Annotated in this window: 37 protein-coding genes and 1 pseudogene; 16 read left to right on the forward strand and 22 right to left on the reverse strand. The window is 57.1% G+C overall.

Annotated elements, in window-relative coordinates; all coding sequences use genetic code 11:
- The first annotated feature begins 363 nt into the window (after nt 1–363).
- The 5 genes from QW379_07205 (at nt 364) to QW379_07225 (ending at nt 8,175) form a co-directional block, all read left to right on the forward strand.
- The gene (locus QW379_07205) at nt 364–1,719 is read left to right on the forward strand and encodes an Lrp/AsnC ligand binding domain-containing protein (protein MEM2870189.1); all 1,356 of its coding nucleotides are present in this window, start codon (nt 364–366) and stop codon (nt 1,717–1,719) included.
- A gap of 76 nt (nt 1,720–1,795) precedes the next feature.
- Nucleotides 1,796–3,730: an aconitate hydratase gene (locus QW379_07210; GenBank protein MEM2870190.1), complete on the forward strand. Its 1,935-nt coding sequence runs from the start codon at nt 1,796–1,798 to the stop codon at nt 3,728–3,730.
- A 13-nt stretch (nt 3,731–3,743) separates the two neighbouring features.
- Nucleotides 3,744–4,967, forward strand: a complete 1,224-nt coding sequence (locus QW379_07215) for an NADP-dependent isocitrate dehydrogenase (protein ID MEM2870191.1) — start codon at nt 3,744–3,746, stop codon at nt 4,965–4,967.
- A gap of 55 nt (nt 4,968–5,022) precedes the next feature.
- On the forward strand, nt 5,023–6,300 hold the full coding sequence (locus QW379_07220) for an ATP citrate lyase citrate-binding domain-containing protein (protein MEM2870192.1): 1,278 nt from the start codon (nt 5,023–5,025) through the stop codon (nt 6,298–6,300).
- The gene (locus tag QW379_07225; GenBank protein MEM2870193.1) at nt 6,301–8,175 is read left to right on the forward strand and encodes a citrate/2-methylcitrate synthase; all 1,875 of its coding nucleotides are present in this window, start codon (nt 6,301–6,303) and stop codon (nt 8,173–8,175) included. It begins immediately after the preceding gene.
- Nucleotides 8,176–8,230: 55 nt separating this feature from the next.
- Here QW379_07225 and QW379_07230 read toward each other — a convergent pair whose 3' ends face one another.
- The 11 genes from QW379_07230 to QW379_07280 all read right to left on the reverse strand — a co-directional run bounded on the left by QW379_07230 (nt 8,231) and on the right by QW379_07280 (nt 21,303).
- Nucleotides 8,231–11,848, reverse strand: coding sequence for a hydrogenase iron-sulfur subunit (locus QW379_07230; protein MEM2870194.1), 3,618 nt, complete (start codon nt 11,846–11,848; stop codon nt 8,231–8,233).
- Complete coding sequence (locus QW379_07235; protein MEM2870195.1) at nt 11,832–12,371, reverse strand: 2-oxoacid:acceptor oxidoreductase family protein; 540 nt, start codon at nt 12,369–12,371, stop codon at nt 11,832–11,834. Before QW379_07235 ends, QW379_07230 begins: the two co-directional genes overlap by 17 nt.
- Nucleotides 12,371–13,255, reverse strand: a complete 885-nt coding sequence (locus QW379_07240; GenBank protein MEM2870196.1) for a thiamine pyrophosphate-dependent enzyme — start codon at nt 13,253–13,255, stop codon at nt 12,371–12,373. The genes QW379_07235 and QW379_07240 overlap by 1 nt, the downstream gene beginning before the upstream one ends.
- A 2-nt stretch (nt 13,256–13,257) precedes the next feature.
- The gene (locus QW379_07245; GenBank protein ID MEM2870197.1) at nt 13,258–14,436 is read right to left on the reverse strand and encodes a 2-oxoacid:acceptor oxidoreductase subunit alpha; all 1,179 of its coding nucleotides are present in this window, start codon (nt 14,434–14,436) and stop codon (nt 13,258–13,260) included.
- Complete coding sequence (locus QW379_07250; protein MEM2870198.1) at nt 14,426–14,686, reverse strand: 4Fe-4S binding protein; 261 nt, start codon at nt 14,684–14,686, stop codon at nt 14,426–14,428. The genes QW379_07245 and QW379_07250 overlap by 11 nt, the downstream gene beginning before the upstream one ends.
- A gap of 9 nt (nt 14,687–14,695) precedes the next feature.
- Nucleotides 14,696–16,342 carry an FAD-binding protein gene (locus QW379_07255; GenBank protein MEM2870199.1) on the reverse strand — a complete coding sequence of 549 codons (1,647 nt, stop codon included), beginning with the start codon at nt 16,340–16,342 and terminating at the stop codon, nt 14,696–14,698.
- Between the two features lie 13 nt (nt 16,343–16,355).
- Nucleotides 16,356–17,105, reverse strand: a complete 750-nt coding sequence (locus QW379_07260) for a 4Fe-4S dicluster domain-containing protein (GenBank protein ID MEM2870200.1) — start codon at nt 17,103–17,105, stop codon at nt 16,356–16,358.
- 13 nt (nt 17,106–17,118) lie between these two features.
- Entirely contained in the window at nt 17,119–18,000 is an 882-nt protein-coding gene (locus tag QW379_07265; protein MEM2870201.1) for a CoB--CoM heterodisulfide reductase iron-sulfur subunit B family protein, read from the reverse strand.
- Nucleotides 18,001–18,007: 7 nt separating this feature from the next.
- Nucleotides 18,008–18,445: a 4Fe-4S dicluster domain-containing protein gene (locus tag QW379_07270; protein ID MEM2870202.1), complete on the reverse strand. Its 438-nt coding sequence runs from the start codon at nt 18,443–18,445 to the stop codon at nt 18,008–18,010.
- Between the two features lie 214 nt (nt 18,446–18,659).
- Nucleotides 18,660–20,936: a PQQ-binding-like beta-propeller repeat protein gene (locus QW379_07275; protein ID MEM2870203.1), complete on the reverse strand. Its 2,277-nt coding sequence runs from the start codon at nt 20,934–20,936 to the stop codon at nt 18,660–18,662.
- 127 nt (nt 20,937–21,063) lie between these two features.
- A complete protein-coding gene (locus tag QW379_07280; protein MEM2870204.1) occupies nt 21,064–21,303 on the reverse strand; it encodes a hypothetical protein in 240 nt (79 codons plus the stop codon).
- A 137-nt stretch (nt 21,304–21,440) separates the two neighbouring features.
- Here QW379_07280 and QW379_07285 point away from each other — a divergent pair, with 137 nt between their 5' ends.
- Genes QW379_07285 through QW379_07295 form a run of 3 tightly spaced genes read left to right on the forward strand, consistent with a single transcriptional unit; the run spans nt 21,441 to nt 24,939 of the window.
- Nucleotides 21,441–22,661: a DUF4350 domain-containing protein gene (locus QW379_07285; GenBank protein ID MEM2870205.1), complete on the forward strand. Its 1,221-nt coding sequence runs from the start codon at nt 21,441–21,443 to the stop codon at nt 22,659–22,661.
- Nucleotides 22,646–23,914 (forward strand): DUF58 domain-containing protein, encoded by a 1,269-nt coding sequence (locus tag QW379_07290; protein ID MEM2870206.1) that lies wholly within the window; start codon nt 22,646–22,648, stop codon nt 23,912–23,914. Before QW379_07285 ends, QW379_07290 begins: the two co-directional genes overlap by 16 nt.
- A gap of 23 nt (nt 23,915–23,937) precedes the next feature.
- Entirely contained in the window at nt 23,938–24,939 is a 1,002-nt protein-coding gene (locus QW379_07295) for a hypothetical protein (GenBank protein ID MEM2870207.1), read from the forward strand.
- A 116-nt stretch (nt 24,940–25,055) separates the two neighbouring features.
- Here QW379_07295 and QW379_07300 read toward each other — a convergent pair whose 3' ends face one another.
- From QW379_07300 to QW379_07340, 9 genes are all read right to left on the reverse strand, one after another.
- A complete protein-coding gene (locus tag QW379_07300) occupies nt 25,056–25,427 on the reverse strand; it encodes a CoA-binding protein (protein MEM2870208.1) in 372 nt (123 codons plus the stop codon).
- 214 nt (nt 25,428–25,641) lie between these two features.
- Complete coding sequence (locus tag QW379_07305) at nt 25,642–25,923, reverse strand: peptidylprolyl isomerase (protein ID MEM2870209.1); 282 nt, start codon at nt 25,921–25,923, stop codon at nt 25,642–25,644.
- Nucleotides 25,924–26,002: 79 nt separating this feature from the next.
- On the reverse strand, nt 26,003–27,145 hold the full coding sequence (dnaJ, locus tag QW379_07310; GenBank protein ID MEM2870210.1) for a molecular chaperone DnaJ: 1,143 nt from the start codon (nt 27,143–27,145) through the stop codon (nt 26,003–26,005).
- A 203-nt stretch (nt 27,146–27,348) separates the two neighbouring features.
- The gene (thsB, locus tag QW379_07315; GenBank protein ID MEM2870211.1) at nt 27,349–29,004 is read right to left on the reverse strand and encodes a thermosome subunit beta; all 1,656 of its coding nucleotides are present in this window, start codon (nt 29,002–29,004) and stop codon (nt 27,349–27,351) included.
- A 63-nt stretch (nt 29,005–29,067) separates the two neighbouring features.
- Entirely contained in the window at nt 29,068–31,188 is a 2,121-nt protein-coding gene (locus QW379_07320; protein MEM2870212.1) for an RING finger protein, read from the reverse strand.
- 27 nt (nt 31,189–31,215) lie between these two features.
- On the reverse strand, nt 31,216–33,747 hold the full coding sequence (locus tag QW379_07325; GenBank protein MEM2870213.1) for a PHD finger domain-containing protein: 2,532 nt from the start codon (nt 33,745–33,747) through the stop codon (nt 31,216–31,218).
- Nucleotides 33,748–33,785: 38 nt separating this feature from the next.
- Nucleotides 33,786–34,718, reverse strand: a complete 933-nt coding sequence (locus QW379_07330; protein ID MEM2870214.1) for a hypothetical protein — start codon at nt 34,716–34,718, stop codon at nt 33,786–33,788.
- A 26-nt stretch (nt 34,719–34,744) separates the two neighbouring features.
- On the reverse strand, nt 34,745–36,514 hold the full coding sequence (locus tag QW379_07335; protein MEM2870215.1) for a hypothetical protein: 1,770 nt from the start codon (nt 36,512–36,514) through the stop codon (nt 34,745–34,747).
- A 75-nt stretch (nt 36,515–36,589) separates the two neighbouring features.
- Complete coding sequence (locus tag QW379_07340; protein MEM2870216.1) at nt 36,590–38,962, reverse strand: DNA polymerase domain-containing protein; 2,373 nt, start codon at nt 38,960–38,962, stop codon at nt 36,590–36,592.
- Nucleotides 38,963–39,086: 124 nt separating this feature from the next.
- On the opposite strand from QW379_07340, the gene QW379_07345 reads away from it, so the two are divergent.
- From QW379_07345 to map, 6 genes are read left to right on the forward strand one after another with little or no spacing between them, the layout of a single operon-like run.
- Nucleotides 39,087–39,305, forward strand: coding sequence for an LSM domain-containing protein (locus QW379_07345; GenBank protein MEM2870217.1), 219 nt, complete (start codon nt 39,087–39,089; stop codon nt 39,303–39,305).
- 40 nt (nt 39,306–39,345) lie between these two features.
- The gene (locus tag QW379_07350) at nt 39,346–39,510 is read left to right on the forward strand and encodes a 50S ribosomal protein L37e (protein MEM2870218.1); all 165 of its coding nucleotides are present in this window, start codon (nt 39,346–39,348) and stop codon (nt 39,508–39,510) included.
- Nucleotides 39,511–39,519: 9 nt separating this feature from the next.
- Nucleotides 39,520–41,022 (forward strand): amidophosphoribosyltransferase, encoded by a 1,503-nt coding sequence (gene purF / locus QW379_07355; protein MEM2870219.1) that lies wholly within the window; start codon nt 39,520–39,522, stop codon nt 41,020–41,022.
- Nucleotides 40,979–41,650: an orotidine-5'-phosphate decarboxylase gene (pyrF, locus tag QW379_07360; GenBank protein MEM2870220.1), complete on the forward strand. Its 672-nt coding sequence runs from the start codon at nt 40,979–40,981 to the stop codon at nt 41,648–41,650. The genes purF and pyrF overlap by 44 nt, the downstream gene beginning before the upstream one ends.
- Before the next feature lie 48 nt (nt 41,651–41,698).
- The gene (locus QW379_07365; protein MEM2870221.1) at nt 41,699–42,331 is read left to right on the forward strand and encodes an L-threonylcarbamoyladenylate synthase; all 633 of its coding nucleotides are present in this window, start codon (nt 41,699–41,701) and stop codon (nt 42,329–42,331) included.
- Between the two features lie 2 nt (nt 42,332–42,333).
- Entirely contained in the window at nt 42,334–43,230 is an 897-nt protein-coding gene (gene map, locus QW379_07370) for a type II methionyl aminopeptidase (protein MEM2870222.1), read from the forward strand.
- Between the two features lie 77 nt (nt 43,231–43,307).
- On the opposite strand, the gene QW379_07375 is transcribed toward map, so the two are convergent.
- Nucleotides 43,308–45,761: an NEW3 domain-containing protein gene (locus tag QW379_07375; GenBank protein ID MEM2870223.1), complete on the reverse strand. Its 2,454-nt coding sequence runs from the start codon at nt 45,759–45,761 to the stop codon at nt 43,308–43,310.
- A gap of 385 nt (nt 45,762–46,146) precedes the next feature.
- Here QW379_07375 and QW379_07380 point away from each other — a divergent pair, with 385 nt between their 5' ends.
- Together QW379_07380 and QW379_07385 are read left to right on the forward strand one after the other, a co-directional pair.
- Nucleotides 46,147–49,065: an Ig-like domain-containing protein gene (locus QW379_07380; protein ID MEM2870224.1), complete on the forward strand. Its 2,919-nt coding sequence runs from the start codon at nt 46,147–46,149 to the stop codon at nt 49,063–49,065.
- 259 nt (nt 49,066–49,324) lie between these two features.
- Nucleotides 49,325–52,189 (forward strand): Ig-like domain-containing protein, encoded by a 2,865-nt coding sequence (locus tag QW379_07385; protein MEM2870225.1) that lies wholly within the window; start codon nt 49,325–49,327, stop codon nt 52,187–52,189.
- Between the two features lie 210 nt (nt 52,190–52,399).
- Here QW379_07385 and QW379_07390 read toward each other — a convergent pair.
- A pseudogene (locus QW379_07390) lies at nt 52,400–52,499 on the reverse strand (IS481 family transposase).

Genomic DNA, 52,499 nt, shown 5'->3' on the forward strand with positions numbered 1-52,499 from the left:
TATGTACTACCCTGACCCTTGGGTAATTGCAGGGCTTTGCGTTCATGTTATATCAAGATCCGTAAGGCCCTGCCACGCGATTAACCTTTCTCTCGGTCGTCAGGGGTTGGCCGACTAAATGGCAGTATTATCTATCAAGAGCCTGCGTTGGAACTCTGTCCACAGGTAACCACCTGTGCGAGAGCGGCTGGGTTTTCCGTGCAAGCATGTCAGGACAAGTCATGGCTCCTACTTGCTAGAGGAAGAAGTATTTACCAAAAAATTAGTAGCAGAAGCCTGATAATAATAATTTATTTATAGGGAAAATGGATTAATGCAGCCACGATCCCGGTCAAGGGAGAGAGTCACGGGAGAGATGGTGAAATGTTACTCTGCCTCAGATTGTATCCCAAGGGCGGGCTTGGAGAGCTATGGAAGCTGATCGAGGCTCAGAAGCGCAACCTTTTCTCGGAGGGAGTCATGCCTCTCTTCGCCCAGCAGATGGAGGGGCGGGAGTACATCGGTATCAACATGGACGTCCAGAGGCTGGAGCTCATCCAGAGCGTTTTTCTGAAGAACATCGGCACGATGATCTCCGTCGACCGGACCAAAACCATTCCGCTTATTCATCCCGTGTTCTTTCCGATGCCGAGAGGCCACCCCAGGAATCTCGAAAGGTATCAAGTGTTTCTTAAAGTTTCACCCGATAAGTACGACGAGGTCAAAGAGCTTCTCATGAGCCTGGACTATCCGAAGGACATCGTCCTGACATACCTCTCCTTCTCCTTCGGAGATGACGACATTATTCTGTCTTTCCTCGCTCGTGACCGCGAGAGCATAACGAAGTTCGTGAATGATAGAATCAGGACAATAGATGGGGTCGAGGCGTTCGAAATCGCTCGAGTTGTGAAACTCCTCAATCTCTGCCCCGAGGACCAGCTCTCTGCCTACAACTCCCGTTTCCTCTTCTCGGTCCCGGCCGGGAAGAAGGGGAGGATGCGCAACCCGAAGGCATACGCTAAATATATCGCCGAACGCTCAACAAGCACGGTGATTGTCCGTCTCTTTCCCAAGAAGAGCCTGGAGGAGCTCTGGAAAGAAATCGAGAGAGAGATGCCCAGACTGGAGACAAAAGAGGTGGTACCTCTTTACGCTTCACAGCAGGAGGCAAAGGGCTGGGTGGCGGTAATCTTTGAAACACAGAACCTAGAGGCCCTTGGAAAGTGCATCATCTCCAAGCTGCCCCGCGTCCTGAGCATAAACAAGACAAGAACGATTCCCATGGTCGAGCCCACGTATTTCCTTCTTCCCAAGAAGCATCCGAAGAACCTGAAGAGATATCTCGTGTCTATCAGAACCGACCCAAGACATTACCAGTCAATATATTCACAGTTGATCAGCTACCCCTACCCCCCCTCGACTTATCTGACCTATATCACCTATACCCTGGGGGACGACGATATCCTCCTTTCCATCCTAACGGATCGATATGAGACAGCAGAGGAACTCACTAAAAAAGTCGCGGTGCAGATAGAGGGGATAAAGTCGTATGACCTGTCCTCCCAGGTAAAGACCAAGCGCCTGACCTCCAGACGGCGATGGGAGGAACATCTGAGCCTCTTCCTGTCGAGCTATGATAAAATCCATCAGAGGGAGCTGGACAGGAATTACCAATGGCCCGAGGACTTTTACGAGCATGCAGCTCTCACGGGAGCTTTCAAGCACGACCTTGAGGACTGAACTACAGGATAGTGAAGGGAGCCTTTGTGGATCACTATCATGATGGGAATCAAGCAAAAATGAACGGGGTGAGCGAATGGGCAAGAGCCTGACGCAGAAAATCATAGAGGAGCATTTAAAAGTTGGGAAGTGGGCGCCGGGAGAGGAAATCGGAATCAGGATTGACCAGACTCTCACGCAGGACGCCACGGGCACTATGACGTATCTGCAGTTCGAGGCAATGGGTCTGGAAAGAGTCAAAACAGACCTCTCGGTGAGTTATGTGGACCACAACACAATACAGGTTGGCTTTGAAAACGCTGATGACCATCGCTATCTCCAAACGGTGGCCGCGAAGTATGGAATCTATTACTCCCGCGCCGGGAACGGCATATGCCACCAGGTCCACCTCGAGCGCTTCGGGAAGCCGGGGACCACCCTCCTCGGTGCCGATAGCCACACGCCGACCGGGGGCGGCTTGGGCCAACTCGCAATAGGAGCCGGCGGTCTGGATGTTGCACTAGCAATGGCGGGCGAGCCGTTCTACTTGACATGCCCCAATGTGGTGAGAATAAATCTGAAAGGGAAGCTGAAGCCCTGGGTGAGCGCAAAGGATGTGATACTGAAGGTGCTCGAAATATTCACAACAAAAGGCAACGTGGGAACGGTCTTTGAGTACTGCGGACCGGGTGTCGAAACCCTGACGGTCCCGGAGAGAGCTACTATTACAAACATGGGGGCGGAGTGCGGCGTTACAACCTCGATCTTTCCTAGTGATGAGAGAACGAGGGAGTTCCTAAGAGCTCAAGGTAGGGTGAAGGACTGGAAGCCACTTGCCCCAGACACGGACGCGGAGTACTCCAGGACAGTTGACATAGACCTCTCGGAGCTTGTGCCCCTTGCGGCCACTCCCCATAGCCCTGGGAACATAACGACCGTGAAATCGTTAGAGGGGCTTGAGGTCAACCAGGTGTGCCTCGGCTCCTGCACCAACTCATCATACAGGGATCTGATGACGGTTGCGAGAATTCTGAAAGGGAAGAAGGTCCACCCCAACGTGAGCTTTGTCATCGCCCCGGGCTCGAGGCAGGTCCTACAGATGATAACCAAGGACAGCGGCCTCCAGACCCTACTCGCAGCTGGAGCGCGACTCGCCGAGAACGCCTGCGGGTTCTGCATAGGCAATAGTCAGTCCCCGCAGTCCGCTGGCGTCTCCCTGAGAACGAGCAACCGCAACTTCGAGGGGAGGTCCGGGACAAAGGACGCAAAGGTCTACCTAGTGAGCCCCGAGACCGCGGCGGCCGCAGTGATCACTGGTAAGGTCACAGACCCAAGAGAGCTAGGAATTCGCTACCCAGTGGTTAAAATGCCCCAGAGGTTCATTATCGACGACTCAATGATTCTCCCGCCCTCAGCGGAGCCTGAGAAGGTAAAGATATTCAGGGGCCCGAACATAGGAGAGCCGCCAAAGAGCGAGAGGCTCCCAGAGGACATAAGGGCGGCGGTGACCATCAAGGTCGGGGACAAGATAACCACCGACCACATCATCCCCGCCGGCGCGAGGATGAAGTACAGGTCAAATGTGCCTGAATATTCGAAGTACCTCTTCGAGGTGGTGGACCCGAAGTTCTACGAAAGGGCGAAGGCGAACAGGGAGAGGGGGCTCTACAACATCATCGTTGGCGGGGTGAGCTACGGCCAAGGCTCATCTAGGGAGCATGCCGCGATGTGCCCGATGTTCATGGGGGTCAAGGCAGTCATCGCCAAGTCCTTCGAGCGAATTCACAGTGCCAATCTCGTCAATTTCGGCATTCTGCCCCTCACATTTGTCAATGAATCAGATTACGATAAAGTGGCACAGGGCGACGAGCTCGAGCTACTTGGTGTCCGGGAGAAGCTAAAGGCAGGGAAGCCCCTGCTCGTGAGTGACAAGACAAAGGGCTTCGATTTCGAGGTCAGCTACGAGCTGAGCGAGAGGCAGAAGGCGATTGTTCTGGCGGGAGGGACCCTTTCGTTCATCAAGAGCAAGTAGGCAGGTGGGACCAATGGTGAATAAAATCGAGGTAAAAAACCCAATAGTCGAGATAGACGGTGACGAGATGACCAGAGTCATGTGGAAGATGGTGAAGGAAAGGCTCCTCTTGCCCTACCTCTCCATGAAGCTGGAGTACTACGACCTCGGGCTGAAGAAGAGGGACGAGACTGACGACAGAATAACTCTTGAAGCCGCGGAGGCTATAAAAAAGCACACTGTGGGCGTCAAGTGCGCCACAATCACCCCGGACAAGAACAGGGTCAAGGAGTACAACCTGAAGCGGGAGTACAAAAGCCCCAATGCCACCATTAGGGCAGCCCTCGACGGGACGATATTCAGGGGACCAATACTTGTCAAGAATATACTGCCGGCGGTCAGGAAGTGGAAGAAGCCGATAATAATCGGCAGGCACGCGTACGGCGATGTGTACAAAAATGCAGAGATAAGGGTCCCTGGGCCTGGGAAGGGGGAGCTGGTCTTCACTCCCAAGAAGGGAGGGGAGCCGATAAGGATGACCATTCATGACTTCGATGGCCCTGGAATACTCCAGGGCATCCACAACACCGACGCCTCAATTCAGAGCTTTGCCAGGGCGAGCTTCCTCTACGCTCTCGACCAGAAGGTTGACCTCTGGTTCTCGGTCAAGGACACAATCTCAAAGACCTACGATGCGCGCTTCAGGCAAATATTCCAGGAGGAATATGAGAAGAATTGGAAGCAGAAGTTCGAGGCTGCGGGTATAACCTACTTCTTCACACTCATAGACGACGCCGTAGCTAGGATAATGAGGTCCGAAGGGGGACTGCTCTGGAGCGTGAAGAACTACGATGGCGATGTGATGTCGGACATGCTGGGCTCGGCCTACGGAAGCCTAGCCATGATGACCTCCGTGCTCGTCTCGCCGCACGGGTATTTCGAGTACGAGGCAGCGCATGGAACGGTTCAGAAGCACTACTACAAGTATCTGAAGGGCGAGAAGACCTCCTCCAACCCGATGGCGCTGATATTCGCCTGGACCGGGTGCCTGAAGAAGAGGGGCGAGCTCGACGGTACCCCAGAGGTTGTGGAGTTTGCGAAGAAGCTTGAGGAAGCATCCATCGAAACAGTGGAGAGTGGCATTATGACAGGGGATCTGATAAAGGTGGCCGAGCCAAGCCCCCACAACAAGCAGGTCTACACGGAGGAATTCATAGAGGCGATAGGCCAGAGGCTGGACCGGAAGCTGGGGGTGTGATGGTGGGAATCAGGGTCTGAGACTTGAGCGTTGATAAAAAGGAGAGGGTGGTTGTATGGCTCAGAAGGCGATAAGGGAAGCGGACGGAAAAAAGATGATGGCCAGGCTACTGAAGGACTACACCGGCGGCAAGTATGCCCTCGAGGACAAATACATCAAAATCGGACCCGAGACCGACCTTGAAAATGTGCCGGTGGAGAACCCTTGGGTCAAGACCGAGAAGCTGGTGGTCAAGCCCGACCAGCTCATCAAGAGGAGGGGAAAGAGCAAGCTCCTTCTCCTAAACGCGACTTGGGAGGAAGCTAAAAATTGGATAAAGGAGAGGATGGGGAAGGAGATAACCGTGAGCAATGTAACTGGGGTTCTGGACCACTTCATCGTCGAACCCTTCATTCCCCACAAAGAGGAGGACGAGTACTACGTTGCCATCGTCTCCGTGAGGGATGGCGACACCATCATGTTTTACCACCAGGGTGGAATCAACGTAGGCGATGTGGACGCCAAGGCCGAGAAATGGATGGCGCCGATAGACACCTTCCCGACCGCAGAGGAGATAGAAAAGAGACTTCTGGGCAAAGTCCCGAAGGAGAGAAGGGCCCTCCTAGCCGGCTTTATCGAGGGTCTCTTCAAGTTCTACGCAGACCTGAACTTCGCCTATCTCGAAATCAACCCGATAGTGGTCGTGGGGGACAAAATCTATCCCCTTGACCTAGCCGCGAAGCTGGACGACACTGCGGAGTTCGAGAGCGGGGAGAAATGGGGCCCAATCGAGTTCCCCTCGCCCTTCGGCAGAACTCTTTCGAAGGAGGAGGCCTACATTGAGGAGCTGGACTCTAAAACAGGAGCCTCGCTGAAGTTGACGGTTCTCAATCCCAAGGGCAGAATCTGGACGATGGTTGCGGGCGGAGGAGCGTCGGTAATTTACTCGGACACGATTACAGATCTGGGCTATATGCATGAGATGGCAAACTACGGGGAGTACTCCGGAGACCCGAACGAAGAGTTCACGTACCTCTACGCGAGAACAATCCTCGACCTGATGACCCGCGAGCCCAACCCGAAGGGCAAGTATCTCTTGATAGGGGGCGGCATCGCCAACTTTACTGACGTGGCAAACACATTTAAGGGAATCATTCGGGCCCTGAAGGAGTACAAACAGAAGCTGATCGAGAATAAGGTAAAGATATACGTCAGGCGCGGCGGGCCAAATTATCAGGAGGGGCTGAGGATGATGAGGGAGCTTGGCAACGAGCTCGGGGTTCCTATCGAGGTATATGGACCTGAGACCCACATGACTAAGATAGTTTCAATGGCTCTGAAGGAGGGAAGCTGAATGGTCGAGGCAGAGGCGCAGCAGGTGAGCGGGGTGAAGGCCAAGACAAGGCCAGATTATGTCCTCTTCGACAGGGACACCCAGGCCTTTATCTATAACATGCAGGTGAACGCGGCCCAGAGGATGCTGGACTTTGACTATGTGGCCCGCAGGCCCACGCCCTCCGTGGCGGCGCTCATAGACCCCACAGGCTCCGATGGCTACCAAAGATTCTTCTTCGGAACACAGCAGATAATGATTCCGATCTACAAGTCGCTGAAAAGGGCGGCAGAGAAGCATCCGAACGTGGATGTGGTGATAAACTTTGCGTCCTTCAGGTCCGCCGCTCCTTCGACGGAGGAGGCCCTGAACATCCCGCAGATAAGAACGGTGGTAATAATTGCGGAGGGCGTCCCTGAAAGGAAGATGAAGCACCTAATAGCACTTGCAAAGAGACTCAACAAGGTGATTATCGGACCTGCAACGGTCGGTGGCGTGGTGGCCGGTGCTTTCAAGATAGGCAACACTGGTGGAATGCTGGACAATATCATCGAATCAAAGCTCCACCGGCCGGGCTCCGTGGGGTTCGTTTCGAAGTCAGGTGGACTGAGCAACGAGTGCTACAACATCATCGCCCGCAACACCGACGGCCTCTACGAAGGAATGGCGATAGGTGGGGACCGCTACCCCGGGACCACACTTCTCGACCACCTACTCAGGTACGAGAAGAACCCCGAGATCAAGATGCTAGCGGCGCTCGGAGAGGTCGGCGGAGTGGACGAATATGACATCGTCGAGGCTCTGAAGGACGGAAGGATAACCAAGCCGCTCGTCATATGGTGCATCGGCACCTGCGCCAAGGCCTTCAAGACCGAGGTCCAGTTCGGGCACGCGGGGGCCAAGGCGGACTCGCTCCGGGATACCGCGGACGCCAAGAACGCAGCGCTAAAGGCGGCTGGGGCGATCGTGCCCAACTCGTTCGACGACTACGGCGATAAAATCAGGGAGGTCTACGAGAATCTCGTGAAAAAAGGAGTCATAGTCCCAAGGCCCGAGCCGCCCGTCCCGAAGATACCCGTGGACTATGCCGTGGCCCTGAAGACTGGAATGATTCGCAGACCGGCCAACTTCATCTGTACGATATCGGACGACCGTGGAGAAGAACTTCTCTACGGCAACATGAAGATATCTGAGGTCATAGAGAAGGACATCGGCATCGGTGGGGTGCTGAGCATCCTTTGGTTCAAGCGCCTCTTCCCTAAATATGCCACGAAGTTCATAGAGATGGTCTTGATGATAACAGCGGACCACGGGCCTGCGGTCTCTGGCGCCCATAACACTATAGTGGCGGCCAGGGCGGGCAAAGACCTCATATCTTCTCTAGTCTCGGGGATGCTGACCATCGGCCCCAGGTTCGGAGGGGCAGTGGACGGCGCGGCCCAGATGTTCTCTAGCGCCTTCGACAGAGGCCTCACGCCAAAGCAGTTCGTGGATGAAATGAAGGCCAAAGGCGTGAATATACAGGGTATAGGCCACCTTGTGAAATCCATACACAACCCAGATGTGAGGGTCACGCTCATCAAGGGCTACGCAAAGAAGCACTTCAAGGCCACGCCGATTCTGGACTACGCCCTCGAGGTGGAGAAGATAACCACGGCCAAAAGGGACAACCTTATCCTGAACGTGGACGGCTGCATAGGCGTGTGCTTCGCAGACCTGCTTAGGAACGAGATGGGCAAGGAGGAGGCGGATGAATACATCAATATGGGCGCGCTGAACGGCCTTTTCGTGCTCGGGCGCAGCATCGGCCTCATGGCGCACTACCTCGACCAGAAGAGGCTCAAGCAGGGCCTGTATAGGCATCCGTGGGAAGACATCCTCTATCTTAAGGAGTAAGGTGACCCTAGGGGGGAGGGAGCAGGGAATTCGCCAATCCCCATTCAATATAGCGCTACTTCCGGTAGGGGTTAGGTCCTAGCTCCTTTACCTCCTGCACCATCTCCCGCATGACCTCGGCAAACCGCTGGCCCTCCGAGGCAGATATCCATTCCAGCCTGAAGCGCCCTTCCTCGAGGCCCAGGTCCTGAAGCATCAGTTTGATTGCCTCGGCTCTCTGGGCCGCCTTTTTATTCCCGTCCAGATAGTGGCAGTCGCCCGGGTGACAACCGCAGATGATGACCCCGTCCGCACCGGAGGTCAGGGTCTCGATGACGAAGTTGGGGTGAATCATTCCGGAACACATAACCCTGATGATGCGAACATTTGGGGGGTACTGGAGCCTGGACACACCGGCCAAGTCGGCGCCGGCGTACGAGCACCAATTGCAACAGAACGCCACTATGCGGGGCTCGAAGACCTCCGGGGGCGGCTCCACGCACCTCTCTATAGCAGCTTTGGCCTGAGCCATTATCTGATTATAGGCGAATCCTTTCACATACACCCCCTGCTTGGGACAGGTCGCCATACACACCCCACAGCCTTTGCATATCGCCTCATTGACTTCCACTATCTTCTTGGTCTGGCCGTCCCTCGTTATCTCCTTCAGCGTTATTCCTTTGAATGGGCAGGGGTCCACACAGTAGGCGCAGCCGTCGCACTTGGTGGCATCAACATATGAAACATTTCCAGAGAGCCTTATCTCCCCTTGCATTATGGGAATGGCGGCTCTGGAGGCTGCGCCTTCGGCCTGGGCAATCGTGTCCGCGAGGTTCTTGGGGTAGTGGGCGCTGCCGCATATGTAGACCCCATCCGAGGAGAAGTCCAGGGGCCTGATTTTGGCATGGGCCTCGGTGAAGAAGTTGCCCAGCCCCGCGGGGACCTTGAAGAACTGCTTGATCTGCTCCGTGGCGACGTTGCCCTCGGTCTCGGCCGTCAGAACCACAAGGTCCGCCGGTAGGATATATTCGTCGCCGTAGACCGCGTCAACCACTTTCACCTTCACATTTCCTCTTGCGTCAACCTCGACTTCCGGTCCCATCTCGGGTAGGTAGCGGATAATTTTAACCCCATACTTCTCTATGACATCAGCGTAGTACTCTTCCTCTTCCTTCCCGAAGACTCTGATGTCTCTGTAGAGAAGAGTTATCTCAGCACCCGGATTGTGCTGACTCAGCAGCTTTGCATTCTTTATCGCCACTCCACAGCCGATGCGGCAGCAGTAGGGTCTCAGCTCGTCCATGGAGCCTGCACAGTTTATCACCACCACGCTCTTCACTTTCGGCACGTTCTCCTCTTTGAGCATTCGTTCGAGCTGGAGCTGGGTGATTATCTTTGGGCTCTTCCCGTATGAATACCTCCCTTCCAGATCTATCTCTTTAAACCCAGTAGCGATAATGGCCGTTCCGAACTCGAGCACCTTCTCTCCCATCGGCGTTCTTACCCGGGCTTTGAAGTTTCCAATGAAGCCCTCAACGTCCAGTAACTCCGACTCAGTCAGAACGGTGATCAGCCTCTCCTTTCCCACCCTCACCTTCAGCGGTTCTATTATATCAGAAGCTTTGATGTCCATTGGGAAGAGCGAGTGGAGGTCGTTCAGGTTCCCGCCGAGCTCTTTGTTTTTCTCGAGAATAATCGACTCTATACCCATCTCCGCGAGCGCCAGCGCAGCTCTCATGCCAGAAAGGCCGCCACCGATAACGAGAATTCTGGGGGTGACAGGCACGCTCCTCTCTTGGAGCGGCTCGAGCATTGCCGCCTTGGTCACCGCAATCCTGACCAGGTCCTTCGCCTTCTCCGTCGCTTTATCTGGCTCGTGGGAGTGGACCCAGGAACAGTGGTTGCGGATGTTTGCCATCTCGAACAGGTACTTGTTCAAGCCCGCCTGGACCAGCGTCTCCTGAAAAAGAGGGCCATGGGTACGGGGGGAGCAGGCCGCCACAACGATTCGATTCAGAGCCATTTCATTTATCTTCTCCTTTATTTTCTTCTGGACGTCTTGGGAGCAAACGAACATGTCGTGGTCCGCGAAGACAACATTTGGAAGAGTCTTTGCATATTCCGTTACAGCAGCCACATCGAGGTAGCCAGCGATGTTTTTACCGCAGTGGCATATGAAAACTCCTATGCGGGGCGGCTCCCCGACCACGTCCCTTTCAGGGGGCAACTCAGGCCGGGCGGCCCTCTTTCTTCTCACAATCGGAACTATCGCTCTGGCGGCGGCCCCGCTGCCCATCGAGACGCTATCTGGAATGTCCTTGGGACCCTGGTTGCAGCCAGCCAAGAATACTCCCTCTCTTGTGGACTGGGTAGGGTTGGAAAGAATATCGGCTGACCTGAAGAACCCGCTCTCGTCCACCTCGATTTCCAATATCCTAGCCAGCTTTCGGTTGTCCTTGGAAGGAACGATGGCCGTGGAGAGAACCAGCAGGTCAACCGTTTTCTCCCTGAGCTCTCTTGTATGTGTGTCAAGATAGCGAACAGTTAAGCTCTTGTCAGGGTTCTGGTAGACAGAGGAGGGCCGGGCCCTGATGAAGTTCACCCCGAGCTTTTTCGCATTCTCGTAGTATTGCTGGAAGTCCTTTCCGAAGGCCCTCATGTCCATGTAGAATATCGTGACGTCCGTGGAGGGGTCGGCTTCCTTCGTTATTGAGGCTTCTTTGGTTGCGTACATGCAGCAGACGCGGGAGCAGTAGGGGAACCCCAGCTGCTTGCTCCGGGAACCGACACACTGTATCCAAGCTATCGACTTCGGTTTTGCGCCATCGGAGGGCCTTAGAATCTTGCCTTCGGTTGGTCCGAAGGAGGATAGCAGCCTCTCGTATTGCATGGCCGAGATGACGTTCGGGTACTTTCCGTAGCCGTACTCCCTCCTCATCTCGAGCGGCTCGAAGAGCTCGAAGCCTGTGGCGACGACTACGCTTCCGATATTGACCTCGATATCCTCCGACTTCTCGAGGAAGGATATCGCCTTGGGCTCGCATACCCTCTCGCAGGAGCCGCATCCCGTGCAATGCTCGTAATCTATTGTGTAGACGATTGGCACAGCCTGCGGGAACTCGATGTATATGGCCTTCCTCTTCGAGAGTTTCTCATCGAAGGGATTGATAACCTCCACAGGACAGACGGCCGCGCAGTCTCCGCAGCCTGTGCACCTCGACGGGTCGACGTATTTGCTCTTCCTGAAAATGTGAGCCGTGAAGTTGCCCACCGCCCCGTCTAGCTTAGCAAGCTCAGCATAGGTTATGAGTGTGATATTAGGATGCCTCGCGACCTCTACCATCTTTGGGGCGCAGGTGCATATCGAGCAGTCGTTCGTCGGGAAGGTCTTGTCGAGTTTGACCATGTTGCCCCCAATGGTCGAGGACTTGTCTATCACGATTACCCTGAAGCCCTTGTCGGCGATGTCTATGGCCGCCTGCATTCCCGTGATTCCGGCGCCCACAACAAGCACATCGCCCTCGAGGATTTTCTTCTTTCTCCGGAAAGACATCTCCGAAACAATTCTAGGAGTGGTCTCAAACCTCGGCGTGGCGTCGAGGTGTTTCAGCCTCTCGGGCAGCTCGACGCAGTAGTCCTCCTCAAAGGGAACGTCCTCGTAGTAGCGCCAGATTATCTCACTCGGCCCTGGCATTCAGTCCTGCCTCCAGCCCTTTCTCGAAAGCCTGTAAATTCAGCTCAGCAAACCGTTTTGGAACGCTGTCTAGTACAGCTTTCCTTACGGCGTCTGGTTCTAGCAATTTATATACCCCAGTAATCCCGCCGACCATGGCGATATTTGTCACTATCTTGTTGCCTAGGCTCATGGCTATTCTCTGTGCTGGTATCTTGTATACGCCCCTCCCTATGTCATGCTCTGGAACTAGGTCCGGCTCAACGATGACCACAGTGTCGTTCCTTATGTCTTTCTTATAGGTGTTGAAGGCCTCCTGGGCCATTGCGACAAAGAGGTCCAAACTCGTGGGTCTCGGATATCCTATCTTCTCGTCGGAAATAATGACCTCCGCCCTTGCGGCCCCACCTCTAGCCTCCGGGCCGTAGGACTGGCTCTGGACGGCGTTATAGTTGGAATAGACGCAGGCGGCCTTCCCCAGAATCACCCCGGCCAGGATTATTCCCTGTCCCCCGAAGCCGCTGATGCGTATCTCTTTCCTCATTACTTACCCTCCTTCGCCCACCTTGCATCGTCTTCCGCTATCAATCTCTGGATGAGCCTGTCGTTCCTCTCGAAGAAGCCCTCTTTCCTCACATTCTGGAACACCCCGATTTGGAACTTGCCCCTGACCATCTCCTTTTCCTCCTCCGTACCGTAGGTCATTATCCTCTCGTAGTCCTCGACAAGAATTGAGTGCTCCTCGTACCACCGCCAAAGCACGTCCACATCTCCCATCTTATTATTCCTTCCAAAAGCGGTGGGGCAGGGGGACATAAGCTCTATGAGAGCGAAGCCCTTGTTCATTATCCCCTCCTTGATTGATTTGATTGGCTGGTATGGGTAGTGAATGGGCCATCTTGCCACGTATGCCGCGCCCAGTGCCTTGGCGAGCTCACAGATGTTGAAAGCGTCCTCAATATTGCCGTAGGGTGCAGTTGAGGCGATACTTCCCAGTGGGGCGGTCGGAGCCAACTGGCCTCCTGTCATCCCATAGATGAAGTTGTTCAGCAGGATGACGGTGATGTCTATATTCCTCCGCGCGGCGTGGATGAAGTGATTCCCGCCTATGCCGATCCCGTCACCATCACCCGTAAACACGATAACGGTTAGGTCGGGGTTGGCCGCTTTCAGGCCGGTGGCGAACGCAAGCGCCCTTCCATGAGTGGTGTGGAGGCCGTCGGCGTTGAGGTAGCCCGGAATTCTCGAGGAGCAGCCGATTCCCGAAGCGAAGGCGACTTTGTCCATATCGAGTCCTAACTCATCAATGGCGCGGAGAACATAGTCTATGGCAGAGCCGTGGCCACAGCCAGCACAGAAAATTGTCGGCAACATTCCCTTGCGCAGGTATTTCTGCCTCAACTTCTCACCATCAATGATATCGGTCATTTTTATCCCTCCGCGTAGGGAATCAGCTCTTGGGGTAGGTGCATCTCCCCCCCCACCTTTGGTGCCAATACCACCTCGCAGTCACCCGCGGCCCATTCCCTCACCGGATGAACAATTTGGCCTAGGTTCATTTCCGCAACAACAATCCTCCTCACCTTTTTCGAGAGCTCTTTTATCACGGCCCTCGGGAATGGCCAGACGTGCCTCAGCCTGAGCATCCCTGCCCTCACACCCTTCTTCCTAAGGAGTTCGATGGCGGTCTCGGTGGGCCGGGCCGAAGCCCCGTACGTGACGAATGCGACCTCAGCGTCGTCAAGCTGTATTTTCTCCACGTCCGTCAGCGCCTCTCTGTCGTCTGAGATCTTGCTCACTATTCTCATTATCAGCTCCTCGTGGTCCCTTTGCTTATCCGTAGCGGGAAAGCCGAGCTTGTTGTGGGTGAGACCCGTGACATAGACTCTGTAGCCCGTGCCGAAGACGGGGAAGTCCGGGACCCTGCTATCACGCGATTGCGAGGGTCCGAATGGTAAGAACTTCTCGGGTTCTACGGTCGCCTTGACCCTTTCTACGAGCTTCAGCTCGTTCTCTTCGGGTATCACCACCTTTTCTCTGAGGTGTCCTATCTCTCCATCCGCCATTATGCATACCGGGTGCCTGTACTTCTCGGCTAGGTTGAAAGCCTCGACCGTCATGTCCAGACATTCCTGACAGGTGCTCGGCGCCAGCGCTATGGCCTCGATGTCCCCGTGGGTTCCCCAGCGCACCTGCATCATGTCCCCCTGGGCGCCGAGCGTGGGCTGGCCAGTCGAGGGCCCAGTCCTCTGTATGTCGGCGATGACACACGGTGTCTCCGTCATGATAGCATAACCGTAGTTCTCCATCATCAACGAGAATCCCGGCCCGGAGGTTGCGGTCATCGCCTTTGCGCCGCCCCACGAGGCGCCGATAACGGCCGCTATGCTCCCTATCTCGTCCTCCATCTGGATGTAGGTACCTTTAACGCGGGGCAGCAGGAGGGCCATCTCCTCCGCCACCTCTGACGCGGGGGTTATCGGGTAGCCTCCGAAAAAGGAGCAGCCCGCGAGGAGCGCTCCGTAGGTGATGGCTATATCCCCCTGCACGAACTGGACCTTGTCCCCAATGACCCTCCGAATTCTCACCGGGTCCCTCTCATACTTCATTCACATTACCTCCGATTATCAGTCTGCTCTTCTTCGGCACTTCTTTTCTCTCCTCAGGAATCACGGCCAGGGCGAAGTCGGGGCAGAGCAACTCGCAGAGACGGCAGAAGTTGCACTCGTTGGGCTCCTTGAGCTTCGGCGGGAAGACGCCTCTCTTGTTCATCTTCTTGGACGGCTCCAGGGCCTTCACCGGGCAGCGCTTGATGCAGACCTCGCACCCCTTGCACCAGTCCTCCAGAACGATAATCATCGTCACCCCTCACAGAATATCAAGCGCGCGGGCCATGGCTTCCTTCCCCCTGTACTCAGGAAGAATTATCGGCGCTTTTCGCTCAGGGGGCACCCCGAGCGCCTCCACGGCCCTGTTGTATTCTTCAATGTGCCGCAGAGTTAGTTTGCCCACTGTTCTTTTCTTCACATACTCTGCCGCGTATATACCTGCCCTCCGGCCGAAAACGTTGAAGTCGAGCAGGGAGTTGCCCATCAGCCTGTTCTTTCCATGCACCCCTCCCGATACCTCACCGGCCGCGAAGAGGCCGGGGACCCTGGTCTCAGTCCTCGCGTTGATTTCTACGCCGCCGTTCTGGTAGTGCAATGTCGGGTAGACTAGTATGGGTAGCTTCACAATATTGATTCCGAACCTGCGGAACCTCCTGACCTCACCCGCGAGTTTCTTCTCTATCGTACCCTCACCATGGATGATATCTATCATCGGCGTGTCGAGCCAGACACCTGGCATTCCCGACGGTGTCACGATGCCCCTGCCCTCCCTGCACTCCCGTATGAAAGCCGCAGACTCAACGTCCCTCGGCTCAAGAGGGAAGACGAAGGGGTCTCCGTTCTTGTTCACTGGTATGGCCCCTAGACCCCTCACCTTCTCCGTCGTCAGGATTCCGATAACAGCGTCCGGGTAGGCGTCCCCCGTGGGGTGTATCTGGATTGTGTCAAGGTCCACGAGGTTCGCGCCCACGTGATACGCCATCACAAGGCCGTCGCCCGTGGCGCCGTAGTGGTTGGTTGTGGGATAGTCGCAGAGGTGGAGGCGCCCGCTCCCGCCCGTGGCGAGAATCGTGGCCTTTGCCCGAATTACATGGTACTCTCCGGTTTCTATATTGAATGCCACGGCGCCCGAAACCGCGCCACTATCGTCTAAGAGGAGCTCGACCACTGGGCAGAACTCGAGGACGGGTATCTCCCTGTTCCGGGCCTCGTCCCGAATTGTTCTCATTATTTCCATGCCTGTGTAGTCTTTAGCGCTGTGCATTCTGTTTCGCGATGTGCCGCCACCCGAGAGTTCTAGGAACTCCCCTTCATCGTCCCTGTCGTACATCACTCCGAGTTCCTCGTGCCACTTGATGATCAGCGGTGCGTCCATCGCCAGTGCGCGCACGAGCTCGGGCTTGTTGGTGAAGTGCCCGCCACCATATATGTCTAGATAATGAATCACTGGACTGTCCTCCGGTCTATCGGCGGCCTGAATTCCCCCCTGGGCCATCATCGAATTTGCGTCGCCGTGTCGGAGTTTGGTCACGATCAGAATTCTGTCCCTAGGGACCCCTGAGTCGTTCGCGAAGAGGGCCGCGACGGTGCCGGCCCCGCCGCCGCCAATTATGAGTATGTCGACGTCGAAATCTATGCGAGTGAGGTCGATTTCCTTTGTGTCTAGGGCGGACCTGGACTCAAGGAGGTCTACGATGCCGTTGTACATGAGCTTCCCTTTGTCGATTCCTATACGCACCTCCCTCTTCGTCCCTTCCATATAGTCAGGGTGGAAGCGCTTCAGAATTCTCTCCCTCTCCTCTAAGCTCATCGGCTTTACCTGACGGGAGATGTTCTCGTGCCGCTTTGCCTCAACCAGCTTGATCGACTCGTACATGTATTCCGGATAGCCCTCTATCATTTTCATTTACCTCACCACCTCACTCCTTCTCCGCCTCTATCTTTCGATTGGCGTAGAGTCTCCTCAGCTCGGGAAGGCTCATGCTCATCAGGGCGTTTAGCTCTGCATCGAACTTGCCCCGGGAGATTTCCTCAAGGCGCCTCTGCAGGTTCTTCGACTTCTTGTCCAGATACTTTCCGCGCAGCCTTCGCGCCAGCTGGGCGACGTGGTAGTGCTTTATATCCGCGGGGCACCTCATCGCGCACATACCGCACTGGATACAATCGAAGGAGAGCTCGGCCGCCTTCGCTATGTCGCCCCTCAGAGCGCTCTGGATGTACATCATCACCTTCACGTCTTGGGCGCAAGACTTGGTGCAAGTGTTGCAGGAAACGCACCTAGCTATCTCCGGGTAGAAAGAGAGGATGGTGTTAGCCTCCGGCCTTATTTTGTTGATGTCGTATAATGCCTTCTCCGCCGGAACGAAGGGAATCTGTACGAGGTAGAGCTCGTCCTCCACTAGCTTCTGGCAGGCCAGGGCGAACTGGAGCTTCTGCTCCCTAGCCTTCCTGTATACCGTGGCGCAGGCACCGCAGAAGCCTGCACGGCAGCCGCAACCGCGTATGAGCTGGTAGCCGGCGTACTCCATCGCCTTCATCAAAGTAAAGCCCGCCGGGACCCGGTACCTTTTACCCATTATGTAGACATTGCAAAAGGGCCTCCCCGCCTCCTCCGGCTTCTCTGTGCTGACTCCTTTATGGAGCACATCATGGACCGCATTCTCATTCATCTACCGCTCACCCCTATATTTTCATTATCCCCTTCGCCCTCAGGAGAGGCGCGGGGTCAACCGCGTTTTCCTCCAGTCCCAGCTCCCCGGCGTCCACACCGAGAGCGAGCGCGAGGAGCTGGGTGTAGTAGAAAACCGGCATCTGCCTGTAGCCCTCGAAGAGCCTCTCGGCCTCTTTCCCCCTTACGTCGAGGTTGTACCGGCAGAGGGGACACGAGAGCGCTATGGCCTCGGCTCCGGCCCTCCGGGCGAACTCCGATATGCGATATGCCCTTCTGGATGTGAACTCTTTCTGGTCTATCGTGTGATAGGAGCCGCAGCACTCGATGCTGAACGGATTCTCCACGACCGTGGCCCCGATTGCCCTGAGTAGGCCGGAGAGGACCACCGGCCGCTCGGCGTCGTCAATGGCCACCTCTCTAGGTCGGACGAGCATGCAGCCGTAGTACGGCATGATACTCATGTCCTTCAGGGGCCTCTTGACCCTCTTCCTCAGTTTGTCGAAGCCGACCTCGTCCCTTAGCAGCTCAAGGAAGTGAAGAACCCTCACGCTCTTTTTATATCTGTGCTCCTCGTCCATGAATGAGCTGAGCTTCTCGAGGTCCTCGGGCCTCTCGACCATCCTGTTGTGAGTTTGCTTTAGGGTATTGGAGCACATCTCGCAGAGGCAGACCACCCTGTCCCTGCCCTCGTCCTCGACGTGAATTAGGTTCCGGAGGGGCGCTAGATGCCTCATCAGGTCGTCGGTGGTAAGGGAGGCGACGACGCCGCAGCAGTTCCACTCCTTCATCTCGACGAGCTCGTAGCCCAGCACCCTCGCCACCGCGAAAGCGGACCTCTCGAGGGGCTTGGCCGAGGTCTTCAGCGTGCAACCGGGGTAGTAGAGAAGCTCCATACAAATCTCAACCGATGCTCTTCCTGAACAGGCTGACAAAAGCGATCTGCGGAATGTGCTTCTTCTCCTCTTCCGTCAAGTCAGAAATCCTGACGCGATCAATGTTCTGTCTCAGAACAATCTGGCGCAACGCCTCCATCACCTTTGTGAGGTTGATGTCCCGAGGGCACCTCTCGGCACAGATGAAGCATGAAGAGCAGAGCCATATCGTCCGGGAGCTGAGAACGGACTTTTTGTTCATGATCACGAAGCGGATGACCTCGTCCGGGGTGAGGTCCATCTCCTCAGCGAAGGGGCACCCGGCCGAGCATGTGCCGCATTGGTAACATCCCGTGAAGCTCTCGCCGCAGAGAGCGGCGACCTCTTCCGCGAGCTTGCCCTCGAATTTAAAGGGCGGGTCCTGGAGCTGTCTCTTCGCCTTCCCCGTTGTGGGCGTCCAAACCACCCCCTAGTCCCTGCATATCGCCGATTGATGTTTCAATTCTGGGGGACACTGTCACTTGTTAGCACTCTGCAAAGCCGTATGTTTTTCGAATATATGAGGTTTTTGGATTGTGCATTTCTTCTTTTTAGGGCTCTCTCGGAGCTCAGTGACAAAATAATTATAATTTAACTAGGGCACGGCAGGGTTTTTCAGGGGGGTTGTATTGGGGTCAGAGTTAGGTCTCCTCTCGCTCGATGACGAAGCATCTGGTCCTTCGCCCCAGCTTCTCCACCCGAATCATCCGCGCAGTCGCCAGAACGCTGACGTGATAATTCACTGTGGGGCTGCTGACGCCAGCCATCTGGGCGATCTCCTTCTGGGATATGCCGGGGTTGTTCCTGATGATGGCCAGAATTCTCTTCTGGATGTTAAAATGCCCCTCGTCCTCTGGTGGTAGTTTGGCGTTAGCTGGGAAGAACCTTCTGTACATCCCGTCCCTGACGCTGTGAATCAGCCCCTCGCGCTCGAGGGTGTGCAAGTGGTGGGCGACGATGCCGTTGGAGAGCTCGAGGGCGTCACGAATCGAGTTGTAGTGGTCGCCAGGGTTGGCGATAATATAGCCATGAATCTTGCCGCGGATATAGTTGTCTAGGACCTCGTCTTTCTTGAGGCGCACGTACAGCGGCACGATAAAGAAAAGGAGCAACCTGTACTTGCCGAATTCCGTCGCGGAGAGGGCCACGCCGGCGAGAGCCAGAGCGCTCAGCGATATCGATGCGATGACCGCTGGATGTGTAAGGGGCGAGGGCGCGGGGGACGGTGAGGGAGCTGCAACGATGAGGGTGGCCGAAACCACCACGCTGCTTCCGTTATCGTCCGTGACTCTGAGTGTTGGCGCGTAGGTTCCGTTTCTCTCGTAAGTGTGGGAAAAGCCCGCCTGGAGGAAGGTCCCCATCCAGTCGTACCTTCCATCGCCCTCGAAGTCCCACTCGTACAGCGCGATGACCCCGTCCGGATCGGACGACTCGGCAACCATGGCTACAGCCCTGCCCGCGACGGCCCTCTCTGGGAGAATGAGGCGCGCCGAGGGCCTGAGATTGAACACATCCACGAATAGATGGGCCGGGGCGCTCTCGGAGCCGTCGCCTGCCCTTACCTTCAGCTCAACGTTGAAATTGCCTTTTGTCCGATATAAGTGCTCAACGCTTGCACTGGATATCCATCCCGTGGAAGTTCCGTCGCCGAAGTCAAAGCTGAACTCGGTTATAGGGACTCCAGCGGGGTGGGAGGAGTTTATTGCGGAGAAGCGGATGGGCTCGTCCACGGACACCCTTAGCGTGGAGGCCTCCAGCCTGGCGATGGGCTTGATGTCCCCTGATGGCCCGAGGGCGAGCAGTTTTCCATCCAATGTGGTGACGATAAGAAGCTCACAGCGTAGAGCGGGCGACGCGGTCAACCTGCTTGTCAGACTGTAATTCCAGAGCTCCATGCCAGTCGAGGCCTCCAGGCCGACGAGCCATCCACTTTCCGACCCCACTATGACTTCCTCGCCCATCACCACTGGAGAGGAGCTGATTTTCCCTGAGATTTCATGGCACCAAAGCTCTGTTCCATTTTCCTGAGAGAGGGCAACGACTAGGCCGCTTTCTATTCCGAAGTAGACGCGGGTGTCATCGAGGGCCGCCGAGGTAGATACTGCCGCCTTCACGCTCGCGGACCAGATCTGCGCACCGCTCGAGGAGTTGATGCATAACGCGGTCCTCCCTCTCGTGCCGATGAAGAGCCTGCCATCCCTGTAAGCCGGTGTGAAGGCGTCTATTGTGCCTTGGGCGATGTCAATTGTCCAGATGGTCGTACCGTTTGCGAGGTAGAGGGCCGTGAGGGAACCGGTTTCCATGGGAACGTATACCATGTCCCCGCCTATGCTCGGTGCCCCGATAACCCTGCCACCGACACTGGAGCTCCAGAGAAGCCGGCCGCCGTTCTCTATGCCGATGCAGTGAACCCCTCCCCTATCGTCAACCGCGATCAGGCGCTCGCCGGATGCCACTAGGGGACCGACGAAGCTCCCGTTGTGCGGGAGGCGGAGCTCCCAGCGCAGCTCGCCGCTTGAGGCGCTGATGGCGCAAAGCCGGCCGCTCTCAGATATTGCAAAGAGCTGGTCCCCGTGCAGTAACGGCACGGAACTCACCCGGTCCCCCATGCTGAAGCGCCAGGACTCGGTACCATTGGCCTCGTGGAGACAATGAATTCCTCCGTCCGAAGATCCGAAATAGATTCTGTCCCCCACCGATACAGGAGAAGTGGGCAGGCCGCCACCTGTGCTTACCTCGTAAAGAAGGGCGGGTCGTGGTGAAAGGCGGCCGTCGAGGAAGCCGCGGTGCTCACTGTCTCCCCTGAACATCGGCCATGAGGAGCCCCTTTGAGCCTCCAGAGGTGACGCGAACGCCGAGAGGAGGGCAGCGCCTAGAATAAGAAAAACAGCCAGCGTGAGCGCTCGGGGAGAGCTCATCGAACCACACCTCTTTCTTTTTCCGGGACACCGCTCCGGAGGATTCCCGGAGCAGTTTCAATTATGAGCTTGTGAGGTTAATATAAGATGCGACGGAGGGGAGGGGTCCGGCCACTGGAGACGCCTCCTATTCCCTTGCGACCCTGCGGGCCCTGACGGCGAATAGAAAGGCCTTTGTGAAGGAGCCGAGCCTGTAGAATGACCTGGCTATCTTGAGATAACGCTGGGCTTCTGAGAGGTCCTTTCCAGTCGCTTCGAACTCCCTGAGTTGCGCCTCGCACTTCTCTATCTGGGTCTTGGCCTGATACTGGTCAATAAAGTGAGCCTCGCTCCCCTCCATCGTCATGGTCGTGACCTCGGCTGCCATGAATAGAGTATATAACGCCTAGCTTATATCCGAAAATTGGTGCGGTTTAAAATCCACATATAAAATTTACTATCATATGGGAGTTTTATTACCAACCTAAACACTGTCTAGCGGTATAGTGGCTAGAGTGAGTGTGAATGGACGGCCGGGTCGCCAGATGGTTGCTGGAGAGAAAGACGCGTATCGTCCTCATGACCGTCCCGCTCATAATTCTTCTCGCAGGAGTGTCTGACTTTCTCACCGGGGTCCGCCACCTCTCGGCATACGACGATGGGTGGGACGACCTCTCTGGCCTTAGGAGCTCACTCCAGCGAACTGGCTACATAACTTCCTCAATAGTCTCCACCCCGGTGATTCTCCGAGCCAGCGAGTCTTCCGTATCTACACAAAGGGCCCTAGCAATAATTGGTCTCGAGAAACCCTACCTCTCCACAGAGATTGAGGCGATTGTTGATTTCGTTAAAGACGGCGGCTCTCTTCTCTTGGCTGACGACTTCGGCTACGGTGGAGCGCTGGCCAGTCGGTTCGGGGTAGGAATTTCGGGGAGGAGGCTCTGGAGCGCTTCTTTCGAGAGGAACCCGGCCTTCGTCAGGGTGAATGTGTCTCTCGATGGGGTGGAGTACACCATCTTGCTCAATGAACCTACTGCTCTCGAGAGTGTGTCGGGAGGCGAAGTACTGGCCCTCACGGATGAAGAGTCTTGGCTGGACAACAACTCAAACGGAGAGAGGGATATCGATGAGGGCTCGGCGTCCTACGCGGTCGCCGCTTGGATACGCCACGGTTACGGCTCGGTCCTTATATTCTCAGACCCGGGAATATTTATCAATGACATGTGGACTAGGGCGGACAACGCTAGGTTCATAATGAACTGTATCAGGAAGTTCTTTCCTGACGCGAGGGAGCTAATCTTTGAGGAGAGCAGGCACAGGCCAGCAACCTTCCGTGAGGGGATGTGGAGGACAGGAATGCTGCTCGAGGTGCTGGCCCTGGACAATCTATGGGGGAGGGCGACACTCTCCACCATCACTATTCTCGCTTTAATGCTTGCAGTATCGAGAGTGAGGACGCCCGCGGAGTGGCACCACGAGGACAACCTCTACGACTTCACCCTGTACCACCTCGCCGACAGGCGCTTCCGTCCCGAGGACCGGCTGCGCCTTCGCAGGGCATTTCTGGAAAAAGTGAGAATCTCCATGGGGCTTTACCCCGACGAATTCGAGAGGCTGGGAGAGGCGGAGCTCTCTGCCATCATCAACCACGGGGATCTGCTCGCTCTAGTACGGGACCCTGACAGCGTGCCGCTGGAACGGATGGATGAGCTCGTAGACGCTGCTAGCGAGTGGAGGAGGACCTGAACGTGTGGACGATGAAGGCGGCCACGATAGTCTCCGCGGGCGTTCTCTGCGGTCTCGTGGGGTTCATTTTGGAGGATATTCAGCTATTTACGCTCGGCATTGTATTGTGCTCTTTCATAGCAGTCAGCCACCTCTTCAGGCCTGCGATAAGGGTGGAGAGGCCAATTCATCTCACCCGGGTCTTGGAGGGGGACACGCTGGAAATTGGGGCTTGGGTGCGAAACGAGGGCAGGGTTGGGGCCTTGATTGAAATCTACGACACTCTCCCCGCTCAAATGAGGGTGCATGCGGGCTCCAACAGGCTCTTAGCCCACCTCGAGCCAGGCGAGGAGGCGATGATGGGCTACACCATCGAGACACCCTTGAGAGGGCATTACGTGCTGGGACCAGTGCTGCTCAGGAGAAGGGACCCGTCCTTCCTTTTCTTCGAGGAGGAGCAGATAGTTGAGAGGGGCTATCTCTCCGTCTACCCGCGTCCCATGGAGATCCACTCTGTCCCCATCACCTCCCGGTATACGATTCCCTATTTTGGCATGGTCGCCCAGAGGCAGACTGGGCTCGGCTCCGAGTTTTATTACATCAGGGATTATGTGATGGGCGATGCCTTCAAGAGAATCAACTGGAAGGCATCGGTCAGGCACAGGAAATGGCTTGTTAACGAGTACGAGAAGGAGAACTTGTGCAATGTCATGATTTTCGTGGATGCTAGGTGGGTGACAGGTCGCGGCTCGACCCTGAGGAACCCGCTCGAGTTCTCGGTGAAGGCTGCAGTCTCCCTCTGCACCCACCTCCTCCGCGGCCGGAACGAGGTGGGCCTTGTAACCTATGGCGATGAGGTCAGGACATTTTTCCCGAGTGTCGGTGAGAGGCAGCTCCAGAACCTCACCACCGCACTCGTTGGGACCTACGCAAGGGGCGACATACCCCTCCTCACCGCCCTAGAGACATCCCTCATGCACATCCCTCCCCACTCAACCCTTTTTGTGATAACCAGCTTGGACGCTGACGAAACCCTCATCGAGGCGGTCCGTTTGATGAAGGACCGGGGGCATGAGGTGGTATTCCTCTGCCCTTCTCTCATAGGAATCGAGATGGAGCTCTCCGAAGGAAAGCCGGGTAAAAAAGTGGGAATTGCAATGCTTGAGAGGGACAACCTGATATCAGAACTACGCGCTCACGGAGCTGTGGTGATGGACTGGGACGTTAGCCAGCCCCTGTTCTCCGTGCTGGACAAAGGGGGTGTGGCGGGTTGAATGAGGCTTTACTCTCAGGGCAGTTGGGGCGCGGTTTCCGGGAGGGGAGGCTTAGAGATGGTGCGGGGAGGGGTCCGCTACCCAATCTGCTCCCATGGGGGAACGGGCCCACGGGGGAAGAGTCCTCCCCGACTTACGGAATCTCTGGGCCAAGTGAGATTTATGGCCACAAACCCCTTTTTCTCACCATCCTCGCCGCCTTCGCCCTCTTCGTCGCCTTTGTACTCAACTGGGACATGAACCGGGGAGCCTATCTCGTGGTGGAGAAGTCGGAGTTGCTGAGCCGTCTCGGGACCCTGGAGGGTGCCTCCCTTTCTCTGTTAGTGGCGGCATCTCTCGTACTTTTCGGACTGAACAAATACAGGTTGCCGTTCAATGTCACAGTCTGGCATCTCCTCGGGGGCCTGGTGCTCTTTTTCATCATCGCACTTACTCTAACCCAGGATCCAAACCTGACCGCCACAATAGCAGTCCAGCTATTCCTCTTCTCATTCTATTCCGCACCCCTGTGCTTCGGCCTCTATGGCCTGTTTCTCCACAAACCCGTATACCTAGTTATATCGGCCATGTTCTCCTTCTTCATCACCGCCGGGACCCCAAACACTGCCTCCGAGCTCCCCCAGATCCTCCTCTTCTCGTTCTGCTTCCTACTATTCATCGAGACAGGGGAGTCTTCAGTGAGGTGCTGGGGTTACATAGAGGAGGGAAGGCTCTCCCCTGCGGATGCCTCTTCTTTTGTAGAAAGCTACCTCCGCAATCTGGCACTCTTTCTCTCGCTTTCTCTTCTCCTCACGCTTTTGACCCTCAATCTCCCTTCCCTGCTCGGTGCCCTAGGCCTACAAGCTGTGGCGGCTTCGCTTGAGCTCAACTCGATTTATGGCCGAGTTGCGGGCGCTGTGGCGGTGCTGGGCGGTCTCGGGCTCTTGCGTTTCCTACACGACCGGGGCTACACTAAATCCCTGCTTCTTTGGACTGGACGAGCGGCGGGCCACCTGAGGGCTCTCGCTGCCAGGCAGAATGGCTAAGGCCCCACCTTCCTGTGGAGGCATGGGAGAATATTGGGACCAGCACCTAAAACGCATAGTACGCTCCGCGGGTAGTCTCCGACCGTTTGTGGGAAAAGAGGGGCTCCATCTCTCGCCTAGCCCCTGAGCATCTTCCTGTGCTCTTTCATTATGCAGCGGTCCATGACCACTGCTAGGCCGGCCGCCCGGGCCCGGGCAGCTGCCTCCTCGTTCACGATACCCTCCTGCATCCAGATGGCTTTTGCGCCGACGGAAATGGCCTCCTCGACCACAGGCAGTATGGATTCTGGCCTCCGGAAAATGTCCACAACGTCGATTGGCACGGGCACGGATCTCAGGTCCGGGTAGGTGCCACGCCCACCCACCTCTTTTATCGTTGGGTTCACTGGATAGACCTCGAAGCCCGCCCGAATCAAGTAGAAGGTCACGCGATGGCTCGGCCTTCCGGGCTTGTCGGAGGCTCCCACGACGGCCACCGTCTTCATCATTCGGAGGATTTCGAGAATCTGGGCGGCGAGAGGGTCTCCTGCAGGGCTGGGAGCCGAGGTGCTCTCCGTGAGCGTGCCTGCGCTCTCACTGGCCCGTGGAGAGGTTGGGGGGTGCGCGGGTCGAGAAGCGCCCGCGCGGTCTGGTGAGGTCTGAGGGGAGGGGGCGGGGGATGTCGTGGCCTCCCGGTGAGGTTTGCCGGCATTCTCCAGCTTCTCACTTCCTGTCCGTGACCAGGATTATGTGCCAGCCGAACTTTGTCTGGACAGGTCCTGAGAACTGCCCTTTCTGAAGGGCGAAGACCACGTCCTCGAACTCCCTGACCATTTTTCCACGCGTGAAGTAGCCTAGGTCCCCACCCCTCTGCCCCGAGGGGCATTTTGAGTACTGGCGCGCGAGCGCGGCGAATGGCCTGCCAGCCGTGAGTTGGTCGAGAATCTGATAGGCTTCCTGCTCCGTCTCAACTAGAATATGACTCGCTCTGACCTGCGTTACCACAGCACCACCGGGAAATAATCTGTGTGTGGGTATTTAATAGCTCCTGCCGGGAGCGGCCCTTTTTCTTCAAGGGCTGGGCTCACCTCCTTCCCGGTCTCTTGAAAAACCCCCTCCTCTCCCCGACCTCCTCCCCCTCCTCCCTCGCGAACTCCCTTAGAATTTCCTTCTGACGCTCGCTCAGCCGGGTGGGGGTGACCACTCTGACCCTGACGTAGAGGTCCCCCCTTCCCCCGCCGCCGAAGCGGGGCATCCCCTTACCCTGTAGCCTAAAGAGCGTGTGGGTCTGGGTGCCTGGAGGAATCGTCAGGCGCGCGGTGCCGTTCAGGAGCGGAATATCGATCTCACCTCCTAGTGCGGCCTGAACAAATGAGATGTCAGCTTCAGTGTAGAGGTCGTTCCCATCCCGTTTGAACCTCTTGTGCGGTGCGACATGCAGGACGACAAACAAATCACCGGGCGGACCACCCCTCCTCCCAGCCTCGCCGCCTCCGGGCACGCGCAGCCTTATGCCCGAGTCAGCGCCGGGCGGGATCGTAATCCGGATGGTCTCCTGCTTCGAGACTGCCCCCGCGCCTCGGCAAACGCTACAGGGCTTATCAATAACCGTCCCCTTTCCACCGCAGGCGTCACAGGTCGTGATGGTGATCAGCTGGCTGTAGCCTCGGGACCGGACGCTCCTCACCTGACCGGAGCCGTCGCATCTCGAGCACTTCCGGGGCGACGAGCCTCTCTCCGCGCCGGTTCCGCTGCAGGCTGAGCATGGAGCGGTTCTCGGAATGGTGATTTCCTTCTCCATTCCGCTCGCAGCCTCCTCGAGGGTGATCTCGAGGTCGTAGCGCAGGTCGTCGCCCGGCACCGGCCCCGTCTGGGGACGCCTGTACCTGCCGAAGAAGTCGAACCCGAAGAACCCCAGGTCGCCGAATATGTCTTCGAGGTCTGCGAAGTGGGAGAACTGGTCCCAGGTGAACCCGCCCTCGCCGAAGGTCTGTGAGACACCAGCGTGGCCATAGGCGTCGTAAAGCCTGCGCTTTTCTGGGTCAGCCAGCACCTCGTAGGCCTCGCAGACCTCTTTGAATCTCTCCTCTGCCTCCTTCGGGTTGTCCTTGTTCAGGTCTGGGTGGTACTTCTTGGCGAGGGCGCGGTAGGCCCTCTTGATTTCTTCAGTGCTGGCGTCCCTCGAGACACCCAGCATCTCATAGTAGTCCCTCTTCTCCCCCGCCACAGGCCCTCACCACCCCCGGGCCTCGTCATCACCGCCCGAGCACCGCAGCCCCATCCCGAAGCGGCCGCCGCGTCGGGGCAGCAAATGGAGCCCCTCCTCCCCTTTCTCCCCATCTGAACTCCATCGCCAATTCTGAATAATAAATGGGACCCCTTTCCCCTTCGCAGCTAACCCATTGCACAGGGGAAAGGGGGAGAGGGGATCTAGTCATAGTCGCCCATGCCGCCGCCCGTGCCGCCCGCTCCGCCCGGAGGCGCCCCGCCCGGTGGGCCCTTGGTCGCCTTGGCTGCGATTATGTCGTCGATTCTTAGTATCATCACCGCAGCCTCGGTGGCGGAGAGGATGGCCTGCTTGTCGACCCGCAGGGGTTCTATCACGTTGAGCTTCTTCATGTCCTCGACCTTGCCGGTGAAGACATTCACCCCCGCGCTCTTCTCCTTGTTCTTGTGGGCCTTGCGCAGGTCTATCAGCACGTTTATTGGGTCGAGGCCGGCGTTCTCCGCGAGCGTCCTAGGGACAACCTCAAGGGTGTCGGCGAAAGCGTCTATTGCAAGCTGCTCCCTCCCGCCAACACTGGCAGCGTAGTCCTTGAGGGCGAGAGCGAGCTCGGCGTGTACGGCCCCGCCGCCGGGCAGAACCTTGCCATCTTCGATGGCGACGGCGACGACCCTCGTGGCGTCCTCTAGGGACCTCTCGAGCTCGTCCACGACGTGCTCCGTCCCTCCCCGTATGAGTATGGAGACCGCTTTGGCCTTCGGGCAGCCGGTGACGAAGGTCATCTTGTCCTCGCCTATCTTCCTCTCCTCGACCAGACCGGCGCGGCCCAGGTCGTCCTTTGAGAGGTCGTTCAGGTTAGTGACGATTCTGCCTCCCGTGGCCCGCGCTAGCTTCTTCATGTCCGACTCCTTCGCCCTTCTGACCGCCAGTATTTTCTCCTTGGCAAGATAGTACTGAACGAGGTCATCGATGCCCTTCTGACAGATGACAACATTCGCCCCCGACTTCTTTATCAGCTCGACCTTCTTCTTCAGCATGTTCTCTTCCTCAGCAAGGAAGGCCTGGAGCTGGTCGGGCGAGGTGATCTCAATCTTGGCCTCGACCTCGGTCTTTTTGACCTCAAGGGCGCAGTCGAGGAGAGCGATCTTTGCATCCTTCACGCTCTTGGGCATGTTAGCGTGGACGACCTCCTTGTCCAGTATGATTCCATCAACGAGCTCGGTGTCGCTGACGCTCCCGCCATGCTTCTTGACCACGAGGAGGCTGTCCTTGTCCACGACATACTTGCCGTCGCGTTCCTCGGCGATGCTAGTCACGGCCTTCACAGCGATTTCAGCGAGCTTCTCCCTGTAGGCCGCGCCGCCCTTGCTGGCCATGGAGGTCATCGCGATCTTCTTCAGAACCTCCTTGTCGTTTATGTTTACCTTCTCCGCAAGCTTTTCCAGAATTTCCGTCGCCTTGTCTGCCGCCATCCTGAAGCCGCCCGTGATTATTGTCGGGTGGACGTTTTGTTCAATCAGCTCCTCCGAGCGCTTGAGCAGCTCACCTGTGAGGATCACCGCGGTCGTGGTTCCGTCGCCGCATTCTTGGTCCTGCGTCTTTGCCACCTCGACCAGCATTTTGGCGGCTGGATGCTCGACGTCAATCTCCTTAAGTATGGTCACGCCGTCATTCGTGATTACGACGTCTCCCATAGAGTCAACCAGCATCTTATCCATTCCTCTCGGGCCAAGAGTGCTCTTAACCGCGTCCGCTATGGCGCGGGCGGCAGCGATATTGCTACTCTGGGCACCCCTGCCCTTCTCCCTCTGAGTCCCTTCCTTCAGCACCAGAATTGGCACGGTTCCTCCCTGTCCCATCATCGTTCCACCTCCCTTGAGTCTTTCTCTCGGGGAGGACAGGTATGTCAGAGCTTCTATAAATATTTAACTTTCAGCTCCCTTTCCCCATCTCCGGCCGCAGACGGGGCACGCCTCCCCCGCTCCCGTGCAGTGTTCGTGAAACAACCTTCCGCAGGAGCAGAGGAAGGCAACGTTTCCCCGCGCGATTCTGCGCCCGCAGAGCGCGCAGTCCCTGCTTAGCTCAAGCGCGACACGGCGCGGCACGAGCTCTGAATCGCGCTGGGCTCCAGCGGGGACTTCCTGCGGTCCAAGCTGAAGCCCCTCCACAACCGCCTCCCCTTCGGCCGTCCTTCGCGTGTTTATGAAGGCAATAAGAAAAAAGAATATGAGAGTTATGTTAATAATGACTAGGCCAAGGAAGCAGCACAAGTCGGTCTCTGGACTAGTAGCGAGGGGGGTCTGGACCCTAAAATATTCTTGGTGCTCGATGCCGCTCTCTGTTTCGTTGCTGATAGTTAATATAAGCGTCGCATTTGTACCTGGCTTAAGATGAATGGGCAGGGGGATTTCAGCAGAAAAGGACCCCTCCTCGTCCGGGCCCACTAGGTTCCAAGAAAACGTGGACCACGTCTGCCATGCCCCATCACCCCCACCGGCGCCGTCCAGGGCCAGATGCGCGCTGACGCTTTGAAGGTCCTTGCCAGGTGCGGAGACGGTAACCTTCACTTTTCCACCAGGATAGGCCCTCGAGAGCTTAGTATGGAGGCCCCCGAAGAGCGTATCGTCGGGTTGGGACGAGCTTATGAAATCGTAGGCTCCAGAGGTGTACCCACCGCTCTCCGGCCGTGGGAGCGGGTTTTTAAAATAGATGGTGATGAAGGAGCTCTCCCCTGGAGGCATCGTGAGGTTCAGGGAGAACCCTCCTTGCCCGTCTGTTTGCACCTTCACACACTCCACGTTCGATGAAACCAGCATAGAACCTCCATACCTCTTCGAAGTCACAAAGCACTTGAGCTCTGTCGAAGCCAGTGGCCTGCCATAGGAAAAGGCGCGGTAGGTAGCGCAAAGGCTCTCGCCCGGGAGTAGGCTCAGTGGGGGTTCTCGGCGGAGAGGGACGACGGTGAAGTCGCTAGTAGATGGGACGTAAAAAGAGCCCTCACCCGGCCCCGCAATCCGTCCTGAGAATCTCTGTGAGAAGCGACTCGTATTGGCCCAACCAAAAATGTAGTACCCGTCCCCTACGGGCGGTATGGGAAGGGAGCCCCTGACCCTCCCCTTCGCGTCCGTCTTGCCGAGCCCGAACATGGTCTCGCTACCGCTCGCTCCCGGCGCGCTCACCCTAAGGACCACCTCTGCGCCCCTGACCGGAGACCCCCCCCAATCGGATACAAACAGCTCGAACTTCTTTAGGCCAGCATCCATGCCCAGCTCATGATAAATTACTGTGAAAAAGTCCATGCATATCCACGCACCGGTCTGTAGCTCGTGTTCCGCCCCAGGCACCACAGCATATAGATAGAAGCGATCGTCGTGTTTTAGTGAGGGTATAGTGAAGTTGATCTGATAGATTCCCGGAGCGATTTTTGTGTGTTCGGCGGTGTAGCTACTCGGCTCCCCATTCAGGGGACTATGGTGCATGGCGAAGCGAACCCCCTCAATGTCCACCAGTTCCGCGCCCCGGGTTATGCAGCAGAGGAAGGTGGCGTGGCTGCCCGGCTTGGGAAGTGGTGAGGAGAGTCTGAGGAGCCACGCCCGGGCGCGGAAGCCCTCAAGAGTTTCATCCGTTGTATTCCTACTAATGGAGACGGTTATGTATTTGGAGGCAGAGTTCAGAGCGCTCCCCTGAAAAACCCCGGTGCTGTGGGATGCTCTTACGACAATTTCGACCTCTCCATAACGGTTTGCGTGGGAAGCCACCATTGTGTAGCAGAAATTGTAGATGCCCGGTGAGCTATTTTGGACGGGGAGCGGAATGTTGACATCATAGACCCCGCCCACAACCCAGGCCTCGATGGGGCGGTCGAAAGAGGCCCTCACGCCGTCAATGAATGTATAGACCGTGAAGTTTGCGCTCTCGCCTGGGCTCAAAACGCTCACGCTTGAGATCACGAACATATCTAGCTCAGGTGCCTCAGCGGCGGCTGTGAGGGGATACGTCAGCGGAATGAGGATGAGCGCCACTGCCCAGGGAACAACGAATCTCATGCCGATCTCACTCGGAGGGGTTTAAGGTCAGGAGACCAGCTTAGTCCTGCAGGATATACAGCTCTCGATCATTCTGGCGCACTGCTCGTGGTAGCACTTCCCGCAGGAGCAGAGGAGCGCGCTACCCCCCTGCAACATCCATTGGTTGCAGAAAGCACAGACGGTATTGTTGGGCAGGGTGACCGCCCTTGCTCCTTGCGGAGCGGTGGGAGGCTGGGGGGCCGCGGCCGGTATGACGGGAGTAACAGAGGGCTGGGGGCTCGGCGCGGGGGCCTGGGCCACCGGAGTCTGGACCTGGGCCTGCGGATAGTATCCGGGAGCGGGCGTTGGCTGTGTCTGATACAATTGCTGGGGGGTTCCGTAGGGCGGCTGCTGCGGGTAGGGGGGAGGAGGATACAGGGGGACCTGACCGTACTGATAGGGATAGCTGGGAGGGGGCTGCGCGATGGGGGGAAACGGAGGTGGCTGGGGCTGAGAGGGCTGCTGGTAGAGCTGGGTAGGGGTTTGCGCGGGCGAGGGCGGCTGTGTGGGCTGGGGTTGGTACTGGGGTTGTGCCTGAGGTGCAGCCGAAGGGCCGGGCGGAGGTGCGGGACCCTGCGGAAAAGCAGAAGGCTCGATGCTGGCCGGTGTCACCTGCGTCGGAACAGGTATTGTCTCGGGAGCGGGCTTCGCTCTCTTCCTCTTTATCGCCACGGCCGCGACGGCAATGATTATGATTATGAAGAGCAGGGCGATACCTATGAAAAGCATCGGGAGCGCGACTCCCGCGCCCGTTCCCTGGCTTTGTGTTCCCTGACCAGGCTTCAGGCTTGCGAAGCCATATGTGAAACCTTCCTCTCCCTCCGTAGCCATACCGACCGTGTATGTGAGGTCTTTTGGCATGAAGGATGGTATGAGCACGGAGCCGGGGTAGGTGCTCCCGCTCTTTGTTGCAAATCCAGATATCTGGCTCCAGACCTGCCAGTTGGGGTCCGCGCTCATCTCCATCGGGTCTGTGATTGCCCCTATAGCCCACCCCGTCGTCGCCACGGGGGGGTCGCTGGCGCGCGCGGTCGCGGTAATTTTGGTCGGGGAGCCTAGATTGAGCGTCTCAACTTTGACCTCCATCGTTCCCGTAAGAATATTGCCGGCCCAAAAGCTATCACTGTCCTCGGAGTAGTACTTTCCATCTAGGCTGTCGTGGTCCGAATCCCAGCCATCGGGCTTTGGATGCTCGCCCGTGGCGCTCTCGAACTCGACATTGTAGAAAGTGCTCTTGCCCGGGGGAGGCGACAGAGTCAGCTTCAATTTTCCAGAAGAGTCGGTGGTCAGGACTTTCGCCTCCACGGCGCTCAATGAGGGCATTAAGAATTGGCTCAGGTCAAAAGTTCCGGATTTAATGTAGCAGTAGATCTCCTTTTCACCCCAAGGTCTAGAATTGTTGAAGACTACATATTCTCTAGTTAGGCTCTGGCCCGGTTTGTAGCTCTTTTCAGGCCCTCCAAATACCACCTCGAACTCCTCGCTCGATGGGTGAGGGGTGCCCGTCTTGTCGCGGAGCTGGATTTCACCGGAGAACCTCTGGCTCTTTCCGCTCGCATTGGCGTAGCCGGTGATGTCGAGGCTTTCTGAGCCCCTGTCATACTGCAGCGTTACCCTTGCCTTGCCGTTGTCGTCAGTGAATCCCGCATCCACCCACCTTGGCTCCCAGCTGTCCTCGTCGTCGTACCCTAGGTCGATGTGGGCCCCTTTGACTGGCTTCCCGTCGCTCCCGGCGATGTAAATCTCGAAAGTGGTCTCCGTTATTCCTCTGCTTATGTTGTGGTAAACCACTGTAAAATGATTGTATTGGACGGAAACGGAGTCCTCCCTATCATTTCCATGGTAATTTGCCACAGCCTTGAACCTGAAATCGGTGCTGTATGGAAGATCCGGGATGGTGTAGGCCTCGCTCTCGTAAATCCCCTTTGAAGGGTTTGTATAGGCCAGATAGTCCGTTTCGTCTTCGCCCTCGTCATTCTCGTAGGTGACAGTCAGGTCGAACGAGCTGGGTGTTACAGCGGTGCCGTCGTCCGTGACCTCCGCCGCCACGACAACCTTGGTCCCTGCGTGAAGAACGCTGTCAGAAACAGATTTCAGCCAGCACCGGACCTCTAGACCGGCTCCTCTCGTGGTGGGAGGCCATATCATGACGCTATCAGTATCCTCGTTGTAGGTGGTGTCGGTATCGTCGGACTTGCCAAACGTGGCAGTAGCGGAGATGGAGGCAAAGCCCCACCTGAAGTCCTCGCTCTGAATCGTGAATATGCCCTGATAGACACCCTCGGATACCCGGCTCACTGGGATTTCTCGGGAGGGATAAAAGCCAATCTCCACCTCAGGCGTAGAGTCCGCGTCCCTGTGTACTCCTTTGTCGAAGACGTGCACCGTGACTTTCCCGGAGGTGCCAACGGAGTAGTCCTTGTCCTCGACCAGGACGACCACCTTGAGCGAATCATTATCTCCTATAGCTGCCGGAAAAAGAAGGGCGGATACCGTCATTAGCATCAGCACAATCACCGCGAGGACTCTGCGCATCATCTTCACCCTCGCGTGATACTGTTTTCGAGACTAAAATACTATCGCTGCTGCATTTTTAGCCCCGGGGTGGTCCACCGCTCCCCCGCCGAGTATTGCACTGGCGGCCCGGTCGGCCCCTTCCCCTCCCTCCGCTCGAGCCTTTCTCTTAGTCGGGACGCACCGCCAATAGCGGCCGCGGCTCCAAGGAGCACTAGAGACACTCCGAGAAGGGCAACTATCCTTTCAGTGTCGGGGCCGAGCAATGGTCCCCCTCCAGAGAAGCGGCTGTATTTTTTAAGAGTAATTATACTCAGCACGCCTGAGGCCGCATCGTACGTCTCCACCTTCACATCGCCCCTGACTTTCTCAGAGTACCAATAGTTCGTATAATTGCCCGAACCCTCCTCCGTGCAGTTAACGAGGAATGCTGTGTAATTTGTCTTTCCGATTTTGATGGTGCCAGCCCAGCCGCAGATGTAGTTGATGGTAAGGCAGTGCTCCGAGACTCTCCTCACCCCCTCCCAGACCTCAATACGCGTCACATTGAACCAGGACCTCCAGCTCCTATTGAGCGCGAGGGGGAAGAGGTAGCGGCCGTCTGAGGGGGTGTAGGTCAAGGTGAGCTCCGCCATGGAGCGCAGGGAGCCACTGGTGACCTCAATTGTGCTTCTCGATTGAATTGTGCAGAGGGTGGCTTTTGCAACATAAATCCTAGAAACTGTTGTCCTCGTGTAGGTCTCACTCATCTCTTTCTTTTTGAGTGAGAGAATGTATACGCTATGAGTTTCATTGCCCGTCCTCAGCCTTCCCTCACCGGTAACGGAGACACTCATGTTTCCCCTGAGCGTTTCATATGGGGACTTCGTGAGTGTCGTATAGACCCATGTGTCGCCCGCCACCCATCTGGGCAGCCTGAACTCCTCAGCCCCCGTCACAGGTGTAACTGAAGGAATCATGAGGGCTACGATGATTACGACACTTGCCCTTTTCATCCCTGCTAACATCGGCTCATTTTGTCTCACTTTCTGAGCACTCCCTCCTTTCCGCAGCTGGGGCACTTGACCTGAATTGGCCTTCGAATCTCCGTGACCGGGAAAACGGTTCTGCACCCGGGGCACGATATCATTTTAGGTGGGACGGATGGCGGAGGAGCCGCGGCGGGGGGCTGAGTTGTGACGGGAGGGGGTGGAAAGGGTGCCGGCCCGGCCGCCTGCGCGGTTGAGGGAGTCGCGGGCGTAGGCGCGGGAATAGGGGCCTGTGGCGCCGGCGCAGCCCTCTTTCCTATCGTCCCCTCCTTTCCGCAGAAGGGGCACTTCACTTGCTGGGGTCCCTCGGCTTTGTCTATTTGAAACGCCTGTTTGCAGCGGGGGCACGCGATTGTTCTTTTCTCGACGGCGGAAGGCGGTGGGGGCGGGGGGGCCTCGTAACGGGGCTCATATTGGGGGGCCGGGTAGTGGGGAATGGCCGCGGGCGACTCCCCTGCGGGGTGGTAGACGGGCGCGGAAGGGGGAGCGGGGGGCGGCGGGGCCATATGGACGGTTTCCGGCTCGGTAGGGGCGGTGTAGGCCTGTGGAGCTGCCGGGGTAGGTGGTGTGGACGCGGCCAAGGATTCCTGAGCGATCCCCGGAGCCGGAGCTGTAGCCGGTGCAGTCTGGACTGGCGGGGGGACTCCCGCAAGGGTTCCTTCCTTCCCGCAGGTCGGGCAGCGAATTCTGGTCGGTCCGGTGCCGCGGAAAACCTCGAAGCGCGTGCCACAGCGCGGACAGTCTATCGGTTGCTTCACGCCCGTGGCGGGTGGTTCCGCGACCGAGGGGGGGACGGGCGTGGCGGGAGCGAAACCCGGGGCTCCAAGGGGCCCTGCGGGGGCTATCATCCTTTCCGGTGCTACAGGCGGCTGGGAGGGCGCGGGTGCCGCGCCAGGGACGCGAATCTGCGGAGGCGCGGCAGGCGCGAGAGCTTCTTTCCTTGCTCGTGAGCGCAAATAGACCACCCATCCGCTGACCGCAGCAATGTACATAAGCAAAAAGAGGACGATGGAGATGGAGAGCTCGTCGAAAGTTCTTTGGAGAATCGTGTACTGAATTCTTGCCTCCTCATCACCTTCGTTCTCTACGATGAGAGTGTAGCTGCGCGCCTCGAGCTCCGTCCCCCTGTAGACGTACCGGGTGGTGTTTTCTGCGTGGTCGTAGCTGGCCGTAGCCACACTCCTGTCGCTTTCATAGGCCTCGGCGTCCTCCCTGAGCATTAGAAAATAGTTGAGGGATACATTATTCAAGGATCTGACAGTCACCTCACTCCTCGAGACATCGAGGGGATCGCGTCCTTGGAAGTGAAGCTTGACAAAGCTCCCGCCCGAGACTGTGGTGACACCTTCTGTGGCGAGGGCGGCCTCGAGATAATTGTCGCCGGGCGACAGCGGCACGAGGGGGAGGAAGAAAACCAGGCCGATGAGGAACAGTATTATCCAGACGAGGCCCGTTCTTACGTAGCGGGATGTCATGCGGGGCCTCTCCTGAGGGGGCACGAGCGCAAGCAGCTTTGATTTGAAGTAGGCACCCGCGGCGATGGAGGCGATGCCGAAGACTAAAGGGGCAAGAAGTGCCGGATAGATTGGGATGGAAAGCGGGTCTGTTCTGAAGTCTTTCGAGAGGCGAGCGAGCAGGGCGAATAGGATGAGGGCGGCGACAGAGAATATAATAAAAACAGCGAGCCTCCTCCTCTTCAATTTAGTCATGGCCCAATCGCGCTGGAGCTCAGACTCATCCCCGTGGAACCTGCTTGTTATCATGTTAACCCTTCTCAAAAAACGAATAGAAATTTATTCTAATAAATCTTTATACAGAGTGTCTAATACCACTTAGCTCTACATAAATTGGTCCAAACCGGCTTGCTTCGTCCCTGTGACAAGGGCCCTCTCGTCCAGACCAAAGACCTCGGTAACTCGGGCGAGCGAGACCGCTAGCCTCCGAGCGTAGTATTTCCAGTCCGGTGTGGCGCGGAATGGCCTGCCGTCGATATAAGGTTCTACCTGCTGGGGCGTTTTGTCTCCATCGGTCACAATCCAGGAAACCTTCATTCCCGGAACGAACTCGTAACCTAGTGCCGTGAGCTTGCGCGCCGCCGCAACATTGGCCATCGAATCTGGATTCACGTAAGAAGTCCAGCCCCCGTCCTCTCCCTCACTGCCCTGAACGGTGCGGGATATGACTAGCTTTTCGAGAGGCACTCTGCCTGCCTGCGTGGCGCGAATCACGGCTCTCGCGTGTTCCGTGGCCTCCTCTATTCTGTCGTCCAGAATCTTTTCAAACACCTCCGCCATCGTCTCGCTCAGGAGGTCGAATGAGTCGGTGCGCCTGATTTCATAGCCCCGCACCACGGTCTCCTCCCTCGGCCATATGCAGCGGGCAACATAGCGCTTCTTCTTTCCGTGGGAAAACATCGGCTCGTAAATTCCCTGGAACTCCAGAGTGGCACCTCCCCTCGAGAACTCCTCGGCCTTCTCTCGGCCGAAGGCCACGGCTTTCTCGAGGGTCCTATGACCTTCCGGGAGGAGGAAGAACACGCTGTCCGTGTCGCTGTAGACCACCGTCAGCCCCTCCGCCTCCAGCCGTTCTATGACTCCCTTGATACTCTCTCTGGCGAAAGCGGTTATAGAAGCCCCAATGGTCGGGTTGGTGAACCTGTAGAACGCGGAAGCGAAGACACCGTAGAAGGAGTTCATCATCGTCTTCACGGCCTCCTGGAGGCCGTTGTAGTACTCCTCCTCCTCCTTGTTTCCCTTGGCCCTTGCTTCGGCCCTCCTCCTCTGGGCCTCGGCCCTGTCCCTCATCAGCTCCTCCAGGATAACGGGCAGGAGGCCTGGCCGGACTTCCCTCGAGAGGAATCTCGCTCCAGTCGGGCTACGTATCTCCCCCTCGGGGTGGAGGGTGGTGAAGCAAATATTTTTCGTGATTATTATTGTGGGGTACATTGACTTAAAGTCGAGGACGCAGACCCAGTGGTAGAGGCCGGGGCTGATTGTGTGGACATAACCCCCCTCTATCTTCGCCTCCTTCCTCTCATGCCTCGTCATCGGGACCGCTATCCTGGCCCGGTCCGCCCTTCTTATCAGAATTGAGTCGATGAATGTGCTCGTCCGGCCATTGACGACGTCGTCGAGGGGGAGGCGGGCCACAGTGGCCAGGTCCATTGCCTTTTTGAGAATGGCGATTCTCTCAAGAATTCTGAGAGCGAGCTCCGCATCCTTGGTGCAGTACCTGACCACCTTGTCTGGGTCCGCCGCCCATTCCTCGTCGATTCTTAGTGGGTCGACGTCGAGCTTCTCTTCATTCAGGACTAGCTTCGAAATCGCCGCCAGCGTCTCCTTCTTCGGCCTGAGCGCGAGCTTGGCGCTCCACCAAGCATCCGCGACAATCCGCCCCGTGACGCGCCAGAAGCGCTCGTTGAATGTCCTAGGTCCCGAGCGGTCTCTCCCCCAGTGAAGCTCTTCGATTCCGTTGACCTTTGCCCTCGCGAGAAGGGTCGGGATGTCGTAGTTGTCTATATTATACCCAGTGATGACGTCCGGGTCCTCGCGCACCACCAGCTCTTCGAACGAGTGGAGAATGTCTTTCTCACTACCGGTAAATGTGAAAGTCCGTAGCTCACGCGCTCCCGGGTCCCGTACAGCGGCCGAGACGCAGAAGAGCTTTCCGAAGGTTTCTTTCCGTATGCTGTTCTCGACATCGAAACTGAGTATCTTGAGCGGTGGATGAAAGGGCTCGCATGGCCCGTAGGCACCTTCGGCGGCCGCGTCCACTACAAGGTCAACCGCGTACTTCTCCCTTTCCTGGCTCCCAACCATGCTGCCCTCGGCTCTGAAACATGCACCCAGATCCATGTCGAATACGAACCTCTGGCCAAACGGTATATCGGCCGCGAAGAACTCAGTCTCCCTTTTGTATTTCTCCCTGTAGTGGGGCACCCTATAGGGGAATTTGATGGTAATCCTTTCGAATCTCCTCTTTTCCCCCCCGAGCTCGAGCCATTCCTCCCTGATATCAAGGACATCGGGGTCGGCTTTCAGGGACTGCAGGGTCGCATCGGAGGGCTCGAGAATATAGAAGTAGGGTTTGAAACCGTGGTGCCGGATGACAATTGACCTCCCGTCGCGGGTCTTTCCGTAGAGCTCGACCACCACAGGGTCGCTTTTCACATCGTAGGTGGCCGTGAGCAGGCGTACATCCCAAGAGGCCATGATGGATGCCAATATGCGCGCGGGGGCATATAGATTGCTGCAGCCACCGGCGCATGGAACCCCACCGAAAAATATTAATGACCAGCCCCGCCTTGCGGATTCTGGAGGCAAGAGAGGAAGAGAGATGCAGAAGCCCCTCAGCATCCTGAACCAGAGTCTGGGCAAGAGGGTGCTCGTCGAGCTCAAGGGCAACCGTGAGTACCGAGGGGTTCTTGACGGCTACGACCCGCACATGAACCTGGTGCTCAAGAACGCCGAGGAACTCGTGAACAGGCAGCTCAAGCAGGTCCTCGAGCTCGCAATCGTTCGGGGGGACAACGTAATCTACATCTCACCTCCCTAGCCCCGGGACAAGGGCTTGGGACCCAAGCAGGTGACCTGAAATGACGAAGGGCACGCCCTCGATGGGCAAGATGGTTAAGAAGACACACATCCGGTGTCGGAGGTGTGGGAAGAGGAGCTACCACGTCCAGAAGAGGCGGTGCGCCTCCTGTGGCTTTGGAGAGACTAGAAGGCTCAGGCGCTACAGCTGGAATAAAAGGCACTAGGCCTGCACTATGCTGCCCAGGGAAGCGTGCGGAGTCGTTGGAATCGCCTCGAACGGCCCAGTCGCACTGCAGCTCTATTTCGCGCTCCGGGCCCTCCAGCACAGGGGCCAAGAGTCTGCGGGCATCGCCACCCACAGCGACAGAATTCGCTGCTCCAAGGGCATGGGACTGGTACACGAGGTCTTCCCGGATGGCCCCGCAGAGCTCCCCGGAAATATGGGTATAGCACACGTGAGATACTCGACCACGGGCGCATCCAAGCTCGAGAACGCCCAGCCGGTCGTTGCTTCGTCGCAGATGGGCGACATCGCGCTCGCCCACAATGGGGACATCGTGAATGCTGATAGAATTCGCAGGGAGCTGAAGAAGCAGGGCTGGGCCTTCATCACCTCCACGGACTCCGAGGTTCTCATCAGGCTGCTCGCCAACGAAATTGCCCCCGCTGGGGACCTGGTGCGTGCCACGCGGAACCTGATGAGAATGATCGTTGGCTCCTACTCGCTAGTTGTCCTCCTCCCGGACAGAATTCTGGCGATTCGGGACCCCCTAGGCATCAAGCCCCTCTGCCTCGGAAGGCTACCCGGCGGCGAGGGGTACATCGCCGCTTCAGAGACCGTAGCACTGGATGTCCTCGGCGCGGAATTCGTCCGCGAGGTAAATCCAGGTGAACTGGTCGAGCTCACCGCTTCCGGGCTCCGCTCCCACACAATTCTCCGTTCCTCACATACCGCACATTGCATGTTTGAGTGGGTCTACTTCGCGCGCCCGGACAGTCTTTTCGCTGGAAAATATGTGTTCGACGTGCGATGGTGCTTCGGGAGAAAGGTCGCCGAAGAAAAGCCTGTGGAGGCCGACATTGTGGTCCCTGTCCCAGACTCAGGCCGGACCCATGCTCAGGGCTACTCCGAGGCCTCGGGGCTGCCATACGTCGAGGGGCTGATGAAAAACAGATACATCGGTCGAACATTCATCCTGCCGACGAGGGAGGCGAGGGAGATGAACGTCCAGCTAAAGCTCAACGCTATTCGCTCCCGGGTCGCAGGCAAGAGGGTCGTCTTAGTGGACGACAGCATCGTGCGCGGGACCACAACAGGGAAAATCGTCGAGCTCCTGCGCCGCGCAGGGGCAACGGAGGTCCATGTTCGGATAGGTTCCCCACCCATCCGGGCCCCTTGCTATCTCGGCATTGACATGAAGACCAGGGATCAGTTCGTCGCAACGGACAGGACCGAGGCCGATATTGCGCGCATCATCGGGGCTGACTCCGTGGGCTACCTGAGCATCGATGGTCTTGTCGAGTGCATAGGAATACCGAAGAGCGATCTCTGCCTCGGCTGCCTGACCGGTGAGTATCCCTTAGAGATACCAGGGGAGAGGGCGCGCTTCCAGGCCAGGCTGGACGACGTCTGGCCCCCTCCGTCCGCCACCTCCCAAAATCCTTTTCTGTTGATACCCCATGCACCTCCGGATGAAAATCGAGAGGGGGCTCGTGCTCGCACTAGAAGTGGCTGAGAGGAGAAGGGCTCTTAAAGTCGCTGAAGAGGTTGAGCCCTTCACGGACGCGGTCAAGGTCGGCCTCCCGGTCCTTCTTTCCTCCGGTCTCGATATTGTGAGGAATCTTTCGAAGCGAACCTATGTCCTGTGCGACCTTAAGCTCGCAGACATCCCCAACACCAACAGGCTCTCCGCAGCCTGTGTTTTCGCGGCTGGTGCGGATGGGGTCATTGCCCATGCCTTTCCCGGCCGGGACAGTCTACTCGCCGTGGTCGAAGAGGCGAGGAGGCACGGAGGAGAGGTCTGGGCGGTGACGGAGATGAGCCACCCCGGAGCACTCGAGCTAATGGCACCCGTGGCTAGGGAGATGGTAAGGATAGCCGTGGAGACAGGGGCAGCGGGAATAGTAGCCCCGGCGACAAGGCCCGACAGGCTCAAGGCACTCAAGTCTATCGCCGGGAGCCTCAAGATAATAGCGCCCGGCGTTGGCGCTCAGGGGGGTAGCGCTACGGCCGCAATTCTCGCGGGGGCGGACGCCGTCATCGTCGGGAGGAGCATCTACGAGAGCCCGGAGCCCGGAAGGGTGGCGAGGGAGCTCGCAGAGGAGACGGCGCGCGCGCTGAAGAGCAGGGGTGGAGGTGATTAAATAAGAATCGTTAAGTGCGAGAGGAGCGGGAAGCTCTGTAGGGAGCTAATGGGGTGCCGCAGAATAGAGGTGGTGGAGCTTGCTGCCGAGATTATAAGGAGCGGCGGACTAGTGGTCTACCCCACAGACACCCTGTATGGTCTCGGTGCGGATGCCCTTAGCAGCAGGGCGATAGGAAAGGTGTATGAGGCGAAGGAGAGGCCCCCAGACGTACCCCTGCCTGTGGCGGTTTCGGATGTGGAAATGATGGGGAGGGTGGCTGCCCTAACGCCCTGGATGACAAGGGTGGTCGAGATGGTTCTGCCGAGGCCCGTGACCTTCCTGCTACAAAAAAAAAAGAGGGTCCCGGCCATGCTGACCGCTGGCAGTTCTAAAATCGGCGTCAGAATTCCCAACCACATGTTCGCGCTGGCCCTGCTCGCAAGGACGGGGCCGATTACCACCACGAGCGCCAATCTACATGAGGGTCACCCGCCCCGCACGGCCCGCTCCGCTATTCGGCAGTTGGGGGAGGCCGTGGACCTTTACGTCGACTGCGGACGAACCTCTTTCGGAGGTCCCTCTACCGTAATAGACATCTCCGAGGGACCAGAGGCGGTGGAGGTCGTGAGAAAGGGCGTGGTAAGCCCCGAGGAACTATTGCGGCTCATAGAGGCAGTGGAAATGGACCGAAGTGAGTGAAGATGCGCCTGAGCGATGAGGTGCTAGAAAAGTACAAACTCGCTGGTAGAATAGCGCGAGAGGCGAGAGATTACGGGCTGGGGCTCATCAAAGAGGGCGCCTCCATGCTTGAGGTCGTCAACACAATCGAGGCCCTCATAATCTCAAAAGGCGCCAAGCCGGCATTTCCCGTGAACATCGCGGTCAACGACGTCGCGGCCCACTTCACCCCCCGCCACGACGAGGTCTCGCTTGTCTTTAAAAAGGGCGACGTGGTGAAGCTCGATGTTGGAGTGCATGTGGATGGCTACATAGGTGACACAGCCAGAACCGTGGAGGTGGGCACCGACAACTGGCGAGACCTGAGGAGGGCCGCGGAGGAGGCCCTCCGGACCGCGATAGAGATGCTCAGGCCGGGCGTGGACCTGAGCCTCGTGGGGGCAACGGTGGAGGAGACTATTTCCTCTAGGGGGTTCAAAGCCATCGAGAACCTGACGGGTCATAGTCTCGAAAGGAACGTGCTGCATGCGGGCATAAGCGTGCCGAACGTTAGGGACCGGGGGGCCGGTATAGTCAGGGAGGGCGATGTGCTGGCGGTAGAGCCCTTCGCCACGAACGGCCTAGGCAGGGTTGATGGGAGGAAGAACAGCAGTATTTATAGATTCCAGAGAAGGAGATTCACGCGTGGGTCGGAGGCCAGGACTCTCCTCAGGGAAATCGAGCTCAACTTCAGCAACTTGCCGTTCAGCGAGAGATGGTGTGTCCGGTACGTCCCAAACCCGGTAGAGGCGCTGGATGCTTTGGTCAGGGCAGGTGCCATTTCTTTCTACCCGACGCTACGTGAGGTAGACGGCGGCATGGTGACGCAGGCTGAGGACACAGTGATCGTCTGTTCCGACGCAACTATAGTGACAACTTGATTCCGTGAAGGAGGCCGGCTTGGGCAGGATGAGGAGTTCTCAATCGATATAAATCGGGCGGCGGACTTATGTGGGTCTCAGGTCGCAGGCCGCTTGCTCTTGCCCCGCGCCACAACCCTCCTTACCAGAAGCCACACAAAACATACAAACCCGCAGAGGGCGATGATGAAGAGGCTGTCGTTCAGGGCCGCAAGTAACATCGTCCACAGGTTGACCTGAACGTCGGCCGTAATGCTCACGGTCCTCTCCGGCGCCTTGGGAGACCTCGCAGCGATTGTGATGTTGACTTTGGTCGCGTGCTTGCTCCCGCTCGAGGGTTTGATGGTCACGTTAACTGTCTGGGTGTCCCCCACTCGGCCCCCCGGGCTGAGCTGGAGCGTCAGCGAGCTGGGGGGAGACAGGACGTCGTTGATGTGGACCTCCCAGTCCTGTGGTACCCCGGCGGCCACGTAAAGGATGACGCTGTCGTTCCCGTTGCCCAGGTTCTTGAGAGTGAGGGTCAGGGCTCTCTTCTGGCCAGGGCTCACCTCGATGGAGTTCGTGGAAGCCTCTATCGAAATCTCGTACTTCTGCTTCACTTTGACAATGAGCGAAGTTGTATTGGTCCTAGTGGGCTGGTCCGCGGGCTCCGCCCTGAGAAGAATCTGGTAGCCAGACTCCTCGCTCGCAACCGTTCCCGCCGGAGGTGTCACGCTCACTGTGAGCGTGGTGCTGCCACCTGCGTTAAGCACCGTCTCCCGGGGCTCAAACCTGATGGATGATGCAGGCCAGTCCTCGGGCGGGGTGGCGGTAATTCTGATTTGGTGGGAGTTGACTGGGTCCAGGTTGCTGACCGTGGCCCGGAAGTCGACCCTCCCACCGAGAACGGAGGGGTCGCTGAGGGCGACTGTGGGCTCGACGCTGAGGCCCAGGATCGTGATCAAGCGGGTAACGGTCGTCACAGCCTTTTCGAGCGAGGGGTCCTCTATTGCTTGAGCAGTGACGGTGACCTGGGCGACGCGGCTGATGTCAGCCACTTCCTCGGGCGGGGCCGTGACCTCAAGGGTGAAAGTCTTTTGAGACAGGCCCGCAGTGTCGAGATAGACCCTCAAAGGAGCGTCGAACCGGTGAGACCAGCCCACAGGGGTTCCCGAGATGGAGAAGCTCAAGTTCATATCCAGGACTCCCTTGTTTTGGACTAAAATCTGGTAGCTGGCAGTCTGGCCGACGTCGACCCAATTCTCCGATGACCCGACGATTGAGAGTTCGAAATTCCGGGACATTGTCGCGTTGGTAACGGTCTGGATGGTCCAGGACGCCTTCGGGGTCTTGGTGTCTGCGTCCGCGATCGCTTCTATATATATCACCGCCCTCGTCCCGAACTCGACCTCCTCTCCTGCAGAAACTGTCAGGGTGACGTTGGCCGATGCGCCCGGGTCCAAAGAAGCCACATTCTGGGGCGAGAGCCCGGCCCTCCAGCCAGGCGGCGGCTCGGAGGATACGCGCACGGTCATGGAGCTAGCGGAGTAGCCCGTGTTAATAATATTGAGCGCATAGACGGCGTCCTTGGCGTTGCTCCCGCCGCGGGGGGGAGAGGCGGCTCCCTTGACTACTCCATCCGCGTCCGCGGAGGGAGAGGTTATATAGACAGCGTACCTGAGCATTGTCACGATAGTGGAGGCATTAAATAAATGGCCCTGCTGGTCCTCGACAATCGCCGTCACGTTGTAGTTTCCGGGAATCTGGTTGGCTGGATAGCTCCAATTAAAGTAGTAGCGCCTCCCACTGAGTTGGGCGGTGCCATTGCTAACAACCTCGCCGGAGGGGTTCCGAATCGACACATTCACCCTTCTTATGTCAGAGGGGCCGAAAGCGCTAGCGATGTCCCCCTCGACCATCATCTTCCTGACGTTTTCTGGCCAGTTGGGGTGGAACTCCGTGGTCGGCTTGCCCGGAGCGTAGGCTGTGGAAACTGACGGCTCTATTGGTGGATTGGTCATGGAGAGGAGGAGGTAGGACTGGTCGTTGTTGAAAGTAATTGTGGTCGGCGCGGCAGAAGAAGCCGCTATCCTCAGCCGGATCACGCTCCCGGCCGGGAAGATGCAGGATTCACCCATCACGAAGGGAACGTCCCATCTTCTCAGAGCGGTGGTGAATGAGACCTGTATGTCTGCTGTGGCTACTGTTGTATTGTCGCTGGAAATTGTGATGGTGATGGTGTTCTGGGGGACTAGGCTGGTTAGCTGGAACTGGAGCCAGAAGCCCTTCCCACCCTGAATCATGTCCTTGCCCGCCACTCCGAGGTTCGACTCGAGGGGGGCCCTCAATGAGAACTCCATGGGCAGGGTCCCTATAACGGAGTTGGTGCCGGAGGTTGTGCAGAGGTACTCTGGATTACCAGTCCCGCCGGAGCGGAGAAAGAGCCTATCGTCCCAGACAGCCTGGCGGCCCGGCGAGTCTTGTGGCTCATTTGATTGAGTAGGAGCCGCATGGCGTGGGAAATGGGGGGCGCCCCTCACGCCCGCGAGGGCTGCTGAGAGAATGAGCACCATCAGAACAACGGAGACGGCACCTATTTGACTTCGTATTGGCTCCGCTCGCCCGCCTCCAATTTTCACCCCCATCGTCTCAACCTTAAGAAGGTAACTGCGTTTTTTACCATATATAAGTTTCGCAATTGTTGAGAGAGATTTAGAGCCCAATGGATGTGCCGACTTCGTCATCCTATCGTCTCAATTCTTAGAAAAAATAATTAAGTACTTTGGTATGGTCCCTTGTCCACCCGCGCATTCCACCCACTTCGGCGCCCCGCTCGCCAGACGCTACCTACAGTCTCGCTGGAGCTTTCCTTTCTCTAAGAGTTGGTCATTCTCTCTTTTATCATACCACAAAACATTAATACAGAAACCACAATAGAACCATTCGAACCGATAGACAATGGTGATGACAATGGAAAAAAGAGTTGTCAGGACACTGGCCCTGTGGCTGATTGTATTAATGATTGCCGGAGCCTCTCCGCTGCCCCTCGCTGAGGCGGATGAGGGTGTGGCGTCAGGCAGGGCCACCGACTCCGAGCCAGCCAACAACGACCCCGCGACCGCGCCCACTATAGCGAGTGGCGAGGTCGTGGAGGGCAGCCTGATGGTGAGCCCGACCAACGACTATCAGGACTTCTACCACATCTTTGTGCCTTACAAATCCGTCCTGAACGCCAGCCTCAAAATGGTCACCTACAACCCCGAGATGAAGAATGAGACCAACTTCAATCTCCAGCTCTGGGTCGTGTCGGGAGGTAACTACGTCCGCCTAGGATACTCCTGGACAGAGAATCAGTGGGACAATGTGATTTCATTTCAGATATATTCCACAGACGGTCTTGATGTGTGGGTCGAGGTGCGCGTCAACCACACCAACGACAACCCGCCGGTAATCACCACCGGGCCCGGGCATTATCTTGTGAGCGCCTCGGTCTCGGAGCCCATCCCCTATACTGGAGGGGCGGCCACGGGATACCTCGATGTTAGGAACAGTGGCTCAGCCGGCAGATTCTACACCCTCTCATCGGGCCTCGCCGACAACAAGCTGATGCACGCCCGTCTGACGGTGCCCGTGAATGCCGACTTCGACCTCTTCGTCTATAATATTTGGCCCAGGCACACACACAGCCAGATCGGGACCCTATGGCTCCAGAATGCCTCGTGGACAAACGCCAGCCTTGGGAACGTTGAGGAGGTAAAAATCGGTGGAATGGATGGTGGAGAGTACTATTTCTGGGTGCGCTGTTGGGACGGCGCCGGGACCTACTCCCTGACCATAGACACGACTGCCAGTGCCATCGACGATAATAACGTCCCCGCCAAAGCGACCTTTGTAAACGACAACTATCCCCGTGAAGATTTTCTAGACCAGGGACTTGACGCGACAGACTGGTGGAAGGTGAACATGAGAGCGGGCAGGATGCTACCCGAAATATACTTCACATTGACCACCGCTGCGAACAACAACCTGTTCTGCATGCTGGTTTACGACAAGGATATGAATATAAAAAGCCAGAAATACAATACACAAAATGGAGGATGGCCCGACTTCAGCCAGCAGAACCCGAACCCGATTACCAATTTCATTAGCGTGAAGGACCTCGTGGTTGGCTACGACGGGCCAATTTACATATGCCTACAGGCGGTATTGCACTTCTACGGCCAGGGCGAGGGTGCATCCTTCATCCCCTCGAAAGGCACCTACAAACTGACGTTCGTCCTGCCTAACGATAAGCCGGTGTTTAACGGTCCGATACCGGACCTGCATATTCAAGAGGACACCAAGGACGAGAGCCTCCTACTCTCCAACTACTTCTCAGACCCTGACGGGAACAACCTGAACTATTCGGTGGCGGGCTCCGGCTACCACACCCGGCCGAGCGTGGACGTGACCACAGGTCTTGTCACGTTCAACCCAGAGCCCAACTGGACGGGGAGCGAGGTCGTGAAGTTCAGGGCGACAGACGACGGCCCCGGGGCGAAATACGAGGAAGGGAGCGTGAAGGTCTTTGTGGACCCCGTGAACGATGCCCCCTACCTGGTCAGCTCAATGTCGGACATTGTAGTTGAGGAGGAGGCCGTGGCCTACACTGAGGACCTCTCCACCATATTCACGGACATAGACGACCTTCAAAGTTCCCTGAGCTTCAGTTACAGGATAATATCGTCCGACACAAGACCCCCAGGCTCCATGCTGCCCATAACCTACGACCTCAGCAACCACAGGTTTAAGCTCGGGCCGGCGGTGGGCTTCTTCGGTACCTTCGTTATTCAGATTACCTGCACCGACGGGCATCCGGGCACGACCCCCGCATCCACAACATTCAATGTCAACATCAACCACAGAAACCACAGACCCGTCCTGAGGGAGGGGGTGCAAGATCCGATCGAGCTTACGATAAAGGAGGGAGAGAGCGACAGCCACTTCAATGTTGAGGACCTATTCACAGACCCCGACCTCCCCGAAGACTACGCCCACGACACCCTCTCCTACACAATCTCCGGTGCACAGAGGCTTATAGTGGAGATAGATGACGACGGTTTTATCCTCTTCGACACTGGCAAGGAAGAGTATCTGCCGGGGAGCTTTTACGAAGAGAAGATAATGATCACGGCGAAAGACAAGGCCGGCCTTAAAGTAACTCTGAACTTCACGGTTTTCGTCGACCCTGTCAACGACCCGCCGAAGATCGTGACCTCCCAGCCGGTGGAGGACGAGATCGAGCTCTTGGAGGGGCAGTCCCAGAGGTTCAGCGTCACCGCGCTAGATGTCGACACAGAGCAACTAACCTATACATGGTATATCGACGGAAAGAAAGACAAGTCCGCCAAAGGGCTCACGATGACCTTCGAGCCGGACTTCACGATGGGTGGGATGGTCCACAGCATCAAGGTCGAGGTATTCGACGGAACAACGACAGTGAGCAAGGAGTGGAACGTAACCGTCATTGATGTCAATCGCCTACCCACTGGTTTCATTAAATCTCCGAGCAACATGACCAAATTCAAGAAAGGGGTCTTCATCACCTTCACTGCCGAGGGTTTCGACGAGGACGGGGACGCCTTGACGTATATATGGAAAGACGCCGCTGGTGTGGAGCTAGGCAGGGGGCCCACCTTCTCGACCAACCGCATCCCGAAGGGAACACAGACGATAATACTTGAGATAACCGACGGAAAGGGAAGCATAACACAAACTGTGACGATAATAATCTATGCAGAAGCTCCTCCACAACAGAGCCCCGGGTTCGATGCACATGGAATTCTTCTGGTGCTCGGCGTGTGTACCGTAGCGTTCCTGCTCAAAAGGCGGAGGTAGCAGCGCCCCGCTTAGGAAACACTCCCAGCCCCCTTTTTGCTCCCTCCTTGCGGGGCCATTAATTGTCGACAGTCTGGGCATTTTAGTAAGGTCGGGACCCATGCAAGAAGCGTACCGTAGGCAGTTCAGGCCCCCCCGCGCCCCTATTTATGCCCCTATTTATTTTTTTCCTATTATTAAAATTTGCACTAATAATTATTTATAATAAGCCTCACATTTGCTACCTTGCGCGGACCCAATTTGATTGGAGGGGTGCGGTATGAAACCCAGTGGGATGTGGACGGAAGCGCTGGCAGTCGGAGTGTGTGTTCTGATGCTGCTTGGCTCGGCGAGCGCGCTCACCCCCGAGGGTGGCGGGGCCGAGAGGGCCGCGGACACCGAGCCCAATGGGGAGCAGAACCAGGCAGTCCCGATAACGAGTGGCGAGACGGTCCAGGGCAGCCTCCTCATCACATCCCAGTGGGACACGAGCGATTATTACAGAATTGACGTTCCCTACGGAAAGGCAGTTCAGGCGAGCCTCTATATGGTGGACTATGACACCTCTGACCCAGGCAGGTACAACTTCCACCTCCGCTTCTACAACAATCAGAGTCAATACTCATTTGACCGCTCGGAGACTTATAACCGTTGGGAGAGGTTGGGTGCGATTCAGTACTGGTACCCCGGGGGCTCGGCGGTGGTCTACATCAGGGTCATCGTGAACCAGACTGGGCAGGGCTGGACCAGAACGGACCCCGGCCGGTACAACCTTAGCGTGTTCGTCGACGACCCGATAGACTACACTGGGGGATTGATCAACGGAACCCTCGACGCTTCCAGCGAAAGGGGCATCGATTTCTACAAGCTAGGCATTTTCCCGCAGCACAACCAGCAGATGCGCGTGAGCGTGCAAAGTCCTGTTAATGGTAAGTGCGCCCTCGAGGTCTTCCAGATATGGCCCGTGAACGGAGGCTGGTACCGCTTGAATGGCTCCTGGAGGGACGTCGCGGGGGCCAATCAGGAGGTCTTCATCAGCGGGACGGGCTCCGAGGTTTTCTACGCAAAGGTTAGGATGGTTGCAGGAAGCGGTACATATAAGCTCTCCGCGGTGGTCGTTGGCTCCGCGCCAGACAACGACAACATCCCAGAGAACGCTAACGTAATAAATGATAACTCCCCCCATGAGCACTTTCTGGACCAGGGCACAGACTGGCTCGACTGGTTCAGGGTGAACGCAAGGGCAGGAAAGACGATTAAGGAAGTCTACATCGTCTTCTCTGCCGGCAACTTCCGTGACGACAGCAACTTCTACCTTACCGCGAGGGACAAGGACCTGAGATACATCAACGAAACCCGCATCCCGAGGCAGCAGGGCTACAACTGGTACGACTACGCCTCCCTGACCGACATTACTGTGAACTACGATGGTCCGGTGTACTTTGAGGTCAGGGCGCTCTCCTATTCCGGTAATATGACTACGGACTTCATCGGGGCGCAGGGCTGGTACAAGCTGACCTTCACCCTGCCCAACGACGCCCCGAGGCTCAACGGGACCCTTCCCGAGATTCAGATGCTCGAGGACACGAGCAACAGCGACCTCATACTGTCAAACTACTTCATGGACCCGGACGGGGACAACCTGACCTACTCCCTGTTTGGCTCAGGTTACAAGACGAGGCCAGTGGTGGACCGCGTGACCGGGAAAGTAACCTTCACGCCGGAGAAGAACTGGTACGGCAGGGAGACGGTGAAGTTCCAGGTGAAGGACAGCGGCCCGGGGAACCTCATATGCTACGGCACGACCAACGTGACGGTCTTCCCTGTGAATGACCAGCCCTACCTCTCGACCCCCCAGCCCGACATCGTAATTCAGGAGCACGCCGTTGGCTACACATCCAACCTTGCCACCCTATTCCTCGACGAGGACGACCCGCCCTCCAACTTCACCTACACCTGCACCGTCCTGAGCTCCGAGACCCACCCAGCCAATATGAGCCTACCAATGGTCTATGAGAAAGCGAGCAACTGGTACAAGTTCGGTCCGGCTGAGTTCTTCTATGGTAGCTTCCTGCTCGAGCTCACATGCACCGACGGCCACGAAGGTACAGTTCCCGCGTCGACCAGATTTTATGTGAATATCACGCATATCAACCATCCGCCCGTGGTCAAACCGACCATCCCCGACCCCTACACGGTCATTCTCCACGAGGGCGGTCGCGACGACCAGACAAACGTGGCCGACCTTTTCACCGACCCGGACATCATGGAGGACTACTCCGACGACGCTCTCACCTACTGCATCACTGGCCAAAAGAAGGTCACGGTCAGCATAGCGCGGGATGGGCGCATCATATTCGACGCCGGGAGCGAGGAGTATGTTCCCGGGAGCCCTTATGAGGAGAGACTAATAATGACCGCCAAGGACAGGGCAGGACTCCGGGCGACACTGAACATCACCGTAAGGGTCGAGCCCGAGGACGACCCCCCATATTTCACCAAGGTGACTCCTGAGGACCCGAATATTGAAATGAGCGAGAACCAGAAGAAGACCTTCAGCGTGGCCGCGAGCGATATTGATACTCCGGAGCTGAGCTACTCGTGGTATCTCGATGGTGCGAAGGACAAGACCGCCAGGGGGTTCACATACATCTTCGCCACGGACTACAACATGGGCGGCAGGACCTACGCGCTCCGAGTGGACGTGACGGATGGTCACACCACGATTAGCTTCGAGTGGAACATCACTGTGATAGAGGTCAACAGGCCCCCCACGGCCTACATAAAGACGCCGACCAACATGTCCAGTTTTAAGAAGGGGGCCTACATCAGCTTCAGCGCCGAGGGCTCGGACGAGGACGGAGACAACCTGACCTTTGTCTGGAGGGACCAGACGGGGGCGGAATTAGGAAGGGGTCCGAGCTTCTCGACCAACAGGCTGCCGAAGGGGACTCAGACCGTGACCCTCGAGGTCAGCGACGGGAAGAGCAGCGTGACCCAGACCGTTACCATCGTGGTCAAGGACGCGGGCACAACGGGCGGCGGGGGAGCTCCGGGCTTCGAGGCCCTGGCCCTTATCGGTGCGATCGGAATCTGCCTCCTCATGTGGCGCCGGAGAAAGCACCTACCCGCTGCCGTAGGATAGAGCAAGAGTGGTCGGCACCCTTAGCCCAGGGCAGATTTAATCTGGGCTCTCTCTTTTAATTTTTAATCGCTCTGTGGAGTCCTGAATTAAGTTCCTCTCGTTGATTTGAGTCCATGTACCGGACCCCCTCTCTACCGTGAATCCCTCTTCCAATAGATAGGCAGGGGCATATCTGGCAACCATCTTGATGTTCTCCCTGATGAACGCCCTTCTCTTTACAGGCCACATCTTCCTTATGAATGCCTGGAACGGCGTCTCGCACTCCTCGAGCCTGAGGCTCCAGTGCGGCCTTCTGTAGTTATAGTAGCTT

Source organism: Thermoplasmata archaeon (genome assembly GCA_038851035.1).
Taxonomy (GTDB): domain Archaea; phylum Thermoplasmatota; class DTKX01; order VGTL01; family VGTL01; genus JAWCLH01.

Excerpts from the sequence above, each read along its gene's own strand:
- QW379_07205 (MEM2870189.1), top strand. The coding sequence starts at position 364 with ATGTTACTCTGCCTCAGATTGTATCCCAAGGGCGGGCTTGGAGAGCTA.
- QW379_07210 (MEM2870190.1), top strand. The coding sequence starts at position 1,796 with ATGGGCAAGAGCCTGACGCAGAAAATCATAGAGGAGCATTTAAAAGTT.
- QW379_07215 (MEM2870191.1), top strand. The coding sequence starts at position 3,744 with ATGGTGAATAAAATCGAGGTAAAAAACCCAATAGTCGAGATAGACGGT.
- QW379_07220 (MEM2870192.1), top strand. The coding sequence starts at position 5,023 with ATGGCTCAGAAGGCGATAAGGGAAGCGGACGGAAAAAAGATGATGGCC.
- QW379_07225 (MEM2870193.1), top strand. The coding sequence starts at position 6,301 with ATGGTCGAGGCAGAGGCGCAGCAGGTGAGCGGGGTGAAGGCCAAGACA.
- QW379_07230 (MEM2870194.1), bottom strand. The coding sequence starts at position 11,848 with ATGCCAGGGCCGAGTGAGATAATCTGGCGCTACTACGAGGACGTTCCC.
- QW379_07235 (MEM2870195.1), bottom strand. The coding sequence starts at position 12,371 with ATGAGGAAAGAGATACGCATCAGCGGCTTCGGGGGACAGGGAATAATC.
- QW379_07240 (MEM2870196.1), bottom strand. The coding sequence starts at position 13,255 with ATGACCGATATCATTGATGGTGAGAAGTTGAGGCAGAAATACCTGCGC.
- QW379_07245 (MEM2870197.1), bottom strand. The coding sequence starts at position 14,436 with ATGAAGTATGAGAGGGACCCGGTGAGAATTCGGAGGGTCATTGGGGAC.
- QW379_07250 (MEM2870198.1), bottom strand. The coding sequence starts at position 14,686 with ATGATTATCGTTCTGGAGGACTGGTGCAAGGGGTGCGAGGTCTGCATC.
- QW379_07255 (MEM2870199.1), bottom strand. The coding sequence starts at position 16,342 with ATGAAAATGATAGAGGGCTATCCGGAATACATGTACGAGTCGATCAAG.
- QW379_07260 (MEM2870200.1), bottom strand. The coding sequence starts at position 17,105 with ATGAATGAGAATGCGGTCCATGATGTGCTCCATAAAGGAGTCAGCACA.
- QW379_07265 (MEM2870201.1), bottom strand. The coding sequence starts at position 18,000 with ATGGAGCTTCTCTACTACCCCGGTTGCACGCTGAAGACCTCGGCCAAG.
- QW379_07275 (MEM2870203.1), bottom strand. The coding sequence starts at position 20,936 with ATGAGCTCTCCCCGAGCGCTCACGCTGGCTGTTTTTCTTATTCTAGGC.
- QW379_07280 (MEM2870204.1), bottom strand. The coding sequence starts at position 21,303 with ATGGCAGCCGAGGTCACGACCATGACGATGGAGGGGAGCGAGGCTCAC.
- QW379_07285 (MEM2870205.1), top strand. The coding sequence starts at position 21,441 with ATGGACGGCCGGGTCGCCAGATGGTTGCTGGAGAGAAAGACGCGTATC.
- QW379_07300 (MEM2870208.1), bottom strand. The coding sequence starts at position 25,427 with ATGATGAAGACGGTGGCCGTCGTGGGAGCCTCCGACAAGCCCGGAAGG.
- thsB (MEM2870211.1), bottom strand. The coding sequence starts at position 29,004 with ATGATGGGACAGGGAGGAACCGTGCCAATTCTGGTGCTGAAGGAAGGG.
- QW379_07320 (MEM2870212.1), bottom strand. The coding sequence starts at position 31,188 with ATGAGATTCGTTGTTCCCTGGGCAGTGGCGCTCATCCTCATTCCGCTG.
- QW379_07325 (MEM2870213.1), bottom strand. The coding sequence starts at position 33,747 with ATGATGCGCAGAGTCCTCGCGGTGATTGTGCTGATGCTAATGACGGTA.
- QW379_07330 (MEM2870214.1), bottom strand. The coding sequence starts at position 34,718 with ATGAAAAGGGCAAGTGTCGTAATCATCGTAGCCCTCATGATTCCTTCA.
- QW379_07335 (MEM2870215.1), bottom strand. The coding sequence starts at position 36,514 with ATGATAACAAGCAGGTTCCACGGGGATGAGTCTGAGCTCCAGCGCGAT.
- QW379_07340 (MEM2870216.1), bottom strand. The coding sequence starts at position 38,962 with ATGGCCTCTTGGGATGTACGCCTGCTCACGGCCACCTACGATGTGAAA.
- QW379_07345 (MEM2870217.1), top strand. The coding sequence starts at position 39,087 with ATGCAGAAGCCCCTCAGCATCCTGAACCAGAGTCTGGGCAAGAGGGTG.
- QW379_07350 (MEM2870218.1), top strand. The coding sequence starts at position 39,346 with ATGACGAAGGGCACGCCCTCGATGGGCAAGATGGTTAAGAAGACACAC.
- purF (MEM2870219.1), top strand. The coding sequence starts at position 39,520 with ATGCTGCCCAGGGAAGCGTGCGGAGTCGTTGGAATCGCCTCGAACGGC.
- pyrF (MEM2870220.1), top strand. The coding sequence starts at position 40,979 with ATGAAAATCGAGAGGGGGCTCGTGCTCGCACTAGAAGTGGCTGAGAGG.
- QW379_07365 (MEM2870221.1), top strand. The coding sequence starts at position 41,699 with ATGGGGTGCCGCAGAATAGAGGTGGTGGAGCTTGCTGCCGAGATTATA.
- map (MEM2870222.1), top strand. The coding sequence starts at position 42,334 with ATGCGCCTGAGCGATGAGGTGCTAGAAAAGTACAAACTCGCTGGTAGA.
- QW379_07375 (MEM2870223.1), bottom strand. The coding sequence starts at position 45,761 with ATGGTGCTCATTCTCTCAGCAGCCCTCGCGGGCGTGAGGGGCGCCCCC.
- QW379_07380 (MEM2870224.1), top strand. The coding sequence starts at position 46,147 with ATGGTGATGACAATGGAAAAAAGAGTTGTCAGGACACTGGCCCTGTGG.
- QW379_07385 (MEM2870225.1), top strand. The coding sequence starts at position 49,325 with ATGAAACCCAGTGGGATGTGGACGGAAGCGCTGGCAGTCGGAGTGTGT.